This window comes from Actinoplanes sp. NPDC049316, from assembly GCF_040677315.1.
Taxonomy (GTDB): domain Bacteria; phylum Actinomycetota; class Actinomycetes; order Mycobacteriales; family Micromonosporaceae; genus Actinoplanes.
On record NZ_JBFAQM010000023.1, the window covers coordinates 56,079 to 112,517 of the forward strand.

The 56,439-nt window shown below is 72.4% G+C and carries 53 protein-coding genes (2 of these 53 running past the window's edge); 33 read left to right on the top strand and 20 right to left on the bottom strand.

The genetic code is table 11. The features are described from left to right. On the top strand, positions 1-129 hold the 3' portion of the coding sequence (locus AB0K03_RS28755) for a hypothetical protein (protein ID WP_364690857.1). It extends 126 nt beyond the left edge of the window; the window shows 129 of its 255 coding nt (coding positions 127-255); its start codon lies beyond the left edge, outside the window; it ends in the stop codon at positions 127-129. Between the two features lie 23 nt (positions 130-152). Continuing rightward, complete coding sequence (locus AB0K03_RS28760; RefSeq protein ID WP_364690860.1) at positions 153-1,391, top strand: chitosanase; 1,239 nt, start codon at positions 153-155, stop codon at positions 1,389-1,391. 53 nt (positions 1,392-1,444) lie between these two features. On the opposite strand, the gene AB0K03_RS28765 is transcribed toward AB0K03_RS28760, so the two are convergent. From AB0K03_RS28765 to AB0K03_RS28775, 3 genes are all read right to left on the bottom strand, one after another. Further along, positions 1,445-2,686, bottom strand: coding sequence for a family 16 glycosylhydrolase (locus AB0K03_RS28765; RefSeq protein ID WP_364690863.1), 1,242 nt, complete (start codon positions 2,684-2,686; stop codon positions 1,445-1,447). Positions 2,687-2,811: 125 nt separating this feature from the next. Then, the gene (locus AB0K03_RS28770) at positions 2,812-3,870 is read right to left on the bottom strand and encodes a carbohydrate-binding protein (protein WP_364690866.1); all 1,059 of its coding nucleotides are present in this window, start codon (positions 3,868-3,870) and stop codon (positions 2,812-2,814) included. 113 nt (positions 3,871-3,983) lie between these two features. Beyond that, positions 3,984-4,400: an ATP-binding protein gene (locus AB0K03_RS28775; protein WP_364690868.1), complete on the bottom strand. Its 417-nt coding sequence runs from the start codon at positions 4,398-4,400 to the stop codon at positions 3,984-3,986. A gap of 25 nt (positions 4,401-4,425) precedes the next feature. On the opposite strand from AB0K03_RS28775, the gene AB0K03_RS28780 reads away from it, so the two are divergent. Further along, entirely contained in the window at positions 4,426-5,556 is a 1,131-nt protein-coding gene (locus tag AB0K03_RS28780; protein ID WP_364690871.1) for a MacS family sensor histidine kinase, read from the top strand. Between the two features lie 19 nt (positions 5,557-5,575). Next, the gene (locus tag AB0K03_RS28785) at positions 5,576-6,208 is read left to right on the top strand and encodes a response regulator transcription factor (RefSeq protein ID WP_364691040.1); all 633 of its coding nucleotides are present in this window, start codon (positions 5,576-5,578) and stop codon (positions 6,206-6,208) included. A 42-nt stretch (positions 6,209-6,250) separates the two neighbouring features. Here AB0K03_RS28785 and AB0K03_RS28790 read toward each other — a convergent pair whose 3' ends face one another. From AB0K03_RS28790 to aroA, 6 genes are all read right to left on the bottom strand, one after another. After that, positions 6,251-6,808 (bottom strand): DUF5709 domain-containing protein, encoded by a 558-nt coding sequence (locus tag AB0K03_RS28790; protein ID WP_364690874.1) that lies wholly within the window; start codon positions 6,806-6,808, stop codon positions 6,251-6,253. A gap of 10 nt (positions 6,809-6,818) precedes the next feature. After that, complete coding sequence (locus tag AB0K03_RS28795) at positions 6,819-7,592, bottom strand: ATP-binding protein (protein WP_364690877.1); 774 nt, start codon at positions 7,590-7,592, stop codon at positions 6,819-6,821. A 268-nt stretch (positions 7,593-7,860) separates the two neighbouring features. Beyond that, positions 7,861-8,760, bottom strand: coding sequence for a hypothetical protein (locus AB0K03_RS28800; RefSeq protein WP_364690880.1), 900 nt, complete (start codon positions 8,758-8,760; stop codon positions 7,861-7,863). 49 nt (positions 8,761-8,809) lie between these two features. Beyond that, positions 8,810-9,613: a histidinol-phosphatase gene (gene hisN / locus AB0K03_RS28805; RefSeq protein WP_364690883.1), complete on the bottom strand. Its 804-nt coding sequence runs from the start codon at positions 9,611-9,613 to the stop codon at positions 8,810-8,812. A 147-nt stretch (positions 9,614-9,760) separates the two neighbouring features. Beyond that, complete coding sequence (rsgA, locus tag AB0K03_RS28810) at positions 9,761-10,813, bottom strand: ribosome small subunit-dependent GTPase A (protein WP_364691042.1); 1,053 nt, start codon at positions 10,811-10,813, stop codon at positions 9,761-9,763. A gap of 2 nt (positions 10,814-10,815) precedes the next feature. Then, the gene (aroA, locus tag AB0K03_RS28815) at positions 10,816-12,108 is read right to left on the bottom strand and encodes a 3-phosphoshikimate 1-carboxyvinyltransferase (RefSeq protein WP_364690886.1); all 1,293 of its coding nucleotides are present in this window, start codon (positions 12,106-12,108) and stop codon (positions 10,816-10,818) included. A gap of 89 nt (positions 12,109-12,197) precedes the next feature. On the opposite strand from aroA, the gene AB0K03_RS28820 reads away from it, so the two are divergent. The 5 genes from AB0K03_RS28820 (at position 12,198) to rsrA (ending at position 15,405) form a co-directional block, all read left to right on the top strand. Then, positions 12,198-12,884 (top strand): SOS response-associated peptidase, encoded by a 687-nt coding sequence (locus AB0K03_RS28820; protein WP_364690889.1) that lies wholly within the window; start codon positions 12,198-12,200, stop codon positions 12,882-12,884. 244 nt (positions 12,885-13,128) lie between these two features. Continuing rightward, entirely contained in the window at positions 13,129-13,524 is a 396-nt protein-coding gene (locus AB0K03_RS28825; protein ID WP_364690892.1) for a WhiB family transcriptional regulator, read from the top strand. A gap of 48 nt (positions 13,525-13,572) precedes the next feature. Further along, positions 13,573-14,214 carry an alpha/beta family hydrolase gene (locus AB0K03_RS28830; RefSeq protein ID WP_364690895.1) on the top strand — a complete coding sequence of 214 codons (642 nt, stop codon included), beginning with the start codon at positions 13,573-13,575 and terminating at the stop codon, positions 14,212-14,214. Positions 14,215-14,284: 70 nt separating this feature from the next. Continuing rightward, positions 14,285-15,121, top strand: coding sequence for a sigma-70 family RNA polymerase sigma factor (locus AB0K03_RS28835; RefSeq protein WP_364690898.1), 837 nt, complete (start codon positions 14,285-14,287; stop codon positions 15,119-15,121). 5 nt (positions 15,122-15,126) lie between these two features. Then, positions 15,127-15,405, top strand: coding sequence for a mycothiol system anti-sigma-R factor (rsrA, locus tag AB0K03_RS28840; RefSeq protein WP_364691045.1), 279 nt, complete (start codon positions 15,127-15,129; stop codon positions 15,403-15,405). A gap of 64 nt (positions 15,406-15,469) precedes the next feature. Here the strand turns inward: rsrA and AB0K03_RS28845 are convergent, their stop codons facing one another. Next, complete coding sequence (locus AB0K03_RS28845; protein WP_364690901.1) at positions 15,470-15,691, bottom strand: 50S ribosomal protein bL37; 222 nt, start codon at positions 15,689-15,691, stop codon at positions 15,470-15,472. 29 nt (positions 15,692-15,720) lie between these two features. Between AB0K03_RS28845 and AB0K03_RS28850 the strand changes: the two genes are divergently transcribed. Then, the gene (locus AB0K03_RS28850) at positions 15,721-15,936 is read left to right on the top strand and encodes a biotin/lipoyl-binding carrier protein (RefSeq protein ID WP_199511567.1); all 216 of its coding nucleotides are present in this window, start codon (positions 15,721-15,723) and stop codon (positions 15,934-15,936) included. Between the two features lie 7 nt (positions 15,937-15,943). Here the strand turns inward: AB0K03_RS28850 and AB0K03_RS28855 are convergent, their stop codons facing one another. Beyond that, positions 15,944-17,563, bottom strand: a complete 1,620-nt coding sequence (locus AB0K03_RS28855; protein WP_364690904.1) for a tetratricopeptide repeat protein — start codon at positions 17,561-17,563, stop codon at positions 15,944-15,946. 236 nt (positions 17,564-17,799) lie between these two features. Between AB0K03_RS28855 and AB0K03_RS28860 the strand changes: the two genes are divergently transcribed. The 14 genes from AB0K03_RS28860 (at position 17,800) to AB0K03_RS28925 (ending at position 38,153) form a co-directional block, all read left to right on the top strand. Further along, a complete protein-coding gene (locus AB0K03_RS28860) occupies positions 17,800-18,834 on the top strand; it encodes an SIS domain-containing protein (RefSeq protein WP_364691048.1) in 1,035 nt (344 codons plus the stop codon). A 22-nt stretch (positions 18,835-18,856) separates the two neighbouring features. Continuing rightward, a complete protein-coding gene (locus AB0K03_RS28865) occupies positions 18,857-20,404 on the top strand; it encodes a histidine kinase N-terminal domain-containing protein (RefSeq protein ID WP_364690907.1) in 1,548 nt (515 codons plus the stop codon). A gap of 172 nt (positions 20,405-20,576) precedes the next feature. Then, on the top strand, positions 20,577-21,920 hold the full coding sequence (locus tag AB0K03_RS28870) for a SidA/IucD/PvdA family monooxygenase (protein WP_364690910.1): 1,344 nt from the start codon (positions 20,577-20,579) through the stop codon (positions 21,918-21,920). Positions 21,921-21,932: 12 nt separating this feature from the next. Then, the gene (locus AB0K03_RS28875; protein ID WP_364690913.1) at positions 21,933-23,309 is read left to right on the top strand and encodes a diaminobutyrate--2-oxoglutarate transaminase family protein; all 1,377 of its coding nucleotides are present in this window, start codon (positions 21,933-21,935) and stop codon (positions 23,307-23,309) included. After that, positions 23,309-24,151 (top strand): homoserine O-acetyltransferase/O-succinyltransferase family protein, encoded by an 843-nt coding sequence (locus AB0K03_RS28880; protein ID WP_364690916.1) that lies wholly within the window; start codon positions 23,309-23,311, stop codon positions 24,149-24,151. Before AB0K03_RS28875 ends, AB0K03_RS28880 begins: the two co-directional genes overlap by 1 nt. Beyond that, positions 24,148-25,419: an aspartate kinase gene (locus AB0K03_RS28885; protein WP_364690919.1), complete on the top strand. Its 1,272-nt coding sequence runs from the start codon at positions 24,148-24,150 to the stop codon at positions 25,417-25,419. The genes AB0K03_RS28880 and AB0K03_RS28885 overlap by 4 nt, the downstream gene beginning before the upstream one ends. Positions 25,420-25,425: 6 nt before the next feature. Then, positions 25,426-26,727, top strand: a complete 1,302-nt coding sequence (locus tag AB0K03_RS28890; RefSeq protein ID WP_364690922.1) for an MFS transporter — start codon at positions 25,426-25,428, stop codon at positions 26,725-26,727. Positions 26,728-26,757: 30 nt separating this feature from the next. After that, positions 26,758-30,831, top strand: coding sequence for an amino acid adenylation domain-containing protein (locus AB0K03_RS28895; RefSeq protein ID WP_364690925.1), 4,074 nt, complete (start codon positions 26,758-26,760; stop codon positions 30,829-30,831). A 23-nt stretch (positions 30,832-30,854) separates the two neighbouring features. Next, complete coding sequence (locus AB0K03_RS28900) at positions 30,855-31,754, top strand: thioesterase domain-containing protein (RefSeq protein ID WP_364690928.1); 900 nt, start codon at positions 30,855-30,857, stop codon at positions 31,752-31,754. A gap of 206 nt (positions 31,755-31,960) precedes the next feature. Next, entirely contained in the window at positions 31,961-34,846 is a 2,886-nt protein-coding gene (locus AB0K03_RS28905) for a BTAD domain-containing putative transcriptional regulator (protein WP_364690931.1), read from the top strand. Between the two features lie 2 nt (positions 34,847-34,848). Next, positions 34,849-35,064: a hypothetical protein gene (locus AB0K03_RS28910; RefSeq protein WP_364690934.1), complete on the top strand. Its 216-nt coding sequence runs from the start codon at positions 34,849-34,851 to the stop codon at positions 35,062-35,064. Between the two features lie 12 nt (positions 35,065-35,076). Beyond that, positions 35,077-36,999, top strand: coding sequence for a RiPP maturation radical SAM C-methyltransferase (locus AB0K03_RS28915; RefSeq protein ID WP_364690936.1), 1,923 nt, complete (start codon positions 35,077-35,079; stop codon positions 36,997-36,999). 45 nt (positions 37,000-37,044) lie between these two features. Next, on the top strand, positions 37,045-37,578 hold the full coding sequence (locus AB0K03_RS28920; RefSeq protein ID WP_364690938.1) for a GNAT family protein: 534 nt from the start codon (positions 37,045-37,047) through the stop codon (positions 37,576-37,578). After that, positions 37,575-38,153, top strand: coding sequence for a hypothetical protein (locus AB0K03_RS28925; protein WP_364690941.1), 579 nt, complete (start codon positions 37,575-37,577; stop codon positions 38,151-38,153). Before AB0K03_RS28920 ends, AB0K03_RS28925 begins: the two co-directional genes overlap by 4 nt. Before the next feature lie 10 nt (positions 38,154-38,163). Here AB0K03_RS28925 and AB0K03_RS28930 read toward each other — a convergent pair whose 3' ends face one another. After that, a complete protein-coding gene (locus AB0K03_RS28930) occupies positions 38,164-39,642 on the bottom strand; it encodes a glycosyltransferase family 39 protein (protein ID WP_364690944.1) in 1,479 nt (492 codons plus the stop codon). 17 nt (positions 39,643-39,659) lie between these two features. Beyond that, positions 39,660-41,066, bottom strand: coding sequence for a glycosyltransferase family 39 protein (locus AB0K03_RS28935; protein ID WP_364690946.1), 1,407 nt, complete (start codon positions 41,064-41,066; stop codon positions 39,660-39,662). Positions 41,067-41,469: 403 nt separating this feature from the next. Between AB0K03_RS28935 and AB0K03_RS28940 the strand changes: the two genes are divergently transcribed. From AB0K03_RS28940 to AB0K03_RS28950, 3 genes are all read left to right on the top strand, one after another. After that, a complete protein-coding gene (locus AB0K03_RS28940) occupies positions 41,470-43,161 on the top strand; it encodes a nitrite/sulfite reductase (protein WP_364690949.1) in 1,692 nt (563 codons plus the stop codon). Positions 43,162-43,312: 151 nt separating this feature from the next. Next, entirely contained in the window at positions 43,313-44,074 is a 762-nt protein-coding gene (locus tag AB0K03_RS28945; RefSeq protein WP_364690952.1) for a phosphoadenylyl-sulfate reductase, read from the top strand. Next, entirely contained in the window at positions 44,056-44,853 is a 798-nt protein-coding gene (locus AB0K03_RS28950; RefSeq protein WP_364690955.1) for a CbiX/SirB N-terminal domain-containing protein, read from the top strand. Before AB0K03_RS28945 ends, AB0K03_RS28950 begins: the two co-directional genes overlap by 19 nt. 376 nt (positions 44,854-45,229) lie before the next feature. On the opposite strand, the gene AB0K03_RS28955 is transcribed toward AB0K03_RS28950, so the two are convergent. Further along, entirely contained in the window at positions 45,230-45,484 is a 255-nt protein-coding gene (locus AB0K03_RS28955; protein ID WP_043524653.1) for a WhiB family transcriptional regulator, read from the bottom strand. Between the two features lie 420 nt (positions 45,485-45,904). Continuing rightward, a complete protein-coding gene (locus tag AB0K03_RS28960; RefSeq protein WP_364691051.1) occupies positions 45,905-46,855 on the bottom strand; it encodes a diacylglycerol kinase family protein in 951 nt (316 codons plus the stop codon). Positions 46,856-46,908: 53 nt separating this feature from the next. Here AB0K03_RS28960 and AB0K03_RS28965 point away from each other — a divergent pair, with 53 nt between their 5' ends. Both AB0K03_RS28965 and AB0K03_RS28970 read left to right on the top strand, forming a co-directional pair. Continuing rightward, positions 46,909-47,283: a hypothetical protein gene (locus tag AB0K03_RS28965; RefSeq protein ID WP_364690958.1), complete on the top strand. Its 375-nt coding sequence runs from the start codon at positions 46,909-46,911 to the stop codon at positions 47,281-47,283. Between the two features lie 206 nt (positions 47,284-47,489). Beyond that, entirely contained in the window at positions 47,490-48,185 is a 696-nt protein-coding gene (locus AB0K03_RS28970) for a FadR/GntR family transcriptional regulator (RefSeq protein WP_364690961.1), read from the top strand. A 287-nt stretch (positions 48,186-48,472) separates the two neighbouring features. Here AB0K03_RS28970 and AB0K03_RS28975 read toward each other — a convergent pair whose 3' ends face one another. From AB0K03_RS28975 to sodN, 3 genes are read right to left on the bottom strand one after another with little or no spacing between them, the layout of a single operon-like run. After that, on the bottom strand, positions 48,473-48,877 hold the full coding sequence (locus AB0K03_RS28975; protein ID WP_364691054.1) for an ATP-binding protein: 405 nt from the start codon (positions 48,875-48,877) through the stop codon (positions 48,473-48,475). 37 nt (positions 48,878-48,914) lie between these two features. After that, the gene (locus tag AB0K03_RS28980; RefSeq protein WP_364690964.1) at positions 48,915-49,415 is read right to left on the bottom strand and encodes a GNAT family N-acetyltransferase; all 501 of its coding nucleotides are present in this window, start codon (positions 49,413-49,415) and stop codon (positions 48,915-48,917) included. Then, positions 49,412-49,816, bottom strand: a complete 405-nt coding sequence (gene sodN, locus AB0K03_RS28985) for a superoxide dismutase, Ni (RefSeq protein WP_364690966.1) — start codon at positions 49,814-49,816, stop codon at positions 49,412-49,414. The genes AB0K03_RS28980 and sodN overlap by 4 nt, the downstream gene beginning before the upstream one ends. Positions 49,817-49,900: 84 nt before the next feature. Here sodN and AB0K03_RS28990 point away from each other — a divergent pair, with 84 nt between their 5' ends. From AB0K03_RS28990 to AB0K03_RS29000, 3 genes are all read left to right on the top strand, one after another. Next, entirely contained in the window at positions 49,901-50,209 is a 309-nt protein-coding gene (locus AB0K03_RS28990) for a S26 family signal peptidase (RefSeq protein ID WP_364690969.1), read from the top strand. 256 nt (positions 50,210-50,465) lie between these two features. Then, on the top strand, positions 50,466-51,698 hold the full coding sequence (locus tag AB0K03_RS28995; protein ID WP_364691056.1) for an NADP-dependent malic enzyme: 1,233 nt from the start codon (positions 50,466-50,468) through the stop codon (positions 51,696-51,698). Between the two features lie 451 nt (positions 51,699-52,149). After that, on the top strand, positions 52,150-53,100 hold the full coding sequence (locus AB0K03_RS29000) for a zinc-binding dehydrogenase (RefSeq protein WP_364690971.1): 951 nt from the start codon (positions 52,150-52,152) through the stop codon (positions 53,098-53,100). 486 nt (positions 53,101-53,586) lie between these two features. Here the strand turns inward: AB0K03_RS29000 and AB0K03_RS29005 are convergent, their stop codons facing one another. Further along, positions 53,587-54,534 carry a chlorophyllase/cutinase-like alpha/beta fold protein gene (locus AB0K03_RS29005; RefSeq protein WP_364690974.1) on the bottom strand — a complete coding sequence of 316 codons (948 nt, stop codon included), beginning with the start codon at positions 54,532-54,534 and terminating at the stop codon, positions 53,587-53,589. A gap of 441 nt (positions 54,535-54,975) precedes the next feature. Between AB0K03_RS29005 and AB0K03_RS29010 the strand changes: the two genes are divergently transcribed. After that, a complete protein-coding gene (locus AB0K03_RS29010; protein ID WP_364690977.1) occupies positions 54,976-55,143 on the top strand; it encodes a hypothetical protein in 168 nt (55 codons plus the stop codon). Between the two features lie 438 nt (positions 55,144-55,581). Here AB0K03_RS29010 and AB0K03_RS29015 read toward each other — a convergent pair whose 3' ends face one another. Beyond that, positions 55,582-56,439, bottom strand: the 3' portion of a protein-coding gene (locus AB0K03_RS29015) for an acetate kinase (protein ID WP_364690980.1). It continues 444 nt past the right edge of the window; the window shows 858 of its 1,302 coding nt (coding positions 445-1,302); the start codon falls outside the window, past its right edge; its stop codon occupies positions 55,582-55,584.

The window sequence follows — 56,439 nt, forward strand, 5'->3', positions numbered from 1 at the left end:
GCGAAGTACCGCCGCCGGCGCAGCGGCTTCGGCTTCTTCCCGATCTTCGGCGGGCTGTGCTGCCTGCTCGTGGTCGGCGGCATCATCCTGGCGATCGTCTTGATTTCACGGAACCGCAAACGCCGCTGAGGGGCCGCCCCTACCGTCGAGGGGTGAGATTGCGGGCAAGCGTCGTCGCGCTGGGCGTGGGGATCGCCGCTGTCTGCACCGTGCCGCTGGTCGTCTCGATGACCGCGGACGCTTCCACCGACGTGCTGCTCTCCCGGACGCATCCGGTGCTGGCCTCCAGCGCCAAGGACGCCAGGCGTACGGGGGCGAAGGCCGTCGACGGCGACGTCACGACCCGCTGGACCAGCTCGACCGCGGCCGGCACCCAGTGGCTGCGCCTCGACCTGGGCCGTACGCAGGCGGTCACCCGCGTACGGCTGAACTGGGACAGGGCGTACGCGCGGGCGTACCGTCTGCAGCTCTCCGCGAACGGCGCCACCTGGACCGACATCTACCGCACGCGAGCCGGCAACGGCGGCGCCGACGATGTCAAACGCCTGCGCGGCTCGGGGCGCTACCTGCGTCTGCTGGCCACGCAGCGCGCCTGGGCCTCGGGATATTCGTTGTTCGAGATGCAGGTCTACGGTCCCGGCCCGGCCAGCCGGGTGGCGCCGACGACGGCCCCGCCCACGGTGCCTCCGGCGGCCAAGGGCCTCGCCGACCCGGCCAAGAAGGAGCTCGCGTTCGAGCTCGTCTCCAGCGCGGAGAACTCCACGCTGAACTGGCGGGGCCAGTTCGGCTACATCGAGGACATCAAGGACGGGCGCGGCTACACCGGCGGCATCATCGGCTTCTGCTCCGGCACCTCGGACATGCTCGCCGTGGTCACCGAGTACACCCGGCGCTCCCCGCAGAACAGGCTCGCGAAGTACCTGCCCGCCCTGCGGGCCGTCGACGGCTCCGCCTCGCACGCGGGCCTCGACCCCGGCTTCCCGGCCGCGTGGAAGGCGGCCGCGGCCGACCCCGTCTTCCAGAAGACGCAGGAGGACGCGCGGGACAGTATGTACTTCGACCCGTCGGTCACCCTCGCCACCTCGGACGGCCTGCGTGCGCTCGGGCAGTTCGCGTACTACGACGCCGCGGTCATGCACGGTATGTCGGGGCTGCGCAGCATCCGCTCGGCGGCCTTGCGGGTCGCGAAGACCCCGAAGCAGGGCGGCGACGAGACGGTCTGGCTGAGCGCGTTCCTGGACGCCCGGGTCGCGGAGATGCGTACGGAGGAAGCGCACAGCGACGTCAGCCGGGTGGAGACGGCCCAGCGGGTCTTCCTGCGCGCCGGCAACCTCGACCTGAACGCCCCGCTCACCTGGCACGTGTACGGCGACCGCTTCGCGGTGGCGTGACACGAGCGGCCGGCGGCCCTTGCGGGGCCACCGGCCGCTGAGGGCCCGGTCGGTCAGGCCTTCGTCCACTTCTGGTTGCTGGTGCCGCCGCAGTCCCAGAGCTGGAGCTGCGCGCCGTTGGCGCTGTTCCAGTCCTTGATGTCGACGCACTTGTTGGCGGAGACGTTCACCAGGTCGCTGGCCGCCGAGAGGGTGAACCGCTGCACCGGGTTGCCGTTGCAGGTGACGAGCTGGATCGGGGTGCCGTTGGTCAGCGCGCCGCCGGCCGGGTCCATGCACTTGCCCATCGCCTGCAGCGTGCCGTTGCTCTGCGGGGCCCACTTCTGGGCGTTGCTGCCGTTGCAGTCGTACATCTGCAGCCGGGCGCCGTCGACCGGGTTGGCCCCCGGGATGTCGATGCAGCGGCCGCTGAAGTTCGACTTGAGCATGGTGGCGCCGGTGGCCGGCGGGGGCGTGCCGCCGTCGTTGTTCCAGGCCGACACGCGTACGTAGTCGACGAGCATGGTCTGCGGGAACTGGGTGGTGCCGTCCGGGTAGCCCGGCCAGTAGCCGCCGACCGCCACGTTCAAAATCATGAAGAAGTTGTGGTCGAACACCCACTGGTCGCCGCCGAGGTTGGACGGCGTGACCCGGAAGTATTCCGAGCCGTCCAGGTACCAGACGATGAGGTTGGGCGACCAGTCCACCCGGTAGTTGTGGAAGCCGTCGGCCAGCGCGGAGCCGAGGGTGCGGTTGCCGCCGATGCCCTCCGCGCCCGAGTAGCCGGGGCCGTGCACGGTGCCGTACACGGTGTTCGGGGCCTTGCCGACGTTCTCCATGATGTCGATCTCGCCGGTGTTGGGCCAGCTGTTGCCGCCCAGCATCCAGAACGCCGGCCAGATGCCCTGACCTCGCGGGATCTTGATGCTGGCCTCGAAGCGGCCGTACGTCTGCGAGAACTTGTCCGCCGTCAGGATGCGGCCGGACGTGTACTGGCACGTGCCGTAGTGGCACTGGTAGCCGGCCGGGTTCTCCTTGCGCGCGGTGATCGCGAGGTGGCCCTGCCCGTCCATCGAGACGTTGCTGGTCGAATTGGTGTAATACTGCCGCTCGTCGTTGCCCCAGCCGCTGCCGCCGATGTCGAACTTCCACTTGGCGGGGTCCACCGACGAGCCGGCGGGGCCGTTGAACTCGTCGGACCAGGTGATACCGCCGATGGCGGCATCAGCCGTGTCGTTGCGGGAGGCGGCGAGGAGGCCGCCCGAGACGGTGACAGCGACTACCGCCGCCGCCAGAAGAGCTCTTGCTGCGCGCATGGGGATGTGCCTCCGGGGGAAGAGGTTTGTAACACTCTTAGCAGTCTTTACAAATCGACTGCTGCCAGTCAAGGGAGATCAGTTCCGGAACTCCCGATAACCGGTTTTTCCCCGGAGGTTTCCCCTCAGAGCTTCTTGAAGAGGTTCGGAAGGGCGGTCGGCTCCCAGCCGGGCAGCGAGGTGTGGGCCTCCAGCACCTCGTAGTCCTTGCCCTTGAAGGTGACGATCTGACCGGCGACGTAGTCCGTGAACGGCTTCCAGGCCTGCTTGGCCGGCTTCGACGGGGGCGGCGTCGTGGGCGGAGCGGTCGTCGTGGGCGCGGCCGTCGGTTCCGTGGTCGGCGGGGTGGTCGGCGGCGTCGTCGGCTCCTCGGTGGGAGGAGCGGTCGGTTCGGTGGTCGGCGGGGCCGTGGGCTCTTCGGTCGGGGGCGCCGACGGGTCGGCCGTGCCGGTCACACTCACCGCGTCGACCACCATGCGGGCCGGCAGCTCCGCGCGGCGGGCGTCGGTCACCGCGAGGCTCAGCGCGATGCTGAACGGCTGGTCTGTCCCGCCGGGGACCCGCATTTGGCGCACTGCGCTGCCGTCGACGGAGAAGGTGACGGTGTCGGGCGTCCAGGAGACCGCGTACGTGTGGAAGCCGTCGGCGACCGGCTCGGCGAGCAGGTCGATCGCGCCGCCGCCACGACCGCCCGCGGTGATCACCTCGAACGCGGGCTTGATCCCCTCGCCGGCGGGCACCTGGATGCGGGCCGAGACCTCGCCGGACTCCCGGCGGAACGTCGACCGGGACACCAGCCGGGCCGAGGTGAGCCCGCTGCGGCGGCTCTCCCGCGCGGTCAGCAGCAGGTTGCCCTCGCCGTCCAGGCGCGCGTTGCGGGTGCTCTGGCTGAACTGCACGCCCGCGTCGGAGCGGCTCGTGTCCAGCACCCACTTCTGCGGGTCGACGGTGCTGCCCGCCGGGCCGCCGAAGTCGTCGGAGAAGCTGTCCAGCGACGCGCGGAAGCCCTCCAGGTTGCGGCGCTGGCCGGTGCTGCCGCCGCGGTCGCGCTCCGACGCGTCGGCGCTGTCGCTCCGGGTCGGCAGCCAGATCGCGGTGGCCAGGCCGGCGGTCGCGACGGCGAGCGTGACGACGAGTCGGGGGCGCAGCCACGCGGGCTGCTGCTGCGCGCTGTGTCGCGGCACGGGAAAACCTCCGGGGGAGCGGTGGCGTGATGCTGATGCGTCAGCAGAGACCTAAGAAGATCTAAGGGCAAACGTCAAGAGTGAACTCGGGCAATTAAAAAAAGATTCAGGTTTTAGCCGGGCAGGCGGCTCGAGATGCGTACGGCCGTCCCTTCGGGTCCGCTTTTGATCACGAATGTGTCGGTGAGCTCCCGGACGAGATAAAGGCCCCACCCGCCGGGCTGGTCCGGCGCGGGTTTCTCCCGCGGCAGCGGTCCGGCGCCGGCGCCGCGGTCGGCGACCTCGCACGTCACCGCGTACGCCTCGCACCACAGGGTGAGGTGACCGGTTCCGCCGCCGTGGCGCACCGCATTGGTCAGCAACTCGTTCACAGCCACGACGAAATCGTCGAGCCGGTCGCCGGTGAGCCCGGCACCGCCTGCCTCGGCCGCGACGGCGTGCCGCAGCGCTGCGACCCGGCTGCGGTCGAACGTCTCCGAGATGAGCAAGTGCGTACCGATGTCTTCAGACGGTAGGCGACCCCTGATCATTCCGCTCGGTGAGTAGGGTCAGCCCATGGCGGAATCGAGCGGGCTGCAGACGCCGCTCTGGCGGGCGATCGCGGTGTACCGCATCGCCGCCCTGGTGTACGTGACCATCCTCGTGGTGCAGAACGTCAGCGTGTACGAGCGCCCGGTGTTCGCCTGGCCGGTGCTCGCGCTGACCGCGGGATGGACCGTCTTCACGACGTACGCGTACGCCGTACCGGCCCGGCGCCGGCCGCCGCTGCTCGTCGCCGACCTGATCGTCACCATGGCGGTGATGGCGTCCAGCGCCTGGATCGTCGGGGCCGCCGCGCTCAAGGACGGCAAGCCCACCCTCGCGGTCGCCTGGCACGTCGCGCCGGTCATCGCCTGGGCCGTGGCCGGCGGCCGCCGCTGGGGTATCGCCGCGGCGCTGGCCATGGGCGCCACGGACCTCGTCGTGCGCAACCACTACGACCAGGCGGCGTACACGGGCACGGTGCTCATGCTGCTCGCCGCGCTCGCCGTCGGCTACCTCGTGGGGATCGCCGAGGTGTCCCAGAAGCGGCTGGAACGCGCGATCCAGATGGAGGCCGCCACCCGCGAGCGCGAACGCCTCGCGCGCGACATCCACGACTCCGTGCTGCAGGTCCTCGCCCTCGTCAAGCGGCGCGGCGCCGGCCTCGACGGGGAGGCCGGGGAGCTCGCCCGCCTCGCCGGGGAGCAGGAGGCGGCGCTGCGCACGCTCGTCACGGGACGCAGCGCGGCGCCCGTGGACGCCAACGCGGAGGTCGACCTGATGACGTTGCTGGAGCCGTACGCGTCATCGACCGTGTCGGTCGCGGCACCCGCGGAGGCGGTCCGCCTGCCCGGACGCGTCGCGACCGAGATCGCGGCCGCGGTCGCGGCCGCCCTGGACAACGTCACCCGGCACTGCGACCCCGGCACCAAGGTCTGGGTGCTCGTCGAGGACGAGCCCGGCTCGGTCACCGTCAGCGTCCGCGACGACGGCTGCGGCATCCCGCCCGACCGGCTCACCGAGGCCGAGCAGCAGGGCCGGCTCGGGGTGGCCCAGTCGATCCGCGGCCGCGTCGCCGACCTGGGCGGCACGGTGACGATCACCTCGGCGCCCGGCGAGGGCACGGAGGTCGAGCTCCGCGTCCCCCGGCCCTCGATAGGCTGAGCCCGTGGCAGTCAAGGTGATGGTGGTCGACGACCACCCGATGTGGCGCGACGGCGTGGCGCGGGACCTCGCCGCGGCCGGGTACGACGTCGTCGCGACGACCGGGGAGGGCCGCCAGGCCGTGCGCATCGCCGGGGCCGCCCGCCCCGACGTGGTCGTGCTGGACCTGCAGCTGCCCGACATCTCCGGGGTCGAGGTGATCACCGGGCTGCTCGCCGCGCTGCCCTCGGTCCGGGTGCTCATGCTCTCCGCCAGCGGGGAGCAGCAGAGCGTGCTCGACGCGGTCAAGGCCGGCGCGTCCGGATACCTGCTCAAGTCGGCCGGCCAGGCGGAGTTCCTGGAGGCCGTGGGGCGTACGGCGGCCGGCGACACGGTGTTCACGCCGGGGCTCGCGGGGCTGGTGCTCGGGGAGTTCCGGCGGCTGGCCGTCGAGCCCGCCGCCGGGGACGACGGCATGACCCCGAAGCTGACCGAGCGCGAGACCGAGGTGCTGCGGCTCGTGGCCAAGGGGCTGTCGTACCGGCAGATCGCCGAGCGGCTCGTGCTGAGCCACCGGACCGTGCAGAACCACGTCCAGAACACGCTGGGCAAGCTGCAGCTGCACAACCGCGTCGAGCTGACCCGGTACGCGATCGAGAAGGGCCTCGACTAGCAACACCCCGGCAGTCGTGGCTGCCGGGGTGTCATCCGCGAGTCAGTGGTAGTTCGGGGCGTTGGTCTCGTGCATGGCCGCCTCCTCCGCCGAGGCGCCGCCACCGGCCGCCCCCGCGTCGTAGGCGACGCTGTCCGGCTCGTCGTCGGTGCCGAAGCCTTCGTCCGGCTCCACCAGGCGGCCCACCGGCTCCGGGCCGGCGTCGTCGAGCTGGCCGTCGTCGTAGAGGGAGACCGGCGAGTTCGGGTCCGACGTCGGGCTCTGGCCCCACACGTCCGCGTCCAGCTGCCGCTGCTCCGGGTCGTCGACCGTCTCGTCGTACGGGTCGCGCCGCGGCGGCAGCGGGTCCTCCGCGCCGACGTCCGGCTGCTCCTGGCGGAGCCGGTAGTCGAGCGATTCGCCCTCGCGCTGCTCCTCGGCGGTGTTGCCGTAGCGGTTCGCGCCGCCCGGGCCCACCCCCGCGAGCGCGGCCGGGTCGGGGCCGTCCGCCCACCGGCCGCTGTCCACCTCGTCGTACGCGTTGGAATCGTCGTCCGCCGTCTCGGGCAGGCCGGACGCCTCCGGATCGGAGACCTCGGTCGGGAAGTCGTCGTCTCGCATACCGTGCCGATTACCCGCGGGAGTGCCCCGCCATGCCTGTGCCGCGCAGATCTCCGGCCGGCTCCTCCTCGGCCGTGAGCGCGGCCCACACCACCTTGCCGCCGGTCACGGGCAGGCAGCCCCAGCTGCTGGCCACCGAGTCGATGAGCAGCAGGCCGCGGCCGCCGTACGAGGTCACCGGCACCGGCTCGCCGGAGAACCGCGGCACGTCGGGGGAGCGGTCGCGCACCGCCACGGTCATCGTCCCGCCGTGCAGCCCGAGCAGGACGACCATGTCCGTGTGCGCGTGTGCCACCACGTTGTTGACCATCTCGGTGATGACGATGCACGCGGGGCCCGCCAGGTCGGGAAGCTCCCAGCGGCCGCACGCCTCCGTGACGAGCTCCCGGGAGCGCCGCGCGGCGCCGACGACCGGTTCCAGCGGGGCGTTGAGGAAGTGGTCCGGCGACGGCTCGCCGAGGGCGGCGAACGCGTCCTCGAGCGTCGGCCAGGTGGGCAGGCCGGCCCCGTGCCAGGGCCGGGCGTCCTCACCGGCGCACAGCGCGACGGGTGCTCCGGGCCAGTCGGCGCCGGCGCGGGCCACGTCGCCGAGCACGGTCGCCGCCTCGGGCGCGCCGAGGGACAGCTCGCGGACGTCGGCGACCAGCGCCTCCGGTTGCGCGGCCAGCACGTCGAGCAGCGCGGACCGTACGGCGGGAACGGAGTCGGCGTCGAGCACCCCGGTGAGCCGGACGACCGGGTAGGTCAGCCCGCTGTCGACCCGGTGTCGGACCTCGCTCGGCATGATCACTCCATTGTGCATAACGCGTGGGGCGTTCGCATTGTTGCGGGGATGAACTTCGGCACGGTATGCACTATTTGGTGCATAAGCGAAGCATGGTCATGGGGGGCTCTGTACCCCGCCGATCGCCGCTCATGCACCTTGAAGCCGGTCGGGCGGCGTTCCGTGACGCGAACGCGGCTCATCGAGCGACCGGGCGGCTGATCAGGGCCCGGTAGCTGGTCGTGGCCGGGTGGCTGATCGTGGCCGCGTGGCTGATCGTGGCCGTGGCTCATCGGGCGGCCGGGCGCAGCTGGGCCCCTTCCGGCCGTCGCCCGTTCGTGGCCCGGCTGGTCGCGTGGTGGTGTTGCGGCTCGGCGTACCGGGTCATCGCGATCACCGAACCCAGCGTGATGACGAACCCGACCGCCGCCAGCCACTCGCGCCCCGGATGGATCCGGTCGCCGAGCAGCAGCAGCCCCACGATCGCCGCCGGCACCGCCCCGGCGGCGTCCATCGCGGCGACCGCGGCCGTGGTCGAGCCCCGCTGCATGGCCAGGCCCAGCTGGAGCTGACCCACCACCGAGTGCGCGATCAACAGATAGAGCAGCGGGTTGGTCAGAAAACCGGAGGCCGAGTGCTCGTTCGCCAGCGGGCGCGCTGCGATCGCCGCCGCCGAGAACGCGATGCCGGCCAGGGAACCGAGCACCACCGAGCCGAGGGCGCCGTGCAGGCGTACCGCGAAGAACCCGAGCACGCCGATCACGACGAGCGCCACCGTCAAGCCGACCACGCCCGCCATGCCCAGCGGCCGCGACGGCGCCGGCTGCGCGGACACCACGAGGGCGGTGATGCCCACCAGCAGCAGCGCGAGCAGCGCCACCTCGGCCACGGGCAGCGCCCACTTCAGCACGATGACGCCCAGCAGCGCCGTGACGCCGAGCCCCGCCGCGACGCTGGCCTGCACGAGGAAGAGCGGCAGATCCCGGCGCGCGAGGAACGCCAGCACGAAGCCCAGCACCTGACAGACGACGCCGAACAGATACGTACGCTGACAGGCGAGACGCACCAGCAGCTGCGGGTCGAAGGTGTGGTGCACGCTCGTCCGCGCCGCCGCCACGGACTGCAGCAGATTCGCCACCCCGTACGCGGCGATCATGGCTGCCAGGTACACCCAGCCCGCGGACATCACTCGGCGAGAATAGACCAGCCGCGAAGGGCGCCGGAGGACGAACGGTGCGTCAGGCCCGGCCGCGCGCCAGCCGCCCGAGGATCTCTTCGTGCAGGTGACCGTTCGTAGCGATGGCGCTGCCGTCGCCGGGCGCGCGCTGGCCGGCCAGGTCGGTGAAGGCGCCGCCGGCCTCCAGGACGATCGGGATCAGTGCCGCCACGTCCCACAGCGAGAGGTCGGGGTAGACCATCGCGTCCACCGCGCCCTCGGCGAGCAGCATGTAGCCGTAGAAGTCGCCGTACCCGCGGGAGCGCCACGTGTCGCGCATCAGGTCCAGCATCGGCTCCAGGTAGCCCGCCTTCTCCCAGTCGGGCAGGCTCGCGTACGCCAGGCTCGCGTCGGACAGCCGCCGCACCCCGGAGACGGAGAGCTTCGTGGCGGCCCGCTGGTGCTTGCCCGCGTACGCGCCGTGGCCGAGCGCGCCCCACCAGCGGCGGCCCAGCGCGGGCGCGGAGACCAGCCCGGCGACCGGCCGCTCGCCCTCCATCAGCGCGATCAGCGTGCCCCAGATCGGCACGCCGCGGATGAAGTTCTTCGTGCCGTCGATCGGGTCGATCACCCAGTGCCGGTTCCCGGCCCCCGCGGGCGCGGTGGAGCTGCCGAACTCCTCCCCGATGACGCCGTCACGCGGCCGGGCCCGGGCCAGCGTCGAGCGGATCGCCTGCTCGACGGCGGTGTCGGCGTCGGAGACCGGGGTCAGGTCGGGCTTGGACTGCACATGCAGGTCCAGCGCCCGGAACCGCGCCATGGAGATCGAGTCGGCGGTGTCGGCCAGCAGGTGGGCGAGCGCGAGGTCGTCGGCGTACGAAGCCATGCGGGCACGCTAGCCGATCGTGGTCCCACCCACGCCGCGCCGGGTGCGCGCCGCCCGGCCCGGAGGTCCGGCCGCGCGGTCCGGGCGCGGTGTGCGGCCGCGGCGTCCCAGGTCGTGCGGGCCCCGGCCGGCGCGCCCGGCGGGGCGTCACTCGATGTGGTCGCGCGGGTCCAGGTCGCCGGCGCGGCTGCTCAGAAGCCGGCGGTACGAGGCCAGCCGGCGCTGGTCCGCCTTGCCGTCCGCCACCCAGGCGTCCAGGGCGCAGTCGACGTCGGCGGCCGTGTGACCGCAGTTGGGCGGGCAGTCCACCGTGCCCTCGACCAGGTCGGGGAAGCCGTGCAGCAGGCTCTCCGCGCTCACGTGCGCCAGCCCGAAGCTGCGGATGCCCGGCGTGTCGATGATCCAGCCGGGATCGCCCTTGCGCCGGATCCGGGGCAGCCGCAGCGCGACCGCGCTGGTCGAGGTGTGCCGTCCCTTGCCGACCGCGCTGACCACGCCCACGGCCCGCAGCGCGTCCGGCACGAGACGGTTGACCAGCGTGGACTTGCCCACGCCGGAGTGCCCGACGAGCACCGAGATGCGCCCGGCGAGGTGCTCGCGCAGCTCGCCGAGGTCGCTCTCCGGCTGGACCAGCACGTACGGCAGGTCCAGCTCGGCGTAGTAGTCGAGCACCTGCTCGGGGCCGGCCAGGTCGGCCTTGGTGAGACAGAGCAGCGGCTCGACGTCGGCGTCGTACGCGGCCACCAGGCACCGGTCGATGAAGCCGGTCCGCGGCGGCGGGTCGGCCAGCGCGCTGACGATCACCAGCTGGTCGGCGTTGGCGACCACCACGCGCTCGAGGCGGCCCTCGGGCGTGGTGTCGTCGTCGTCGGCCGTACGCCGCAGCACCGACGTCCGCTCGGAGATGCGCACGATGCGGGCCAGCGCGCCGGCATCCCCGGACACGTCGCCCACCAGGGCCACCCGGTCGCCCACCACCACGGACTTGCGCCCCAGCTCGCGGGCGCGCATCGCGGTGATGATCTCCGCTTCGCTCTCCGCGTCCTCCCGGACACAGCCGTAGCGGCCGCGGTCCACCGTGATCACGAGCGCGTCGACGGCGTCCTCGTGCTTCGGCCGGGTCCGGGTACGCGGGCGCGACGACCGGCCCGGACGGATCCGGACGTCGTCCTCGTCGTACTCCCGTTTGCGCGGCGGCAGGGTCAGCTCCCCGTCACGAGGCCGGCCCAGAGCTCCGGGAACTCGGGCAGCGTCTTCGACGTACACGCTACGTCGGTGAGCTCCGTGCCGGCGGCGGCGAGGCCGATCACCGCCGCGGCGTGGGCCATCCGGTGGTCCGCGTACGTCTCGAGGGTGGCCGGCCGCAGCGGGCCCGGCGTGATGTCCAGCCCGTCGGGGTGCTCGACGACGCCCGCGCCCGCCTTGCCGAGCTCGCGGGCGAGCGCGGCGAGGCGGTCGGTCTCGTGGCCGCGGATGTGGGCGACCCCGCGCAGCGACGACGGGGAGCCGGCCTGCGCGGCGAGCGCGGCGACGACCGGGGTGAGCTCGCTGACCTCGGACAGGTCGGCGTCGATGCCGCGCAACTCGCCGGTGCCCCGCACGGTCAGGCCGTCGTCGCCCTGGCTCACCTCGGCCCCCAGCGCGGTGAGCAGCTCGGTGAGGATCCCGACCGGCTGCCAGCTGTCGCGCGGCCAACCGGCGAGCGTGACCGTGCCGCCGGTGACCATGGCGGCGGCGAAGAACGGCGCTGCGCCGGACAGGTCGGGCTCGATCTCCCACGTGCGTCCGCGCAGCGGGCCCGGCTCGACGGCCCACACGTCCGGCACGCTCTCGTCCACCACCGCTCCGGCGGCCCGCAACATGTGCGTGGTCATTCGAAGATGCGGCGCGGACGGCACCGGCGGCCCCTCGTGGCGCAGCACCAGCCCCTTGGCGAACCGTGGCGCGGACAGCAGCAGGCCCGAGACGAACTGGCTGGAGCCGGAGGCGTCGATGACCGCCTCGCCGCCCTCCACCACCCCGGTGCCGTGCACCACGAGGGGCAGCCCGCCGGAGGGTGAGGCGTCCACGACGGCCCCGAGGGCGCGCAACGCCTCGACGATCGGCCGCAGCGGGCGGTTGCGCGCGTGCGGATCGCCGTCGAACGTCACCGTGCCGTCGGCCAGCGCGGCCACCGGGGGCGCGAACCGCATGATCGTGCCGGCCAGGCCCACGTCCACCGTGGCCGGGCCACGCAGCGGACCCGGCTCCACCGTCCACGCGTCGTCGGAGGACGTGTCGATCGCGACGCCCAGCGCCCGCAGCCCGGCGGCCATCAACGTGGTGTCGCGGGCGCGCAGCGGGCGGCGGATCTCCGACGGCCCGTCGGCGAGTGCGCTGAGCACCAGGGCGCGCGCGGTCATCGACTTGGACCCGGGCAGCCGCACGGTGGCGGACACGGGACCCGAGGCGACGGGCGCGGTCCAGGGACGGGCTTCTGCTGTCACGGAGCCCATTCTGCCGGTCGGGTACGACAACTCTCGAAGGGCGTGCCGCATCCGCGGCGGGTCAGCGGGCGTGCGGTGTGCGGCGTAGGGTCTGGCGCATGTGCGGGCGCTACGCGACGACGAAGAGCGAGGCCGACCTCGGTGAGCTCTTCGATGCCGTCGCCGTCTCCGAGACGCCCGCCGCCAGCTGGAACGTCGCCCCGACCGATCCGGTGCCACTGATCCGCATGTCGGAGCGGCACGACGGGCGGGTGGTGGACACCGCGCGCTGGGGTCTGGTGCCGCCCTGGGCCGAGGACCTGCGCGCCGGGGCCCGGATGATCAACGCCCGGTCGGAGACCGTCGCGCAGTCGCCCGCGTTCGCCGCGTCCTTCCAGCGCCGGCGCTGCCTGGTCCCGGCGGACGGCTGGTACGAGTGGGTCCGCACGGGCAGGCAGCGGCAGGCGTACTACATGACCCCGCACGACTCCTCGGTGCTCGCCTTCGCGGGCATCTGGACGATGTGGCGGGGCGAGACGCTGACCTGCAGCGTGCTGACCACCGCGGCGCTGGGCGGCCTCAAGGCCGTGCACGATCGGATGCCGCTGATCCTGCCGGCCGAGCGGTGGCCGGCCTGGCTCGCGGGCGGCGGCGAGGCCGAGGAGCTGCTGCGCCCGCTGTCGGAGCCCGACCTGGCGGCGATTGAGGTGCGCCCGGTCGGACCCGAGGTGGGCAACGTGCGCAACAACGGGCCGGCGCTGGTCGCGGCGACGGGCGCCGACGAGCTGGAGGGGACGCTGTTCTGACCGTTTCGGTATCCCGCAATCTGGCACCGGCCGCGGTGTCCTGATTGCCGTGTCTCGGCGAATTGGGATACCGCTTTGCCCCGTTACGCTCGCCTTTCTCGCTGCCAACTTTGTTGCGAGATAGATAAGACCCTTGTTCTGATCTTCCTCCGTGCGATAGAAACCAGCGCCGGTGTGGTGACGGTACGCACGGTGCGGACCAGGTCGCCACGGCTCTACCGGTACCCACGGGGGAGGTGGGCTGATGACACGCGCTCGTATGCCGCGTCCACACGAAGTTGCCATTGCACGGCGTGACCCGAGGCTCCTGGAAGCCATTGCGGAACGCCGGTCCGACGAAGCCTGGCGCACCCGCGGCGCCTGCCGAACGGTTGATCCGGAAACCTTTTTCCCGGCCCCGAACGAGCCCTCCGAGAGTGCCGTCGCGCTCTGCGGCGCCTGCGACGTCCAGGGCCCGTGCCTGGCCTGGGCGCTGCAGGTCGGCGACTGCCACGGGGTCTGGGGCGGCACCACGCCCCGCGAGCGCCGCGCGATGCTGATCGCCTGGCGCGAACGGGTCCAGCCCAACGGTGACCCGGTCGACGACGGGCCGGACGAGGAGGACCGCCGCCTGCTCGCCCTCGAGCCGGCCAGCCGGTAGGCCGCAGCACCTCGAGCCGGTCGGCACACCGCGCCGGCCGGCTCATCCATGCCCCTCGGCGGGCCGCGGGCGGGTCATCATGGGTGCGTGCCCAGCCACGAGATCGACACGCCCCGCGGGTCCGCCCGAGTCCAGGTCACCGAGCCCGCCGGCGCACCCGCCGCTCTGCTGGTGCTCGGCCACGGCGCGGGCGGGGACGTCGGCGCGCCCGACCTGACCGCCGTGCACGACGCCGCGGTCGCCGCCGGCGTACGGGTGGCGTTGGTCACCCAGCCCTACCGGGTGGCGGGCCGCCGCGCCCCCGCACCCGCCGGCCACCTCGACGAGGCGTGGACCGCCGTGGTCGCCGCGGTCCGCGAGGACGGGCTGCCGCTGATCGTGGGCGGGCGGTCCAGCGGGGCGCGGGTCGCGTGCCGGACGGCGTACGCGCTCGGCGCAGCGGGAGTGCTCGCGCTGGCGTTTCCGCTGCACCCGCCCGGCAAGCCCGAACGCAGCCGCGCCGGGGAGCTGCCCGCCGACCTGCCCGTGCTGGTGGTCAACGGCGACCGTGACCCGTTCGGGGTACCGCAGGCGCACGGGCGGGTGGAGGTCGCCGTACGCCCGGGAGCGGTGCACGATCTGCGCCGCGACCTGCCCGGCACCGCGGAGATCGCGGTCGGCTGGTTGCGCCGCCACGGCTGGGCGCCGTAAGTCGGAATGCGGACATGTGCCGATCCGTTACACCACCTGCGAAGGCTGTACGTCGGAAGGGGCACTTGAGGTGCAAGCCGGAATCGGATTCGTCGAACGCGACGGCACGCAGGCCCGTAAGGTGCAGGAACTGCTGCACTCGCCGGAGTGGCCCGCGGTGTCGCCGGCGGCCCTCACGCCATCGGTGAGTGTCAGCACACCCGCGGTTTTTGAATCTGCGGACGGGGCACTACCCGTATCCTCGGCGGGGCGGTCGAGGGGAGACGTGCGGGTGACGCCAACAGAGCGGCCAATGGAACGGGCCGGACGCAGCGAGCGGACCGACGAGCGCCGAGCGCGCTTCGAGCGGGACGCGCTGCCGTTCGTGGATCAGCTGTACGCGGCGGGACTGCGCATGACGCGGAACCCGGCCGACGCCGAGGACCTGGTGCAGGAGACGTTCCTGAAGGCGTTCTCCGCGTTCCACCAGTTCGAGGAGGGCACCAACCTCAAGGCGTGGCTCTACCGCATCCTGACGAACACGTACATCAACTCGTACCGGCGCAAGCAGCGGCAGCCCGTGCAGGCGCCGACCGAGGAGATCTCGGACTGGCAGCTCGCGGCGAGCGAGTCGCACACCTCCGCCGGTCTGCGCTCTGCCGAGACCGAGGCGCTGGACCGGCTGCCCGACAGCGACGTCAAGGACGCGCTGCAGCAGCTCCCGGAGGAATTCCGGCTGGCCGTCTACCTCGCCGATGTCGAGGGTTTCTCGTACAAGGAGATCGCCGACATCATGGGTACGCCGATCGGCACTGTCATGTCCCGTCTGCACCGCGGCCGGCGCAACCTGCGCAAGCTCCTCGAGCAGTACGCGGCCGACCGGGGCATCACCCGCACGTCCGGCGCCCCGGCCGCACAGGAGGCGTGAGCGACGTGAGCGACGAGGACCACAAGACCGACTGCAGCGTCGTCATCAGCGAGGTCTACCTGTACCTCGACCTGGAGTGCAGCGACGAGCGCCGCACCCTGATCCAGCAGCACCTCGACGACTGCTCGCACTGCCTGCGCGAGTACGGCATCGAGCACGAGGTGAAGGCCCTGGTGGCGCGCTGCTGCGGCGACGAGACCGCGCCGCGGGAGCTGCGCGAGCGGCTCCGGGTGAAGCTCAGCGAGTACGTCGTCGAGGCCGAGAGCCGCGAGTACCTCACCTAGAGGCCGCACCCGAGACGAAGAAGGGCCCGCAGCGCTCGCTGCGGGCCCTCTGCCATGCCACGGCTCAGGAGTTGGGGCGCTTGCCGTGGTTCGCGCTGCTCTTCTTCCGGGCCTTCTTCTTGCGGGCCTTCTTGGCCATGTCGCTCTCCTCGTCGTCCGGCCGCTCGCGGCTGGGTGCGGTCTCCCGGCGGCGACAGCCGCGGGTACGTCCAACCCGCCGATCGTAGACGGCCCGGCGGCACGCCCCGTATGCCCCCGCGGGCGACCCGTGATTGGATACCGTCACCCGAGAGAACCTCGATGAGGAGGAGCCCCATGGCCGACGAGATCCGTGCCGAGATGGTGGCCAACGTGTGGAAGGTCGTGGCCGCGGCCGGTGCCGACGTCACGGAGGGCGACACGCTGGTGATCCTCGAGTCCATGAAGATGGAGATCCCGGTGCTGGCGGAGACGGACGGCGTCCTCGCCCAGCTCGCCGTCAACGAGGGCGACGTCGTCCAGGAGGGCGACCTGATCGCGGTGATCGAGTAGCCGGGACTCAGCGTCCGGAGAGCCAGCGGCGCAGGCGGCCGGTGCGGCGGCGTACCGGCTGGTGGGGAACCAGGGGGACGGTGTAGGTCTCCTCGGCCCGGATGATCGCGGCCGCTCGTTCCCGCACCCCGGGGGGCAGGTCCGGCGTCGACAGGGCCAGGTGGGCGACGGACCACGCGACCGTCGTGCTCGCCGCCTCGTCCAGGCGGCGGGTCATCAGCGCGGCCACGTCCTGCCGGGCCGCCGGGTCCACCCACGCGCACGTGACCAGCGCGAAGAGCGCCGCCTCGGTGATCCGGTCGAGGCCGCCCGTGGCCAGCTCCGTGAGCAGGCGGCGACGCGTCGACCCGGCCCAGGGCTCGTCCGTGCGGTGGTGCAGCAGCCCGAGGCAGGCCCACACCTGGGCGCAGCGTTCCCACAGGATCGGGTCGTGGGCGGCCAGCGCGCGGCCCGTCTCGTCGTCCGGGGGTGGCGGCGGGGTGGCGATCAGCGCCAGCAGGTCCTCCACCTCGACGAGGACGAGCCCGAGCGCGGCGTCGTAGGCGGCCGGCGGGTGCGGCCAGAGCGGGTGCGCGAGCCGGTGCAGCCGTTGCACCGCGGCCGGCGTGGGGCGGCCGGCGACGAACGGCTCCCGGGCCGGGTCCGGTGGCGTGGGGGGTGCCGAGGGGACCCGGCTGAGCCACGGTTGATCGGCGCAGCACTCGGCGAGGTCGGCGTGCTCGTGCGAGTCGTCCGGGTGGTCGCGCTGGAAGTCGGCGAGACGCACGAGGTGGGCCAGGTCGCCGTCCGCCCGGTAGCGCAGTCGGTGGGCCGTGTGCACCGCGCAGTCGTAGTCGGGGTTCTTGGCCAGGGCGCGGTCGATCCAGGCGAGGGCGTCGTCGAGGCGGCCGTGGTCGGCGAGGGTGCCGGCGATGTCCGCGTACACCGAGAGGTCGTCGGGGTCGTACATCACCGCGCGGCGCAGGGCGGCGAGGCTCTCCGGGATGCGGCCGGCGCTGCGGTACGCGTACCCGAGCCAGATCTCCGCCAGTTTCGAGGGCCGCAGCCGCGCTCCCTGCGCGGCCCATTCGACGGCTTGCGTGGCCTCGCCGAGCCGGCGCGCCAGCGCCGAGCCGGCGCCGAGCAGCATCGCGTGCTCGCGGTGCGCGGCGACGGCGTTGCGCACGAGCCGCAGATACGGCTGGAGCGCCCCCCGTCCGGCCTCGGGCGCGGGGTCGCCGATCGCCGTGCACAGCTGCATGACGATGCGGGCCAGCAATCCCGGCTCGAGGCGCTCGGCGAGGCCGGGGTCGCTGACCCACGGCACGCCGGCCCAGTCCACGCCGGGGGTGTGCCCGCTCGCGGCGGCCAGCAGCGGCAGGCCGTCCTCGGGGCGGCCGGCGGCGGCCAGCAGGTGCGCGCGGGCCACGACCGTACCCACGAAGGCGTGTTGTTCCAGCGGGAACAGCTCGAGGCCCCCGTCGGCGCGGGCGGCGAGACGGCCGAGCAGCTCGTGCGTCTCGGGAAGGGTGGGTGCGTGCGCGATCGCGCCGGCCAGGTGGTCGGCGGCGTGGTGCATCTCGCCGCGTTCGAGGGCCGCGCGGGCCTGCTCGAGGTCGCGGTCCGCGGAGCGCCGGGAGTCGTCCATGGCCACGCCTTCCTCGCCGCGCGGGCTCGGTCGACGACGCCGCTCCTCGCGCGAGTGGTGGCACGCCGTGTGCCACCGCACGCGAGCCTAGGCGACGATCCTCGATATGTCAGTCCTGCCGGGCTGCGCAGTAGTGCTCAATGCGTTGCGATTGCGCGCTCAAACGTGCAAGACTGCGCACCGTACGAGCTGTAGTGCGCAGATGGGGAGGTCCAGTGACGCAGCGAGGCCAGGGGATGGCGGCCGACATCGCGGAGCAGCCGGCGGGGTACGCGCGGCTGCTCGAGGGAGAGCCCGCGGCGGCGATCGCGGCGGTGGCGTCCCGGGTGGCCGAGCAGCGCCCCAAGCACGTCGTCTTCGTCGGCCGGGGCACCTCCGACCACGCCGCGCTCTACGGCGCGTACCTCACGGAGATCCGGCTCGGCATCCCCGTCGGCCTGGCGTCGCCCAGCGCCATCACCCTCTACGGCGCCCGGCCCGATCTCGCCGGCGCGCTCGTCGTCGGCGTCAGCCAGAGCGGTGGCTCGCCGGACCTCACCGAGGTGCTCAAAGTCGCCCGGGAGAGTGGCGCCCTCACCCTCGCGGTGACGAACAACCCCGGCTCGCCGCTCGCGCAGAGCGCCGAGCTGTCCGTCGACGTGGCCGCGGGGCACGAGCGCGCGGTCGCCGCCACGAAGACGTACACGGCCGAGCTGCTCACCCTGCTGCTGCTCGTCGAGGGCGTGCGCAACGGCGACGGCACGCTGCCGGCCGACGAGCGGGCCGCGCTGGAGAAGCTGCCGCAGCTCGCCGAGGACACCCTCGCCGAGCGCGGGGCGGAGGAGCTGGCGCAGCGCTACCGGTTCGCGTCGCGCATGGTCACGACCGGCCGGGGGTACGCGTACCCGACCGCGCGGGAGACCGCGCTCAAGCTCATGGAGACCTCGTACCTGCCGGCGCTGGCGTTCTCCGGCGCCGACCTGCTGCACGGCCCGCTCGCGATGACCGACCCGGACGTACCCGTGCTGGCCGTGGTGGGCAGCGGTCCCGGCGGCGGCTCGATGGCCGACGTGGTCAGCCGGCTGGGCGAGCGTCGTGCGGACGTCGTCACGATCGGCGCCCACGACATCGCCGGCGCGTCGGGGCGGCTCGCCGTCCCCGAGGTCGACGAGCGGTACGCACCCCTGCTCGACATCCTCCCGCTGCAGAAGCTCGCGCTGTCCCTGGCGCTGGCCCGCGGCGAGGACCCCGACGCACCCCGCGGCTTGAAGAAGGTCACTGCGACGCTCTGAAGACGCATGGCAGGCTTGATCCGTGTCCACGCTGCGCGATCTCGCCGAAGAGCACACCGGCCTCGGCCCTGTCGACATCGACCACCTCACCCGGCTCGCCGGCGACTGGCAACTGCTGTCCGACCTGTCGTTCGCCGACCTGCTGCTGTGGGTCCCCGTACGGGCCGAGCCCGGCGAGCAACGGTCCTTCCTGTGCGTCGCGCAGGTGCGCCCGACCACCGCGCCGACGGCGTACCAGGACGACCAGGTCGGGCGGATCGTCGGCGGGCCCGAGGTGGCCCACCTGGACATCGCGTACACGCAGGGCCGGATCTGGCGCGAGGGCGACCCGGTCTGGTACGGCGACACCCCCGCCCGGCACGAGGCCATCCCGGTCCGGCTGCGCGGCGAGGACGAGAACATCGAAGTCATCGGGGTGATCGGGCGTGACACCAACCTGTCCACCGCGCGGACGCCCAGCCAGCTCGAGCTGAACTACCTCACCACCGCCGACGACCTCGCGCAGATGGTCTCCGACGGCACGTTCCCGCCGCCGCGGCACCCCGGCGAGACCACGTCCGCGCCGCGCGTCGGCGACGGGCTGATCCGCCTGGACGCGAGCGGCAAGGTCACGTACGCGAGCCCGAACGCGCAGTCCGCGTACCGCCGGCTCGGTTTCAGCGCCCACCTCGTCGGCGAGGAGCTGTCGGTGCTGTCCAGCCGGCTCGCCGCCGACCCGCTGGAGGGTACGGACGCCGCCGAGCGCATCCTGTCCGCCCTGCGCGGCGAGGCCCCGCCCCGCAAGGAGGTCGAGGCGCGCGGCGCGACCGTGCTCATGCGCGCCCTGCCGCTGATGCCCGCCGGGGTGCCGATCGGCGCGCTCGTGCTGGTCCGCGACGTCACCGAGGTCCGGCGGCGGGACCGCGCGCTGATGACCAAGGACGCGACGATCCGCGAGATCCACCATCGCGTCAAGAACAACCTGCAGACCGTGGCCGCGCTGCTGCGGCTGCAGGCCCGCCGGGTGGACATCCCCGAGGCGAAGAACGCTTTGCAGGAGTCCGTACGCCGGGTCGCATCCATCGCGCTGGTGCACGAGACGCTCTCCATGTCCAGCGACGAGGCGGTCGAGTTCGACGGCATCGTGGACCGGGTGGCGACCGCCGCGACCGAGGTGGCGGCCACCGAGATCACCGTGAAGATGCGCCGCGAGGGCACGTTCGGCGTGCTGCCCGCGGAGATCGCCACGTCGCTCGTGATGGTCCTCAACGAGCTGCTCATCAACGCCGTGGAGCACGGCTTCCCCGCACCGCCCGAGGACGCGCCGCCGGCCGAGCCCACGATGACCCCGCCGGCGCCCGTGGGTGAGGTCGTGGTCTCGGCCCATCGCTTCCGCAAGCAGCTGCACGTGACGGTCGCCGACAACGGGCGGGGCCTGCCGGAGAACTTCACGGCGGACGCGAGCGGACGCCTCGGCCTCCAGATCGTCCGCGCGCTCGCGACCGGTGAGCTGCGCGGCAGCATCGAGCTGCGCAACCGCGCCGGCGGCGGCACGGAGGCCGTGCTCGTCGTTCCGCTCGGCAAGCGCTGACCCCACCCCCTGAGAACGCCCTAGACCCGCTGTCCAGACCGGCGTCCAACGCCGAGTCCAGCGGGCAGTCCAGTACGCGCTCCAGCCGGCTCCCGACGATGGAAAGCCGGGGGCCACCGCGTCGATGAGGCGGGCTGAGCCCGTCAGGGCGATTCATCAGGGGAGACCTTTCGTGTACGACGTCCTATGTGTCGGATTCGGTCCGGCCAACATCGCACTCGCTGTCGCACTCGACGAACTGTGGCCCGCCGCGCGGGTCAAGTTCGTGGAGCGGGAACCGGCGCCGGCCTGGCAGCCGGCGATGATGCTCGACGGCGCCGACATCCAGAACCACCCGGTGCGGGACCTGGTCACGCCCCGCAACCCGCGCAGCCGCTACACGTTCGTCAACTACCTGCACGAGCAGGGCCGGTTGTTCCGGCACCTGAACCTGCCCGGCCACCACCCGCTGCGCAAGGAGTACGCCCGCTACGTCAAGTGGGTCGCCGAGACCGTGCCGGCCGACGTGGACTACGGGCAGAACGTCACCGCCATCCGGCTCGCCGACGCCGACGCGGTCACCGGCGCCCGCCCGGTCGAGGTGGTCACCGCCGACGGCCGCCGCTATCTGGGCCGCTCCGCCGTCGTCGCGCCCGGGCGCAGCCCGTACGTGCCCGCGGTGTTCGACGGCGTGCCGTTCCCGCAGGCCGCGCACACGTCGCGTTTCCTGCCGGCCGTGGCGGACCTCGACCGCGACTGGGCGGGCACGCTGGCGGTCGTCGGCGCCAGCCAGAGCGCCATCGAGGTGATCCTCGACCTGATGAGCCGGTTCCCGGCGGCCCGGATCGTCAACGTCATGTCCGGCTACGGCTACCGGCTGAAGGACACCAGCCCGTTCTCCGAGGAGGTCTACTTCCCGGAGTTCGTCGACTACTACTACCGCGCCTCCGAGGACGGCAAGCGGCGCCTGCGCGACCAGCTCCGCCCGACCAACTACTCCGCCGCCGACCGGGACGTCATCGACGCCCTGTACCTGCGGATGTACGAGGACGAGCTGGACGGCCGGCACCGGGTCACGCTGCGCGGCAACCGACTGATCACCGCCGTGCGCCACGACGCGGCCGGGGTGACCCTCGACCTGACCGAGCGCATCACCGGCGAACACGAGCAGCTCACGGCCGACCGGGTGGTGCTCGCCACCGGGTATCGCGACCTCGGGACGTCGGGCCGTACCGAGCAGCTGCCGCCGCTGCTCCGGGAGATCGCCGACGTGCTCGCCGTCGACCCGGAGGCCGGGCTCTCCGTCGGCCTCGACTACCGGGTGGAGAACAGCACGGCCGGACGGGACGCACCGCCGATCTACATCAACGGTCTCTGCGAGACCACCCACGGCCTCGGCGACGCCGGCTCGTTCAGCCTGCTCGCCCTGCGTTCGCAGGCCATCGTGGACAGCCTTCGCGGGCACCTGACCGCGCCCGAGCGCGCGACGGCCGCCGCCGACCTGGTGGGCGCGGCAGTCGTCACCGCGACCCGATAGAGGAGATCCGACATGCAGACCTTGGAAGCGGCCGCCGAGGCGGTCCTGGTCGACCTGGCCGAACCGGGACCGATCGGCCGCGAACTGCTGGAGCACCAGGCACGGACCGAGTCCAGCGCCCGTACCTATCCCCGCCGGCTGCCGGTGGCGATCGGCGAGGCGGCGGGCTCGTACATCACCGACGTGGACGGCCGCCGCTACATCGACTTCCTCACCGGCGCCGGGGTCCTGGCGCTCGGCCACAACCATCCCGACCTGATCGCCGCGGTCCAGGACCAGCTGGGCAAGCTGACCCACGGCCTCGACCTGCCGACCCCGGTACGGGAGGAGTTCAAGCGCCGCCAGCTCGGCATGCTTCCCGAGTCCTTGCGCGGTTCGATGAAGATGCACTTCTGCGGCCCGACCGGCGCCGACGGCGTCGAGGCGGCCGTGAAGCTGTGCAAGAAGGCCACCGGCCGCGGCACGGTCGTCGCGTTCCAGGGCTCGTACCACGGCTCCACGCACGCGGCGATGTCGCTGACCTCCGAGGTCCAGCCGAAGGCCGGCCTGCAGAACCTGCTGCCCGGCATCCACTTCGCGCCGTACGGCTACTGCCACCGGTGCCCGCTGAGCCTGACCCCGGACACCTGCTCCACCAACTGCGCGGAGTTCCTGGCGAACGCGCTGCACGACACGCACGGCGGGATCCAGCCGCCGGCCGCGATCATCCTCGAGCTCGTCCAGGGCGAGGGCGGCTCGATTCCGGCGCCGGTGCCGTTCGTGCGCCGGATCGCGGAGCTGGCCCGCGCCCTCGACATCCCGCTGATCGTCGACGAGGTGCAGACCGGCTGCGGCCGTACGGGCACCTGGTTCGCCTTCGAGCAGTACGGCATCGAGCCGGACGTGATCGTGGCGTCCAAGGGCCTGTCCGGGATGGGCCTGCCGGTCTCGGTGATCATGTTCAACGAGCGGCTCGACGGGTGGTCGCCGGGCAGCCACATCGGCACGTTCCGCGGCAACAACCTCGCCTTCGCCAGCGCGAACGCGTACCTCGACGTGGTGGCCCGCGACGACCTGCTGGCGCACGTCCGCGAGCGCGGCGCGCAGCTGATGGCCGGGCTTCTGCAGCTGCAGGTAGACACGACGCTGATCAGCGACGTGCGTGGTCGCGGGCTGATGCTCGGCATGGAGATGTCGGCGTGCGGCACGGCCACGGCCTCCGAGGTGGCCTCCCGGTTCCAGCGCGAGGCGCTGCGGCGAGGGCTGATCGTCGAGATCGGCGGCCGCGAGGACTGTGTGGTCCGGCTGCTGCCCGCGCTGAACCTGCCCGCCGGCACGGCCGACGAGGCGCTCGCCATCATGCGCGACGCCGCCCGCGCGGTCGAGCACGACCTCGTGGCGGTGGCGTGATGACCGCGACCGTCGCCGAGCGGGTCGCCGGCCTGCTCACCACCCCGCCGGAACGCCTGCCGCGCATCGGCATCGTGAACCTGATGCCGCACGCCGAACAGTACGAGCGGTGGCTGATGCCGCAGCTGGCGGCGGCGCGAGCGTTCGAGCCGGTGTGGATCCGGCTCGGCGAGCGCAAGTTCTCGCTGGACGACCCCGCATACATCGCCGGGCAGTACGTCCGGTACGTCGACGCGGTCGCCGACGCCCCGCTGGACGCGCTGATCGTCACCGGCGCGGCGGTCGAGCATCTGCCGTACGAGCAGGTGCGCTTCCTGCCCGAGCTGGGCCCGATCGTGCAGCGCGCCGCCGACGAGGGCACGCCCGTGCTCGGCCTCTGCTGGGGTGCGCTGGCCGTCGCCCACCTGCTGTACGGAGTGCCGAAAGAGGTCTACCCGACGAAGGTCTCCGGGATGTACGAGACCGACCGGCTGGTGGACGACGGGCCGATCGCCGCCGTCCTCGACGACCGGTTCTGGTCCACCCACAGCCGGTACGCCGGTTTCGACGACGACGCCCTGGACCGCAACCCGCACGTGCGGGCGGTGGCCCGGTCCGCCGAGGCCGGCACGGTCATCGCCGAGTCGGCCGACCACCGCGTCGTCCTGCACATCGGTCACCCGGAGTACGCCGGCGGGCGGCTGGCCGACGAGTACCGCCGGGATCTCGGCGCGGGGCTGACCGACGTACGCGCTCCGGCCAATGTGGACCTGGTGCACCCGGTCAACCGCTGGCGCAGCCACAGCCTGATCTTCTTCGCCAGCTGGGTGAACCTCGTCCACGAGCGGATGGCGGCGCGATGAGCACGCTGCTGGCGACCGTACCGGCCGCTCCGGCCGCGGCGCCGGCCGTACCCGAGCGGGTCGTGTGGAAGTTCGGCGGTTCCTCGGTCGCCGACCCGGAGAAGCTGCGGGCGGTGGCCCGGCGCCTGGTCGCCTCGCGGCGGCAGGGTACGCAGACCGTCGCGGTGCTCTCGGCCATGGGCGACACCACCGACGACCTCGTGCGGCTCGCGTACGAGATGACCGGCCGGCCCCCGGCGCGGGAGCTGGACGCGCTGCTGTCGATCGGTGAGGTGGTCTCCTGTGCCCTGACCGCGATGGCGGTGCACGAGCTGGGGGAGCGGGCCGTCTCGTTCAACGGCGCCCAGGCGGGGTTCCGCACCGACGAGGCGTACGGCAACGCCCGGCTCTGGCAGATGGACCCGGCCCGGGTGGTGCAGGCGCTCGACGACGGCCAGATCGTGTTGGTCACCGGCTATCAGGGCACGTCGGCGGCCGGTGACGTCACCACCCTGGGCCGCGGTGGCTCGGACGCGTCGGCCATCGCGCTGGCCGCCGCGCTGGGCCTGCGGCAGTGCGACATCTTCACCGACGTCACCGGCGTGTTCACCGCCGATCCGCGGGTGGTGCCGGGGGCGCGGCAGCTGGACTGCCTCGGCCACGAGGAGATGCTCCAGCTCGCCGACGCGGGCGCTCAGGTTCTGCAGACACGGGCGGTGGAACTCGCCGCCGCCCACGAGGTCGACATTCACGTGCGTTCCACGTTCACCGCGGCGGAAGGCACCTGGATCCGAAAGGGAGCGAAGGTGTTCGAGCAGGCGAGGATCACCGGGGTGGCGCATCGGCGCCGGGATCCGGTCTACACCGTGCGGGGGATGTCCCCGGCGACGGTCTCGGGGGCGCTGGCGCTGCGGGGGGCCGCGGTCGGCTCGATCATCCCGGACATCGGCCGGCTGCGGTTCACCGCGCCCGGCTCGGAGGTTCCGGACGTGGTCGCGGCGCTGGCGGACGCGGGTGTGGCCGTCGACGTCCGCGACGACCTCGGCAGCGTCAGCGTCGTCTGCCCGGCGGTCGGCAACCGGCCGGAGATCAGCGCCCGGATGCTCGCCGCGCTCGAGGGCGGCGGCATCAAACCCCAGCTGGTCACGAGTACGCCCGGACGCTTCTCCTGCCACGTCGAGGTGGAGCTGGTGGATCGTGCGGCGGCCGTGCTGCACGACGAGTTCGGGTTGCACACCGCACCGGCCGCGCTGGCCGGCGTGGGTGCCGCGGACGCGGACCGGGGCTGACCCGCGGTGCGCACCGACGGCCCCGCGCCCGCGACGGTCTGGCGCAACCCGGACTTCGTCAAGGTCTGGGGCGGCGAGACCGTCTCGCTGATGGGCTCGCAGATCACCGACCTGGCGCTGCCCCTGGTCGCGATCCTCACGCTGCACGCGAGCGCGTTCGAGGTGGGCCTGCTGAACGTGGCCCGGTACGCCCCGTTCGTGCTGCTGACGCTGTTCGCCGGGGTGTGGTTCGACCGGCGCCGGCGGCGGCCCACGCTGATCGCCGCCAACCTGGGCCGGGCCGTGCTGATCGGCCTGGTCCCGGTGGCGAGCCTGCTGCACGTGCTGTCGATGCCCTGGCTGTACGCGGTGGCCTTCGGTGCCGGGCTGCTGACGGTTCTGTTCGACGTCGGCATCCTGTCGTACGTGCCGGGGCTGGTGGAACGGCGGCACCTCGGCGACGCGAACAGCAAGATCGCGGCGAGCTACTCGGTCGCCGGGATCGGCGGCCCCGGGCTGGCGGGCTTTCTCGTCGGGGTGCTGACCGCCCCCGTCGCGCTCGCCGTCGACGCGCTGTCGTACGTGGTCTCGGCGCTGGCGCTGAGCAGGATCCGGACGCGTGAGACGGCGCCGGTGCACGACGGCGAACGGACGTCGATGCGGGCGCAGATCGCCGAGGGGTTGCGGGCGGTCTTCGGCAATCCGGTGCTGCGGCACCTGGCCACCCAGTCGGCGACGTTCAACCTCTTCCAGAACGTCGTGCTCACCGTGCTGCTGGTGTACCTCGTGCGGGTCCTCGGCATCGGGCCCACCCCGCTGGGTCTGGTGGTCAGTGCCGGCTCGGTCGGGGCGCTCGCCGGGGCCCTGGTGGCCAACCGGGCCCGGGCGGCGCTGGGGATCGGCGCGGCGCTGCGCTGGTCCACGGTCATGGCCTGCGTGGCACCGCTGTTCCTGCTGCTACCGCGCGACTCCGGGCCGGTCTCGCTGGTCGTGCTCGGCGCCGCCCTGGCGGTGCTCGGCGCCAACCTGGCCGTCTTCAACGTCAACGCGCTGACTCTGCGCCAGTCGGTGACCCCCGACCGGCTGCTGGGGCGGATGAACGCCAGCTACCGCCTGCTGCTGTTCGGCACGGTGCCGCTGGGCGCGTTCCTCGGCGGCTCCCTGGCCGGGCTGTTCGGTGCGCGTACCGCCCTGGTGGTCGGCGTGCTGGGGGTCGCCACCCCGCTGGCCTGGCTGCTCTTCTCGCCGGTGTTCCGGCTCACCGAGATCCCCGATCGTCCCGCCGACCCGCAGCCCCCGGTGCTCGCCGGGTCGGCCGCCAACGACTGACAACCACGACAAGGAACTGGGTGACACTGCATGTTGTCTGACACTCAGCGGGTGCTCCTGGCGGCCCGCCTGCGCCGAGGCCGAGCCGACCAGGCAGTCGCGGGGATCCCCCGGCGCGCTCCGGGACTCGCGGACCTTCCGCTGTCGTTCGGGCAGGAACAGCTGTGGTTCATCGACCAGCTGGCGCCGGGCCTGGCGACGTACAACATCGCGGGGGCGGTGCGGCTGACCGGCCGGCTGGACCCGGCCGCCCTGCAGTCCGCGGTGACGGCGCTGGTCGCCCGGCACGAGTCGCTGCGTACCCGGCTGGTCGCGCGGGACGGCCGGGCGGTGCAGGTGATCGACGAGCCGGCCGAGGTCAAGCTGCCGGTCACCGACCTGAGCGGGCTGCCGGAGCCGGAACGCGAGGAGCGATACCGGCAGGAGGTCGGTCAGGAGGCGGCCCGGCCGTTCACGCTCGAACACGGCCCGCTGCTGCGGCTGTTGCTGGTCAAGCTGGCCGCCGAGAAGCAGGTGCTGGTCGTCACCGTGCACCACACCGTCTTCGACGGCTGGTCGTTCGGCGTGCTGGTGAGCGAACTGAGCGCCCTCTACGAGGCCCGGGTCGCCGGCCGCCCGGCGAAGCTGCCGGAGCTGGCGATCCAGTTCGCGGACTATGCCGTGTGGGAGCGCGAACGGCTGCGCGGCCCGGTCCTCGAGGAGCTTCAGGAGTACTGGCGCAGCACGCTCGCCGGTGCGCCTGTGCTGCAGCTGCCGACCGACCGGCCCCGGCCGCTGGTGCAGACGTACGACGGGGCGGCCGAGTCGATCGAGATCTCCGGCGCGGTGCTCGACGGGCTCAAGGCGCTCAGCCGGCGCGAGGGCACCACGCTCTTCGTCACCCTGATGGCCGCGTTCCACGTGCTGCTGCACCGTTACAGCGGGCAGGACGACATCGTCGTCGGCACGGTCAGCGCCAACCGCACCCGGCCCGAGCTCGCCCCGCTGATCGGGTACCTGGTGAACACCCTGCCGGTGCGCGGGGACCTGTCCGGCGATCCCACCTTCGGCGAGCTGCTGCAGCGGATCCGGACCGCCACGGTCGGCGCGTACGGCCACCAGGACCTGCCGTTCGCGGCCATCGTGGAGGCCGTACGGGCGCCGCGGGACGCGAGCCGCCACCCGCTCTTCCAGGTGGGGTTCATGCTCGCCGAGAACCAGCGCCGGGACCTGAACGTGGCGGGCGTGCAGTGGGAGACCGAGGAGCTGCCCAGCACCGCCGCGAAGTTCGACCTGCTCGTTTCCACCGTGGAGGACGAGGGACGCCTGGTGGTGGCCGCCTCGTACGCCACCGCGTTGTTCGACCCGGCGACCGTGCGCCGGATGCTGGGCCACTTCCGTACTGTGCTCGAGGGGCTCGTCGCCGACCCGGCCCGGCCGCTGTCCCGGCTGCCGCTGCTCACGGCGGCCGAGCTGCGCCAGGAGATCCACGACTGGAACGCCACCCGGGCCGACTACCCGTCGTGGTGCCTGCACGACAAGTTCGAGGCCCAGGTGGCCGCGACCCCCGACGGGATCGCGGTCCGGCTCGACGACGAGACGGTCACGTACGCGGAGCTGAACGCGCAGGCCAACCGCATCGCCCGGCGGCTGCGCGAGCTGGGTGTCGGGCCCGAGGTGCTGGTCGGCGTCTGCACCCAGCGCTCGGTGCGCCGGCTCGCGGGCATCCTGGGCATCCTGAAGGCCGGCGGCGGTTACGTGCCGCTGGATCCGCAGTACCCGGCCGACCGGCTCGCCTTCATGGTGGAGGACGCCCACATGCCGGTGGTCGTCACCGACGACGAGAGTGAGCCGTCGCTGCCCGTGCAGGGCACGGCCGTGGTGTCGCTGGACCGGGACTGGGCTCAGCTCGGCACCCTCGACGGCGGCAACCTCGAGCCGCTGGCCGGCCCGGCGAACACGGCGTACGTCATCTACACCTCCGGATCGACCGGCCGCCCCAAGGGCGTGGTGGTCGAGCACCGCCAGGCGGTCAACTTCGCCACCGGCGAGATCGAGCACTGGCCGCTCGGCCCGGGCGACAAGGTGCTGCAGTTCGCCTCGCTGAACTTCGACGTGTCCGTGCTCGACATGTTCGGGGCCCTGCTGTCGGGGGCCACCCTGGTGCTGGGCCGCAGCGAGACGCTGCTGTCGCCGCCGCGGCTCGCCGAGCTGATCCGCGACCGGGGGATCACGTTCATGTGTCTGCCGCCCGCGGTGCTCAACCTGCTCGCCGACGAGGAGTTCCCCGCGCTGCGGGTGGTCATCGCCGGCGGTGAGGCGTTCTCCTCGGCGCTGGTCCGCAAGTGGGCCCGGCCGGGCATGAAATTCATCAACGGGTACGGACCCACCGAGACCACCGTCGGCTCCACCATGGCCGAGTGCCACGCCGACTCGCCGCTCGACCCGCCCCCGATCGGGCTGCCGTTGCCCAACTACACCGCGTACGTGCTGGACAAGCACCTCAATCCCGTACCGGTCGGTGTCCCCGGTGAGCTGCACCTGGGCGGCGCCGGGGTGGCCCGGGGCTACCTCAACCGGCCGGAGCTCACCGCGGAGAAGTTCATCCGGGACCCGTTCGGCACCGAGCCGGGCGCCCGCCTGTACAAGACCGGCGACGTGGCCCGCCGGCTGCCCGACGGCAACCTGCAGTACCTGGGCCGCTCCGACGACCAGGTGAAGATCCGCGGCCTGCGGGTGGAGCTGGGGGAGATCGAGGCGGTCCTCGCCGAGCACCCGTCCGTGGCCCAGGCGCTGGTGCTGGTCCGCGAGGACGCCGCCGGCCAGAAACAGCTCGTCGGCTACGTCCGCGGCGACGCGCAGCGACCCGCGATCGATGCGACCGACCTGCGCGTGCACATGGCCGCCCGGATGCCGGCCTTCATGGTGCCCGCCCACCTGGTGGTGCTGGACGCGTTCCCGCTCAACGCCAACGGCAAGGTGGACCGCGCCGCGCTGCCGGCGCCGGAGGACACCGGCCACGACGCGGGCTACGTCGCCCCGCGCACGCTGGTCGAGGCGGTGCTGGCGGACATGTTCGCCGCCTTGCTGCGGCGCGACCGGGTCGGTGCCGAGGACAGCTTCTTCGACCTCGGTGGCAACTCGCTGCAGGCCATGCAGCTGATCGCGCAGCTGCGCAAGGAGCTCGCCGTCGACTCGGACGTCTCGGCGATCTTCCTGGCCCCCACCCCCGCGCAGCTGGCCGAGATGCTGCGGGACCGGCACGGGCTGGAGGACACCCGCCTCGACGAGATCGACCTCGACGCCCTCGAGGAGGCGCCCGCCGGCGCGGGCTCCCTTCCGGCGGACCCGGTCGCCACGGCGAGCAGGATCGTGGCGATGAACGACGGGCCCGCGGACCGGCCGCTCTTCCTGGTCCACGCGGTCGGCGGCACGGTCTACGGGTACGCGGGCCTGGCCGGCCGGCTCGACGACACGCTGCGGGTGTACGGCATCAGCGCCGCCGGCCCCGGCGAGTTCGCGGCGGACCTCGACGAGATGGTGACCCGTTACGTCGCGCAGGTACGGGCCGAGCAGCCGGAGGGTCCGTACCGGCTGGGCGGATGGTCACTGGGCGGTCTGGTGGCGCTGGAGATGGCCCACCGGCTGGAGCGCGACGGCGCCGAGGTGGCGCTGGTGGCGTTGCTCGACTCCCCGAGCGAGCCGGCCGACCTGACCGGCCTGTCCGAGGACGCCGCCGCGCGCCAGTTCGTCGTCGACGCGGCGCGGGCACTCGGCCCCGCGGTCGGCGACCAGCCGGAGGGCGACGCCGCGGAGCAGCTGACCTGGCTGGCGGACCGGCTCACCCACGGTTCCGGCGACGCCGAGGCGGCCCGGACGGAGATCGAGCGGCGTTTCGCGGTCTTCCGTGAGCAGACGCGGCTCATCGCGGGACACCGGCCCCGGGCCGCGGCCGCCCGCACGGTGGTCGTCACGGCGGAGCAGTCGTACGACTTCACGCCGCACTGGCGAGGCGTTCTCGGTCCGGACACCGATTACCGGACCGTGGCGGGCGATCACTACTCCTTCCTGCAGCCGCCGGGGGTGGACGCGCTGGCCGCGATCCTGCGCGAGCGGGTGTCGTGAGTTCCGGCCGCTGAGTTGTGGACATGGCTACGGCCGCCCCGGCCCGGCGCCGGGGCGGCCCCGCGGGAGGTACGGGATCGATGGGCGGCGAGGCGCAACGGGCGGCGCTGACGGCCCGGCTGGGCCTGCCTCACCGGGGTGGGGTGCGGGCGGACGGCCCGGTCGTGTCCTTCGGGACGGCCGGGCCGGTGTCCGCGTTCGCCCTCTCCGCGGTGGGCGGCACGGTGCACGAGTACGCCGCCCTCGCCCGCGACCTCGACGGCACCTGCCGGATCCAGGGCATCGAGGCGGACGGCCTGTACGCCGGGACAGCCCTTCCGGACTCTCTGAACGCCATGGTCGCCCGCACCGCGGACCTGGTACGGCGCAGCCAGCCGGACGGGCCGTACCGGCTGATCGGCTGGTCGGGCGGCGGGATCGTGGCGTACGAGACGGCGCGGCATCTGGAGGCCGAGGGCGGGATCGTCGACCTCGTGGTGCTGATGGATGCGCCGTACCGCACGGGCCGGTGGCGGCCGGACCCGGCGGACGACCTTGCGGCGCTCTTCGCCGGCGAGGTGCTGCGTGGGCTGGGCCGCCCGGCGCGCGTACCGCCCGGGTTGTCGGCGGCGCAGCACCTCGCTCTGCTCGCGGGTCACGTGGCCGATCGTCCGGCCCCGCCCGGAACCCTGCTGAGCGACCTCGAACGCTGGTACGCCGTCTTCGTGGCGCGAACCGCCGCATTGTCCGGATACCGCGCGCTGGGGCACCTCGGCGCGGCGGCGGTCCTGGTCTCGGCGCACGGTTCCCAGGACTGGGCGCCGTACTGGCGTGGCCGGTTCCGCGGCGGTGTCCGCGAGCTGTCCACGACCGCGGGGCACTACGGCATCCTGCATCCGCCCGCGGTGGCCACGACCGCGGCGGCGATCCGGGCGGCACTGTGATGAGCCATTCGTCGGACACCGGACGGTTAGCGGACCTTCACGGTCCGACATGGGAACATTTCACCTCGGCGGGAAATCGGCCGGTTCGCTCGAGGGGGAGAGTTCTCGGTTCCGCCGTCTACACTCGACAGTCGTGTTCGTTTCGGGGGCGACACCACCGTGTTCACGAACGGAATGGGCATACCGATGCCGGACGAGGGTTTGTGGTGAGTAGCCCGCTCGACGGCCCGGTCCGCCTCGACATCCTCGGTCAGCTGCAGGCGTGGCACGGGGACAAGCCGGTGCCGCTCGGATCGGTCAAACAGCGGGTGGTCCTGGGTGCGCTGGCGCTGCACGCCAACCGGCCCATCGGCCGGGAGCAGCTCATCGACGCGGTGTGGGGCGCCGACGCACCCGCATACGCGGTCAACCTCCTGCAGAAGCACGTGTCCGGGCTGCGCCAGGTGCTCGACCCGGTCCGCTCCGCCCGCTCGCGCTCCGAGGTGCTGTCCTGGACCGACGCCGGATACCTGCTGTCCGTGCCCCCGGACCACCTCGACCTCGAGCGCTTCGACCGAGGCCTCACCGCGGCGCGGGCGGCCCGGGCGGCGGGCGACCTGACGACGGCTTCCGAGCGCCTGCACGCCGCGCTGGCCCTGTGGCGCGGCCCGGTCCTCGACGGCCTGAGCAGCCCACTGCTGGACGCCGAACGCGACCGGCTCGCCGAGCGTCACATCCTCGCCCTCGAGGAACGCATCGACATCGACCTGGCCCTCGGCAACGACCAGGATCTGGTGGCGGAGCTGCGCCGGCTGGTCGCCGCCCACCCGCTGCGGGAACGGCTGCGCGGGCTGCTCATGCGCGCGCTGTACCGCGACGGGCGCCAGGGTGAGGCCCTGGCCGCTTTCCGCGAGGCCCGCGAACACCTCCTGGCCGAACTGGGCATCGATCCGGATCCGGAGCTGCAGACGCTGCATCAGCGCATCCTCAACGGCGAGGCCGAGATCTTCCGGCGTGCCCCGGCGGCTCACCCGTCCGTGCCGACGCCCGCGCCGGCGCCGGCGCCCCGGGAGGCGCCGGCGGCGCCGTCCGGGCCGGCGCAGCTGCCGCACGCCCTGGCGCACTTCACCGGCCGTACGGCCGAGCTGGACCGGCTGACCGCGCTGGCCGGCACCGACCACAGCGTGATGATCGTGGCGATCACCGGCACCGCGGGGGTCGGCAAGACCTCGCTGGCGCTGCAGTGGGCGCACCGGGTGGCCTCCGATTACCCCGACGGCCAGCTGTACGTGAACCTCAGGGGCTTCGACCCGCAGGGCGGCCCGATGGACCCCGGCGTGGTGCTGCGCGGCTTCCTGGAGGCGTTCGGGGTGCCGGCCCAGCAGATCCCCGCCGCCGTGCCGGACCGGGCGGCCCGTTTCCGCAGCCTGCTGGCCGGGCGGCGGGTGCTGGTGGTGCTCGACAACGCGCGCGACACCGATCAGGTGCTGCCGCTGCTGCCCGGCACGCCCGGCAGCGCCGCGGTGGTCACCAGCCGCCGCCGCCTCTCCGCGCTGGTCGCCGCCGGGGCGGTGCCGGTGACCCTGGACCTGCTGACCGAGGAGGACGCCGCGCTGCTGCTGGCCCGCCGGTTCGGCGCCGAGCGGGCCGCCGCCGAGCCCGAGGCCGTGGCGGGCCTGGTCGCCATGTGCGCCGGGCTGCCGCTGGCCCTGGCCATCGTCGCCGCCCGGGCCGCCGCTTTCCCGCACCACCGGCTGGCCGCCCTGGCCGCGGAGCTGCGCGAGGCGACCGGCCGGCTCGACGCGTTCATGGGCGAGACGGAGAGCAGCGACGCCCGGGCCGTGCTCTCCTGGTCGTACCAGCAGCTCAGCGAGGACGCCGCCCGCCTCTTCCGGCTCCTCGGCGTGCATCCCGGGCCCGAGATCACGTATGCGGCGGCGGCCAGCCTGGCCGGGGTGCCCGTACGGCAGGTGCGGCGGCTGCTCGGTGAGCTGTCCGGGGCACACCTGCTGGAGGAACGGGCGCCGGGGCGGTTCGCCTTCCACGATCTGCTGCGGGCGTACGCGGCCGAGCAGGCGCACGACATCGACCCCGAGCCGGAGCGGCGCGCCGCGACCCGTCGCGTCCTCGACCACTACCTGCACACCTCGCACGGCGCGGACCGGTTGCTGTACGCGTACCGGGAACCCATCGAGGTCGACCCCGCCGACCCGGCGGCGACCGTCGTGACCTTCACCGGCACCGAGCCCGCCCTGGCCTGGTTCATGACCGAACAGTCCGTCCTGGTGGAGGCGATCATGCACGCTACCGAGGCCGGTTTCCCGGCGCACGCCGCCCAGCTGACCTGGACGATCACGGCGTTCCTCAACTACCAGGGCAAGTGGCACGCGTGGGCCGGCTGCCTGCGCGCGGCCCTGGAGGCCTGCACCCGGACCGGGGACGTGAACGGCGCCGCGCTCGCCCATCGGCTGCTCAGCATCGCGCTGCTCCAGCTGGACTGCCTCGACGCGGCCGCGGAGCACGCCCAGCAGGCGCTCGAGTTGTACGGCAAGTCCGGCGAGAAGGCCCGCGGCGCCCGCCTGCACCTGGACCTCGGCCGGATCCTGGAACGCCAGAGCGACTACGCCGCCGCGCTCGAACGGGCCCGGCTGGCCCGGGACCTGTTCCGGGAGGCGGGGGACCGGTCCGGCGAGGCGGACGCGTTGAACTGGATCGGCTGGTATTCCGCCAACCTCGGGCAGCACACCGACGCCCTGCGGTTCTGTCGGGAGTCGCTGGAGTTGCACCGCGCTGTCGGTGACTATCCGGGTCAGGCCGACACCTGGGACACCCTCGGCTTCGCCACCCACCAGCTCGGTGACTACGGCGAGGCGACGGTCTGCTTCGAGCACGCCCTGGAGCTCTGGCGCCGGCTCGGCGACCGGTACGAGGTGGCGACCACCCTGCTCCGCCTCGGCGACACCCGGCAGGCGGCCGGCGACACCGTTGCGGCCGGCGCGCTGTGGCGCGAAGCCGGCGACATCCTCGACGACCTCGGCCATCCACAGGCCGACCAGCCGCGGGCCCGGCTCGCGGGAGAGAACCTCGTCCATCCACTTCGGAAAGGTGAATGACAATGTCCGACGCCACGAAACGCACAACCGGGCGGCGCTCCACGGCCGTCCTGCTCGGGGGTCTGGCCGCCGGGGCGGTGCTCGGTGCGGCGCTGGGGGTGGCCGGCGACACCGCCGGCGACACGTCGGTGAAGGACCAGTTCCGCTCAGCCTTCACGCCGGGCGCGGTGGAGGCGGAGAGCCTCCCCATGAACCGGATCGTCGTCACCGAGCCCTGATCGGCGAGCGACATGATCTCCCCAGCGCTACGGATCACGCCTGCGGCCCCGGATCCGGTGGAGGTGGATCCGGCCGCTCGTGCCGGGTGGCCGGTGGTCCTGGTGTCGATGCCGTTCATGGACATCGACTGGCCCTCCATCCAGCTCGGCCTGCTGGGAGAGATCGTGCGGGGGCACGGCTTCCCGGTACGCACGCTGCACGCCAACCTGGACTTCGCGGTCCGCATCGGCGCCGGCTGGTACCGCCAGCTCGGGGGCCGCAAGGCGCGGCTGGTGGCCGAGTGGCTGTTCTCGGTGGAGGCGTTCGGGCCGGAGGCGCCCGACCAGGACGGCCGTCTGCTCGACGACTTCGCCGCCGAGCTCGCGGACCTGGGCGACGACGGCGACGGCGGGGACAGCGGCGGCCGGGACTGGCGGGAACGGCTGCTGCACACCCGCCGCGTCGACGTGCCCGCGTACCTGGACCGGCTGGCGGCCGACCCGATGTGGGACGGCGTCAAGGTCGTCGGGTTCACCTCGACGTTCCAGCAGAACGCCGCGTCGTTCGCGCTCGCCCGCCGCCTGAAGCGGGACCACCCGGAGATGGTCACCATCTTCGGCGGCGCGAACTTCGACGGCGAGATGGGGCCGGAGTGGGTCCGGGCCGTGCCCGGCGTGGACTACGCCGTCGTGGGGGAGGCGGACACCGCCCTTCCCCGGCTGCTCGACCGGCTCGTCGCCGGCGCTCCGGCCGCGGCGGAGCCCGGCGTGACCTGCCGCGTCGGCGACGAGGTCGTGACCACGGCGCCGGCCCCGCCGCTGCGGCAGCTCGACGACCTTCCCGCGCCGGACTACACCGAGTACTTCGAGCGGGCCGGGCGGCTGGGCCTGCTGCCGCGTACGGGGCCGGGCGGGGTGCCGATCCCGTTCGAGTCGTCGCGCGGCTGCTGGTGGGGCGAGAAGCACCACTGCACGTTCTGCGGGCTCAACGGCTCGACGATGCTGTTCCGGGCCAAGTCGCCACAGCGGATGGCCGACGAGTTCGTCACCCAGGCCCGGCGCTACCACAGCTTCCGCTTCCACGGCGTCGACAACATCGTGGACATGGGCTACCTCAAGGACCTGTTCCCGGTGCTCGCCGCCGGGGGCGTGACCTACCAGATCTTCTACGAGGTCAAGGCCAACCTGACCCGCGCGCAGGTGCGTACGCTGGCGCAGGCCGGCGTCACGCAGATCCAGCCGGGCATCGAGTCGCTGAGCTCGCGGGTGCTGCGGCTGATGCGCAAGGGCGCCCGCGCCGCGCAGAACATCAACCTGCTGCGCTGGGCGGCGTACTACGGGGTCGAGGTCGGCTGGAACCTGCTGTACGGATTCCCCGGCGAGACCGAGCAGGACTACGCGGAGCAGGCCGCCCTGCTGCCGCACCTGGTGCACCTCCAGCCGCCGACCGGCGCCGGCCGGTTGTGGATCGAGCGGTTCAGCCCGCTGTTCGGCCAGTCACCGTCGCGGACCCCGGAGGCGAGCTACCGGTACGTCTACCCGCCCACGGTCGACCTCGCCAAGGCGGCCTACTTCTTCGAGTACGACCTGCCCGGCGCGCTGCCGCAAAGTGCGTACAGCGCGCTGGTGAAGGAGACCGCGGCCTGGGTCGACACGTGGTCCACCGGCCGGCGTCCCGCCCTGACGTACTGGTCGTCGCCCGGGCTGGTGCAGATCTACGACGGCCGGCATCCGGGGGCCGAGGGGACGTACACCTTCGAGGGCCCGCTCGCCGACCTGTACGCCGCCTGCAGCGACCGGCCGATCGCCGCCACGGCGGTCCACGAGCGACTGGGCGGGAGCCTCACGGTGGCGCAGATCCACGAGGCCTTCCACGAGTTCGCCGACCGGGGGCTGATGGTGCTCGACGAGTCGCTCGCGCTGGCCCTGGCATTGCCCGCCGGTCCGCCCCGGTGACATCCTGATCATCCGCGGCCCGGCCGCCCGTCCTTCGAGGTGTGCATGCACGACTCCCCGGTCCTGCGCCCGTTCGTCGAGGGCGACCTGCCCTTCCTGGAACGGCTGGACACCGATCCCGACGCGCTCGGCCCGTACGAGTGGGCGGGCTTCACCGACGCGCGGGCCCGCCGCCGCCGGTGGGAGACCGACGGCTACATCGGTGCCCGCTCGACGGCGCTGGCGGTCGTACGCCCCGACGACCTGGTGATCGGCATCGCCAGCTGGGAGGCGCGGACCCGGGGCGGTCCGATCGGCGGCTGTTACGAGATCGGCCTGGCCCTCCTGCCGGAGCATCGCGGTCGCGGCTACGGCACCGCGGCGCAGAGCATGCTCGTGCAGTACCTGCTTCGGTACACGACCGCGAACCGGCTCGAGGCACAGACCGACGCCGAGAACGTCGCCGAGCAGACGGCGCTGGAGAAGATCGGCTTCCGGCGCGAGGGCCTGCTCCGCGGGGTCCGCTTCCGGCACGGCGTCTGGCGCGACATGGTCATCTACGGCCTGCTCCGCGACGAGGTGGAGATCCCGCTCGAATGAGACGCAGAAACCGGGCTGTGGTGATGGCCGGTGTCGTGGTGCTGGCCTCGGCCGTCACCGGCGGGGCTCTCGCGCTGGCCCGCGACGAGCCGGATCCCGATGCCGTCAAGCCGACGGCTCTGCTGCTCGAGACCGGGGAGTGGCACTCCGACATCCCCGGCTTCGATGACGCGTCGGTGAGTACGGGCACCCATGTGGGACTCTCCGGGAAACCGATCACCACCCGGTTGTGGACCGTACGGAACTCAGAAGGCACGCTCACCGTCCGGCAGTTCGTCCAGCGTCAGGAAGACGACGAGGAGGCGCACGACGTCTTCGTGGACGAGGACGACGGCCCGATCTTCCGGAAGAAGTTGGGCGGTGCCGACAAGCTGACCGTGACATCGGCTCCGCATGCGGACGAAGCAGTCGGATACTGCGTCTCGCGGGCGCCGAGGTGTTCCATCCTCTCGTACCGCATGCGGTACGGCGCCTACCTGGTGGAGTTCAGCATGGCGGACGGCGGCTTCACCACGACGAGCGGGGAGGCGATGCTGGAAACCCTTGACAGGGCCGTCGCGTCGCGGCTGGCCTGACCGGCACCCCTCATCTCCTGCCGCGGACGAAGAGCGCGATGGTGAACCCGTCGACGCGGGTCTGTGTCACCTGCCGGAACGAGCCGGTCAGCACCGCCTGCTGAGCGGGTGTCAGCTGGTCGGTGGGGCCGGCACGACGGCCGGTCTCCAGGTTGTCGCCGCTGAGCACCCAGACCCGGTCCGTGCCCGTCAGGCAGGCCGCGGGGTCGGCGCACTCGGTCGCCCACAGCGACGCGTCCGCCACTTCGTCCGACTGCAGCAGCACGTCCTTCGGTACGTCGTCGCCGAGGTAGTAGCGCAGGGCGATGTCGGTGAAGTGCCAGCCGTCGCGGGGCGCGTAGATGATCCCGTCGCCGGGGCGGTCCTGCGCGTGGATCAGCGCCGCGGCTCGGCGGTAGTCGAAGCCGGAGTGCGTACGGCGGATCTCCTCCTGGGCGGGCAGCCCGATCGCGGCGAGTACGAGCACGACCGTCAGGCCCAGCGGTAGCCGAAGGTCTGCGAGGGCCCGGCCGGCGAGTGCGCACAGCAGCGGGACGACGAACACGAGGTACCGGCCCACGAACATCGGTGTGACGAGCTGGTCGACCGCGTACAGGGTCAGCACCGGCAGCAGCGCCGACAGCAGGAGCAGCGGCGCCCGGCGGTCCCGGGTGCGCAGCGCCATGACCGCGAAGGCGCCCACCGCGCCGCCGATCACTCCCGACAGGAAGACGGTCTGCAGGACGTCGGCCAGGTCCGCCGGTTCCGCCGCGGACAGCCAGTCGAGCTGGGTGGCGCGCTGGCCCATGCCCAGCAGCGCGAACGGGACCACGCCCGCGGCCGCGACGACGACGGTGGCGAGCCATGCCGCCACCGCGCGGCGCCTGATCACCGCGACGGCCACGGCGTGCCCGATTAGCAGGAGCAGGGCGATCTGGTGGGACCAGCCGAGCAGCAAGACGCTTGTCGTGTACGCGAGCCACGCCCACCACCGCGCCGAGTCGAGCGCGCGGAGCAGCAGCAGCGTCGCCGTCACGGAGAACAGGGCGGCCAGGGCGTAGCCGCGGGCCTCCTGCCCGTAGCGCGACACCACAGGCATCGCGGCCACGAGCAGCCCGGCCGTCAGTGCGGCGCGCGGACCCCAGAGCCGCCGGGCGAGCAGCGCGGTCACGGCTGCGGTCGCCGTGGCGGCGAACATGGACGGCAGCCGCAGGACGAGGACCGAGTCGCCGAACCCGGCCATCACGTGCGCCAGCAGGTAATACGGCACGGTGACGCCGTCGATGTGCCGGCCCAGCTCGACGATCTGCGGCACCGTCCGATGCGCCGCGCTCCACGTCGCCAGCTCGTCGCGCCACGGCTCGGGCGTCCCGGCCCGGAACGCCACGACGACACCCGTCACCAGGGCCGGCACGAGCCAGCACAGCCACCGGGCGCGCAGCCGGTCACCGAGGGTGGGTTCCACCGCCGGCTCGGGCCGCGGCGGAGCGAGGGGTGCGAGCGTCTGCACACCCTCAGCGTCGCAGGTCAGCCTGTGCGCCGCTGGTACAGCGCGATAGTTCCCAGCGGTAGCAGCCAGTAACCGGTCCGCCGGTACTCGGCCGCGAACTTCGCCCGCAGCGCGTCCCCGGCGTCGGCCATGGGGTCCCCGGGGTGGCGAGCGCCGACGTACCAGACCCGCTGCGCGTCGAAACACGTCAGCTCCGGGCACTCGACCGCCTCCAGCGCGCCCGCCTCCGCCGCGGACCGGCGCAGCAGCAGGTCCGCCGGCCTGGACTCGTGACGCAGCTCGTAGTCGAGGCCGGCGCGCAGGGACCACGTACCGATGCGGCCGTAGACGACCCCGTCACCCGGCTGCAGGCCGGCGCGCACGATCGCCGCGGCCCGGCGGAAGTCCATGCCGCCGTGCGCGGCGGGGCCGCGCACCACCTGCTGCGTCTCGAAACCGACCCCGACGACCAGGACCAACGCCACGACGGTACGGCCGGGCAGACCGCGCAGGGCCACGGCGGCGAGCAGGGCCAGCGGGGCGACGACGAACAGCACGTAGCGCGGCACCCACAGCGGCGACGTGACGAACGAGACCGCGATGAGCAGCGCGGGCGGGATGACGGCCAGCGCCGCCAGCTCGCCGAGCAGCCGCGGGCATTCCCACCGGGCGGCGACCGCGAGGCCGACGACGAACAGGCCGGCGACGGGCGCCCCGAAGATCACGCCGGGGGCGATCAGGATCTGGTGCAGGTCCATCGGGGGGATCCACTCGAGCTGCGTGCCGCGCTGCGCCAGCCCGAGCCGGATCAGCGGCGAGACCAGCAGCACCGCGGCGGCGACCACGGCGGTCCAGCGGACCAGGACACGGCGGTCGCGCCGCGCCACCACGGCGAGGACGTGCCCGCTGAGCACCAGCAGCCCCATCATGTGCGTGTAGCCGAGCAGCGTGAGTGCGGTGCCGTACGCGATCCACCGCACCCACGTCGGCCTGCCCAGCGCCACCTGCAGCAGAAGCGTCGCGAGAACCGCGAAGAAGAAGGCGATCCCGTACGCGCGAGCTTCCTGCGCGTACCGCGACAGCTGCGGTACGGCGGCCACGATGAGCCCGGCGGTCAGCCCGGCGCCGGGGGTGAACAGGCGCCGGCCGAGCTCGCCGACGAGCCCCACCCCCAGCACGACGGCGATCAGGGACGGCAGCCGGATCGCCGCCACGGAGTCCCCGACCGCGGCCGTCCAGAAGTGCACGAACAGGTAGTACGGCGCGATGACACCGTCCATGGTCCGGGCCAGCTCGAGGATCTGCCCCGGCGTACGCGTGGCCGCCGACCACGTCGCGTGCTCGTCCCAGCCGAGCGCCGGCCGGGTCAGCCCGACCGAGCCGACGACCAGCATCGCGAGGGCGGGCAGGGCGGCGGGGTGGACGAGCTGCGCGATCCGCCTCACCGGGGCCTCCCCGGCGCCTGTCTGTTCTGTCCGGGTCAGGGTCGCGGCGGTCACGTCGTCCGGTTCTAGCGGCAGCCGGTGAATCGGAGACGCTGAATGGGGTACGCACAGATGAACGCCGGGACAGGTGTGCGCCGCCACACTCCCGGATTCTGGACCGCACTGGCCGAGAATGGCCGCTCGTGAGAGGCTTACCCGCATGACCGCTGCTGTTGAGCGCCGCTTCGTGGCCCGTCGCCACGTCGACTACGGCCGCGTCCGCAGCGCGATGTGTCCGGCTTCCTGACGCCGCCCGACTGATTTTCTCGGGCGCGCCCGACGCGCCGGCTTCCTCCAGACACTGATGTCGCGAGCCCTGCCGTGAGCGTCGCAGCGTGCCCACGATCTCCGGAGGACCGCCGCCATGGCGCCCAGCAATACCCCCGCAGCCCCCGCAGCCCGCCCCCGCAAGGCGCGCGGCGAGGGCCAGTGGGCGCTCGGACACCGTGAACCCCTCAACCCGAACGAGCGGATGAAGAAGGACGACAACCCGCTCAACGTCCGGGCCCGCATCGAGAACATCTACGCGCACACCGGCTTCGCGGGCATCGACCCGCAGGATCTGCGCGGCCGTTTCCGCTGGTGGGGCCTCTACACCCAGCGCCGGCAGGGCATCGACGGCGGCCGTACGGCGGTGCTCGAGCCGCACGAGCTCGAGGACGAGTACTTCATGCTCCGCGTGCGCATCGACGGCGGTGCGCTGAGCCTCGCGCAGCTGCGCACGATCGGCGGGATCTCCACCGAGTTCGCCCGCGACAGCGCCGACATCACCGACCGGCAGAACATCCAGCTGCACTGGATCCGCGTCGAGGACATGCCGGAGATCTGGCGCCGGCTCGAGGCGGTCGGCCTGGAGACCACCGAGGCCTGCGGTGACTGCCCGCGCGTGGTGCTGGGCAGCCCGGTCGCCGGCGTCTCGACCGAGGAGGTCGTGGACCCGAGTTGGGCGATCGACACGATCGTCGAGCGCTACCTGGGCGACCCGCGCTACTCCAACCTGCCCCGCAAGTTCAAGACGTCGATCTCCTGGCTGGCCGACACGCCGCACGAGGTCAACGACATCGCCATGCTCGGCGTCGTCCACCCGCAGCACGGCCCCGGCTTCGACCTCTGGGTCGGCGGCGGCCTCTCCACCAACCCGCGGCTCGCCGAGCGGCTGGGCGTCTGGGTGCCGCTCGAGGAGATCCCCGACGTCTGGGAGGGCGTGGTCGGGATCTTCCGGGACTACGGCTACCGGCGCCTGCGCAACCGCGCCCGGCTCAAGTTCCTGCTGGCCGACTGGGGCGTGGCGAAGTTCCGCGAGGTGCTCGAGAAGGAGTACCTGGGCCGGGCCCTCATCGACGGACCGCCGCCGGAGCTGCCCGAGAAGCCGATCGACCACATCGGCGTGCACAAGCAGCGCGACGGGCGCAACTACGTCGGCGCCGCCCCGGTCGTCGGCCGCTCCTCCGGTACGCAGCTCAGCAAGCTGGCCGACCTGGTGGCGGCGCACGGATCAGACCGGGTACGCCTGACCCCGTACCAGAAGCTTCTGGTTCTTGATATCGCCGACGACCAGGTGGAACCGTTGATCGCGGGCCTGCGCGGCATCGGGCTGGAGGCCCGGCCGTCGGCCTGGCGCCGCGGCACCATGGCCTGCACCGGCATCGAGTACTGCAAGCTCGCCATCGTCGAGACCAAGGCGCGCGGCGAGGAGCTGGTGGCCCGGCTCGAGGAGCGGATCAAGGACTTCGACGCCGACATCTCGATCCACATCAACGGCTGCCCGAACGCCTGCGCCCGCACCCAGGTCGCCGACATCGGGCTCAAGGGTCAGCTGGTCATGAACGCCCACGGCGAGCAGGTCGAGGGCTTCCAGATCCACCTCGGCGGCGGACTGGGCATGGCGCAGGGCCAGACGGCCGGTTTCGGCCGCAAGGTGCGCGGCCTCAAGGCCACCGCCGAAGAGCTTCCCGACTACGTCGAGCGGCTCGCTCGTCGCTACCTGGAGGGGCGGACCGACGGCGAGGCCTTCGCCGACTGGGTCGTCCGGGCCGACGAGGAGTTGCTGAAGTGAGCGACGCCAGAAGCACCCCGCTGTACTGCCCCTACTGCGGCGAAGAGGACCTCTACCCCAACGAGGCCTCGCACGGAGCGTGGGAGTGCCACTCCTGCGCCCGAGTTTTCACGGTCAAGTTCAACGGGCTGCTTTCCAAGGGAGTGAACCGATGACTGTCGTGACAGCCGCCAACCTCGGCCTCGTCAACCTGGGCTTCTCTCAGCCCGCCGACCCGGCCCGCCGGTCCGCCGCCGAACTGTCGTCACTGGCCGCCGAGGGCGCCGCGCTTCTGAAGGACGCGCCGGCCGAGGACATCGCGCGCTGGGCCGCCTCGACGTTCGGCGAGCGGTTCTGCGTGACCAGTTCCATGGCCGACGCCGTCGTCGCGCACCTGTTCTCGCGGGTCGCACCCGGCGTCGACGTCGTCTTCCTCGACACCGGCCTGCACTTCCCGGAGACGCTCAAGATCCGCGACACGGTCGCCCGGACGATGAACGTCAACGTCCGCTCCATCCGCCCGCGGATGACCGTCGGCCAGCAGGACGGCGAGTTCGGCCCCCGGCTGTTCGCCCGCAACCCCGACGAGTGCTGCTTCCTGCGTAAGGTCGAGCCGCTGGAACGCGCCCTCGCCGACTACGACTCCTGGGCCACCGGCCTGCGCCGCGACGAGTCCCCGACCCGCGCGAACACCCCGGTGGTGGCGTTCGACGCGAAGAAGGGCAAGGTCAAGGTCAACCCGATCGCGGCCTGGGCCCAGTCCGATGTGGACCGCTACATCGCCCGCTGGAACGTCCCGGTCAACGAGCTCTTCAAGAAGGGGTACGGCTCGATCGGCTGCTGGCCGTGCACCCGGCGGACGAAGGCCGGCGAGGACCCGCGCGCCGGTCGCTGGGCGATGTTCGAGAAGACCGAATGCGGCCTGCACCAGTGAATCCGGCGCCGGTCAGACCCGGCGCTTCGGGGGTCGCCGTCGCACTGGTCGCCCACGGCAGCCGGGACCCGCGCGCTGCGCGGGCCACCGAGGCGCTGGCGGCCGCGGTGCGCGCGGAGCACCCGGGGTGGGACGTGCGCGCGTCGTATCTCGACCACAGCGTGCCGCGGCCCCGCCAGGTGCTCGCGTCGTTCGCGGCGGCGGGTCACCGGCGGGCGGTGATGGTGCCGCTGCTGCTGACGGCCGCCTACCACGGCCGCGTCGACGTGCCGGGCGAGATCACCGCTGCGCGGGCCGAGGGCGTACGGCTGGACGTCACGCTGGCCGATGTGCTGGGGCCGGTCGGCGGGCGCGTGCCGGAGCTGCTGCTGGACGGCCTGGAATCAAGGCTGCGGTCTGCGGGCGTCGTGGAGTCGGTGGACGGGCTGGTGCTTGCGGCTGCCGGGACTCGGGACGCCGGTGCGCGGGGGACCGTGGAGCAGGCGGCGGCGGCCCTGAGCGAGCGTCTCGGCGTTCCGTGCCGGGTCGCCTATGCCTCGGCCGCCCCGCCGCTCGCCGGGGACGCCGTACGCGATCTTGCCGGGTCGGGGTGCCGGCGGGTGGGGGTGGCGTCGTACTTCCTCGCGCCCGGGCTGCTGTGGGACGCGGCCGTGGCGTCGGCTCGGGAAGCCGGGGCGCGGGTGGTGGCCGAGCCGCTCACCGATGTCCCCGCCGTGGTGGAGCTGGTGGCTGCCCGGGTGGCCGCCGCTGTCCGGGCCGAGGCCGCGTACGCCGCCTGAGGCGATGCTTGATCCTCGTTACGGCGTGGCTTCCATGCCTGCCGCGCTTGTCCCGCGGTCGGGTGCTTGGGGCGGCTTCCGTAGTCGGGTTCGTGTGGCGGCGGTTACGCCTAACGGTCGACTGTGTGTTTCCGGGTGATCGCCTTGCGTGTGCCGGCGGGGCGGGATTCGTCCACAGCGGAGGGTGTAGGAGCGCAAGCCAATGGTGTCAACGATTGCGATGATTTCGAGATCATTTCGCGAAGATCCGTGATCTCATTCATGCCCTGCGTCACCATTGCTTGCGGTAATCGCGTGGAAACCGTCGATGATTCCCGGAGAGCACGACGCCCCGGCGCCGTCATGGGCCCGGGGCGTGAATGCTGTGAGGGATTGTTCAGGCGGTGGGAGCGCCGACCCGCAGGCCGCCGCGACGCTTCACGGCGCGCCGCTCGTCCTCGCTCATACCGCCCCATACGCCGGCGTCCTGACCGGACTCGAGTGCCCACTGCAGGCAGGACTCGGTCACGGGGCACCGGCGGCACACGGCCTTGGCCTGCTCGACCTGCAGGAGCGCGGGGCCGGACGTCCCGATCGGGAAGAACAGCTCCGGGTCCTCGTCGCGGCAGATCGCATCGTGGCGCCAGTCCATGGCGGCAACACTCCTTGTTTCGGATGGGGTAACGAAATGGTGCGGACTTACTACTTACTTTTATCTGCATACGCCGTGACGACCGACGGACAGCGTTCGTCCGGTCACCAGTGCGTGAGCAAGCTTTTGTTCAGGACGCCGTTCCGCGTCTTCGGATAAGGAACGCGGGCGAGCGGCATCCGGTTACTTCATATCGCTTGTGAATGCTTTCACGAACTCCCGCGATGTCAAGGGTAGCGCTCGGAAAATCTCCGAGCGGGTGAGCTAGCTCACGACCCCTTTGTCCGGTTCCGGGGCATCTCCCGGTACCGGCGGATGAACGCTCCCATCAATGTAGTACGGTACCGGCCGCGTTGCCGACCTTTTGGCCGTGTTTCTGTAACGGATCGTGAGGGGCGACCAGAACCGCCTACCCAGTCCTCAGCAGATCACACGCAGCGCTTGGGGAACGGACAGAAAGTGCACCTTCTGACGCTCACCCAGGTAATCCCCGTCGAGCTGGAACGCCTGGGGGCGGCTGGCGACCACGGTGAACTCGGCCTGATCGTGCAGCCGGAGCACGTGGCGGCCCCGCGGATCCGGATGCCGAACCGTCATTTGCGTCACTGTCCGTGTTGTCGTCGCCACACCTAGGCTACGAAGGGCCAGAACGTCAAGTCCTCGATCGAACGAGGCGTCCGGATTGGGGTTGATGGGGCGGTCGCCCACGTACGTCCACGGAGCCGTGTTCTGGACGATGACGGTGCCCAGTCCGGACTCCGGCTCCTCACCCGGGCGCTCGATCGTCAAGGGCGGCGCTTTGCGATCCTCGCCCGACAGCACCTGACCGATCAGGGACCGTACATAAAGGCCCGGAGTGGACGTACGGCCGCGCAGACGCGCCTGCTCCACCCGGCGGGTCACGGCGGCATCGAGCCCCATCCCGGCGGTGAAGGTGAAATAGCGGTCGTCGGCGCGGCCCAACCCGATCACCCGGTGCCGCCCCGAGCGCAACCCGTCCAGGATCACGCCGGTCCCCTCGACCCAGTCGCGGGGTAACCCGAGCGCGCGGGCGAAGACATTGGTGGAGCCGCCGGGAACCACTGCGAGCGCCGGCAGCCGGAAAGCAGGCGAAGTGCCGCGGGACGTGAGCCCCGGCTCGGCGGTCATCAGCCCGTTGACCGCCTCGTTCACCGTGCCGTCGCCGCCCAGCGTCACCACGACGTCGACGCCGCTCTCCGCGGCGGCCCGGGCCAGCGACGTGGCGTGCCCGCGCTTCAGCGTGTACTCCACGGTCAGTTCGACCTCGCTGCGCAGGGCTCGGACCAGCACGTCTCGGCTGCGCTCACTCGTCGTGGTGGCCTTGGGGTTAACCACCAGTAACGCTCGCATGGGCGGCACTGTACCCCTCGGTACCCCGCTGAGCTGGCCGGTATCGTACAGCGGTGACTTCCCCCGCGACCCTGGTCTGGGCGGTACGCCTGCTCCTCGCCGAGGCGGCGGGACTGATCGTGCTCACGGCGTACCTGATGGTGCTGGACGTGACCGCCGACGCCGGCAGCCTCGCGGTGGCGATCTCCCTCACCGTGCTCGCGGCCATCGGGGCCGCCGCGGTGTTCCTCGTGGGCCGCGCGCTGGCGCGGCGCTCGGCCCGAGCCCGCGGGCCGGCGATCGTAGTGCAGCTGTTCATCATCGCGTCCGGCGGGTTCCTGCTGCAGACCGGACCCGCGTGGGCCGGGGTGCTGATGATGGTGCTCGGGGTGGCGGTGGCGTTGCTGTGCCTGCTGCCGCCGACTACTCGGGCGCTCGGGCTCGACTGAATCGGTTCTGGGTTTCCCGCTCCGCTTCGGCGAGCTTCGCTTCGCGGCCTCTACTCATCGGGTGGGCGCGTGATCCGCGGCTTCCGGCGCCGTCTTACTCAGTGCCGAGGTCGGCGGCCGGCGGGCTCCCGGGTGTCGTCCATCAGCACTTCCCACCTGCGGTGAAAGGCCTACTCTGAGAGGCGGATCACGAGGGGGTGAGGGGCTTGACCGGATCGACGGTGCGCCCGCCGGCATACCAGGTTCTGGCGGACGAGCTGCGGGCGGAGATCACGTCGGGACGTCTGCAACCGGGCGAGCGTCTGCCACCGGAGCCCGAACTGTGCGTACGCTCCGGCGTCAGCCGTAGCACCGTCCGCGAAGCCCTCCGGCTCCTCGCCAGCCAGCACCTGATCGTGACGACCCGCGGCGTCACCGGCGGCAGCTTCGTCGCCCACCCCGACGCCGACCAGCTCTCCGAGGGCCTGTCCACCGGCCTGACCCTGCTCACCAACTCGGCCGAAGTCGGCTTCGCCGACCTGATCGAACTCCGCCGCGCCCTCGAGGTGCCGGCGGCCGGCCTCGCCGCCGAGCGGCGCACCGACGCCCAGCTCATCGAGCTCCGCGGAGCCATGTTCGACCCCGACCTGGACGAGCTCGACACGATGCTCGCGGCGCACTCGGCGTTCCACTCGGCCGTGGCGTCGGCGACCGGCAACCCGCTGTTCGAGCTGGTCACCCGGCCGCTCTACCACGTCTCGTACGGGGAGGAGGTCGTGGAGGCGCTGCCCGACGGGTATTGGGCGAGGATCGACGCGGATCATCGGGAGCTGCTGGCCTGCGTGAAGAACCGGGACCCGGCGGCCGCCATGGAGGCCGGGCGGCGGCATCTGGACTACATCGCGGACGCCAACAAGCGGTAGGGGTGCCGGATGGCCGGTGCGGTCGCTCGGCCGTTCCGGGTACGGGGGCTGCTCGGCCGTGCCCGCGTGCGGAGCTGCGTGGTGGTTTGGGCGTGCGCTCGGTCTCACCGTGCGGCGCTGCGAGGGCCCTCAAACGTGGCCTACGGTCTCAGCGTGCGGCCCTCGGTTCCAGCGTGCGGCGCCGGGGCCGTCTCAGCGTGCGGCCCTCGGTTCCAGCGTGCGGCGCCGGGGCCGTCTCACCGTGCGGCGCTGCATGGCCGCTTCGGCGTGCGGCCTCGCGTGGGCCGTCAGTTCTCGGTGCGGCGGGTGAGGAGGCGGATCGTGGCGTGCCGGCCGGTCGCTTCCGCCGTCGCCGACGTGGTCAGCGCCGTCAGCACCTTCCACGCGAACGAGGACTCCGACGGCAGTCGGGCCCCGCGTACCGTCGAAACGGTGACCTCGACGGTGAGCGCGTCGTCGGTCACCGCGAAGCGGCATTCGAGTTCGGCGCCGCGGGTCGCGATCGCGAGCAGCATCGCGCACGCCTCGTCGACCGCGATGCGCAGGTCCTCGATCTCGTCGAGGGCGAAATGCAGGCGTGCCGCCAGGCCTGCCGTCGCGGTGCGCAGCACCCCGAGGTAGCCGCCGTCGGCGGGCACGGTGAGCAGCACGACGTCGTCCCCGAACGCCGGCTCCGAATGTGTGGTCTGCAGCTGAGTCACCGGCCCCATCCTCCCGATGGTCGAGACTCTAGCGCCTGACGGCTGGGTCGCGCTGGGCGAGTCGCTCCAGAGCGGCGCCGGTCAGCCGGTAGGGGAGCCAGTTCTCGGTGACCGAGGCCCCGATCGCGGCGTAGAAGTCCGCCGCCGGGTTCCAGTCGAGCATCACCCACTCGAGGCGGCGGTAGCCCCGTTCGACGCAGATCCGGGCGAGTTCGGTGAGCAAGGCCGCGCCGGCGCCCGTACCGCGGTGACCCGGGCGGACGTAGAGATCCTCCAGATAGATCCCGTGCACGCCTTCCCACGTGGAGAAGTTGAGGAACCAGAGGGCGAAGCCGTAAGGGGTGTCGTCCGCGTCGACCGCGACGTGCCCGTACAGGGCCGGACGGTCACCGAAGAGCGCGGTGGTCAGCTGGTCGTCGGTCAGGTGGCACGACTGAGGTTCGCGTTCGAACTCGGCCAATTCGTGCACCATCGCCACGACGGCCGGCACGTCCTGGGGACGTACCGGCCGTATGGTCGCCGGGCTCACGCCTGCTTGGTCTCCCAGAAGATCTTCGAGATCTCCTCGATCTTCGCGAGCAGCTGGTCGCCGACGGCCGGGTCCATCGAGCCCTTGGCACCGGAGGCGCCGGCCAGCTTGGTGGCCTCGTTGAACAGCTGGTTGAGCTGCGGGTACTTCTCGAAGTGCGGAGCCTTGAAGTAGTCGGTCCACAGCACCCACAGGTGGTGCTTGACCAGGTCGGCCCGCTGCTCCTTGATCATGATGGCGCGGGTGCGGAACTCGGGGTCGGTGTTCGCCTGGTACTTCTCGGCGATGGCCTTCACCGACTCCGCCTCGATGCGGGCCTGCGCGGGGTCGTAGACCCCACACGGCAGGTCGCAGTGCGCGCTGACAACAGTGCGCGGCGTGAAGATACGCGGAAGTCGCATCAGGACCCCTCCATGAGTTTGCGATGATCCGGTCCTGACACTACCCCTTACATCCGAACGCATACTCGACGCGGGATTGATGCCATGAGGTTGCAACTACCGCTCTTCGTCGTGCTGGTGCAGGGCCCCTCCATGGCACCCACCCTCCGCTCCGGAGATGCGCTGGTGGTGCACCGGACACAGCGGGTCCGGGAGGGCGACGTCGTCGTGGCGCGGTTCCGCTCGCGGCCGGACCTGCTGGTCGTCAAACGCGCGGTCCGTGCCCAGGATCAAGGCTGGTGGGTACGCGGTGACAACGAGTTCGTGACCGACGACTCGCGGGCGTACGGGGTGGCGGATGTCATCGGACGCGTCGTGTTTCGCTACTGGCCCCGGCCCGGTCGGCTAAGTTAATGTCCAGTAACCGCAGCACACCGAAGTCTTGCGGTTGATTCACCGGGTGACCCCCGCATCGCACGTCGGTCCGCGCAGACTCGCGCATCACGACCGGCTGGCCCTCCGACGTCCGCCCGCGCCTCGCGCGCCGCGGCACTCCGACGTCGACGCTCTCCTCCGATGCGTGTCTGGAGCCCTCGTGTCTTTCTTCAGTTTCGAGCTCGACCCCGCCCTGGCCGCGGATCCCGTCTTCGACCTGCACAAGCACGGCAAGATGGCGATCGCGCCCACGGTCCCGCTGTCCAGTCGCGACGACCTGTCGCTCGCCTACACCCCGGGCGTCGCCCGGGTTTGCACGGAAATCGCCTCCTCGCCGTCGCTGTACTACGACTACACCTGGACCGGCAACACGGTCGCGGTGGTCACCGACGGTTCGGCCGTCCTGGGCCTCGGCAACATCGGGCCCCGCGCGGCGATGCCCGTCATGGAGGGCAAGGCGGTGCTGTTCAAGCAGTTCGGCGGCGTCGACGCGGTGCCGATCTGCCTCGACACGCAGGACGTCGAGGGCATCATCGCCGTGGTCAAGGCCCTCGGCCCGTCGTTCGGCGGCATCAACCTCGAGGACATCAGCGCGCCCCGCTGCTTCGAGATCGAGCGCCGCCTCGACGAGGCCCTCGACATCCCGGTCTTCCACGACGACCAGCACGGCACGGCCATCGTCGTGCTCGCCGCGCTCCGCAACGCCGTGAAGCTGCTGGGCCGCCGCTTCGCCGACCTGCGCGTCGTGGTGAGCGGCGCGGGAGCGGCGGGAGTCGCCATCACCGACACGCTCATCGCCGCGGGCGTCCAGGGCGCCAACATGATCGTCTGCGACTCCCAGGGCATCATCCACGCCGACCGCCCCGAACTCACCGGCGTGAAGGCCGCGCTGGCCGCGCAGACCAACTACTCCGGGCGTACGGGAGGAATCAAGGAGGCGCTCATCGGCGCCGACGTCCTCGTCGGTGTCTCCGGCGGGTCGATCCCGGAGAGCGCGCTCGCCGGCATGGCGCCCGGCTCCATCATCTTCGCGCTCGCCAACCCGACCCCCGAGGTCCCGCCGGCGATCGCCCACAAGTACGCGGCAGTCGTCGCCACCGGCCGCAGCGACTTCCCCAACCAGATCAACAACGTGCTGGCGTTCCCCGGCATCTTCCGCGGAGCGCTCGACGCCCGGGCCACCCGGATCACCGGCGGCATGAAGGTCGCCGCTGCGGAGGCGATCGCCGAGGTGCTGGCCGACGACCTGCGAGCCGACGCCATCGTGCCGTCGGCGCTGGACCCGCGAGTGGCTCCGGCCGTGGCGGCAGCGGTCGCCCGAGCCGCCGAACGCGATGGGGTTGCGCGGATCGCCGTCCCGGCGGAGACGCCGGACGTCCCGGCCGAGATGCCGGTCGTCCCGGCGCCGGCCGCGGTCAGCCCGCCCGGAGCGGTGTTCTCGGCGAGCGAGACGGTGGCTTCCGCCTGAGTTCGCGGTTGCGGTTCGGTCGTCCGGCCCGGCTGTCGCCGGGCCGGACGTGTTTGCGCCGGGTCCGGGTTCGTTCGTCCTCGTTCCCTTCACGCCGGGCTCTCCTTCCTTGCTGTTCCGCCCGACTGCCTTCGGGTGGCTGTTTCGGTCGGCTCAGCATGCTCGGGGTGGCTGTTTCGGCCGGCCCGGCATGCTCCCGGGTGGCTGTTTCGGTCGGCCCAGCATGCCGTGGGTCGGCGACGGCCTCGGCAGTTGTCCACAGCGCGAGGTTCTGCCCTTCTCCTCGCTCGTCGTCGTCCACAGGCCGTGGCACGAGCCTGCATGCGGCCGCCCTGGTCAACGCTTCGTCGCTATCCACAGGGCGGTGTTGTGGCCGTCGCCGCGCCGGGCTTGTCCACAGGGACGGCCGAGTGGGTGGCGTGCGCCCGAGGCGGTGACTAGCGTTCCTGGCATGCGCGCCGCCTACGCCAGTGCCACGAAACCGGACGAACCGCTCGCCGCCCTCACCGTCGGCGACCTGCCCGAGCCGTCACCACCCGAGGGCTGGGTGACGGTCGACGTCCGCGCCAGCTCGCTCAACCATCACGAGCTCTGGTCGCTGCGCGGCGTCGGGCTCCCGGCCGAGCGGCTACCCATGATCCTCGGCTGCGATGCGTCCGGTGTGGACGGCGACGGCAACGAGGTCGTCGTCTACCCGGTGATCGAGGACAAGGAAGACCCGCGCGGCTTCTCGCTGCTGTCCGAGCGCTGGCCCGGCACGCTCGCCGAGCGCGTGGCCGTGCCGGCCGGCAACCTCGTGCCCAAGCCGGCGGGCATCTCCTTCCTCGACGCGGCGTGCCTGCCGACCGCGTGGCTCACGGCGTACCACATGCTCACGACGCGCGGACGCATCGACGACGCGGAATCGGTCCTCGTCCAGGGCGCCGGCGGTGGCGTCGCCACGGCCGCTGTGGTGCTGGCTGCGGCGCTCGGCAAACGGGTGTACGCGACCAGCCGCGACGCCGGCAAGCGCGAGAAAATCGCCGAGCTGGGCGCCACAGCCGTCGAACCCGGCGCCCGCCTGCCGGAACGCGTCGACATCGTCATCGAGTCCGTGGGCGCGCCGACCTTCGAGCACTCGCTGAAGTGCTCCGCCCCTGGAGCCCGCATCGTGGTGTGCGGCGCAACGGGCGGCCCCTTCCCGAAAGTGGACCTCCGCCGGGTCTTCATGATGCAGCTCGAGATCCTGGGCAGCACCATGGGCACAGCCGAGGACCTCGCCCAGCTGCTGGACCTGTGTGTCGCTCGGGACATCCGGCCGGTCATCGACTCGACGTACGGATTCTCGGCCGTGGCAGACGCGTTCGCGCGGCTGAACTCGGGCGAGGTGTTCGGAAAAGTGGCGGTGGATCACCTGCACTGATGGGCGTCCGGCCGCTGGAGCAGTCCGTGCCGTGCGGACTGCTCGGCTCCGGCCTCCGCGGACGGCGCGCCACCGCCCGCTGGCCTCCTACGGGCCGGCGCGCCGCCGCCCGCTGGCCCATAACGGCTGGCGCGCCGCCTCCGCCGGCCTGGGGCGGGTCGGCGCACCACCCCACCCGCCTGTCATGGGTCGGCGCGCCACCCCCTGTCCGGCCTGCAACGAGTCGTTGCGCTGCGTCCGTTGGCCCACTGCGGGTGGGCGCGCTGCGTCTGTTGGCCCACTGCGGGTGGGCGCGCTGCGTCTGTTGGCCCACTGCGGGTGGGCGCGCTGCGTCTGTTGGCCCACTGCTGCGGGTGGGCGCGCTGCGTCCGTTGGCCCACGACGGGTCGGTGCGTCGCCGGCCCCACTACGGGTTGCTGCGCTGCGCTCGCTGGCCCGCGCCTCGGCACGCCGTTCATCTGTGGCACGGGCACGGCGGACCTTGGGTCAGAGGTCGTCGCGGAAGTTGTTCGTGGCGGCGAGGCGTTTCCGTGCCGGAGCGTCGCCGTAGAGGGACCAGCGCCAGAAGTCGGTGGTCGTGGTGACGACGCGGGTGAAGTCGGGACCACCCGTGGTGATGTGGCCGCCTCGGGGCAGGGTCAACAAAGCCCTGGGCCACGGCACAGCCTCGAATGCGGCGAGGCCGTCGGCGTACCGGACGGTCCGGTCCAGCTTGCCGTGCACGAACAGCACGGGGGTCTCGGGGCCGGTGAAGGGTGCGGCCAGCAGCTGGCGTCCGGCGAGCACCACGGCGGCGGTCAGCCTCTTGTCCCGGTTGCCGGACAGCATGCCCAGCGTGGTGATGCCGCCGCCCGAATGGCCGGCCGCGGCGACGTGGGTCTCGTCGAGGCGGTTCTCGAGCGGGTCGCCCTGTTTGCGGTTGAGGGCGAGCAGCTCGGTGAGCACGTACGAGGCGTCCACCGGCTGATTGACCAAGTCGAGCACGGTGAACTCCGCGGCACCTCGGGAGGTGTGCGGGTACGCGGCGCCTGCCACCACGAACCCCGCCCGCGCCCAGCGCGTCAGCAGCGACGCGTAGTCCTCGGGGCGGCCCGTCAGGCCATGGCTGAACACGATCACCGGGTACGGGCCCTTGCCGGTGGCCGGGTACCAGACCGTGGTGGGCAGGGGACGATCTTCGCCGCGGCTGAGCTGCAGTTTGCGTACGCGTACGGGAAAAGAACGGTTCGGCGCCGCGCCCACCGGGGCCGGCGCAGAGGCGGCCGTGGTCTGCGGCCGGGCGGAGGCGCCGGCGGAAGGCGTCGTGGGTTGCGGACCTGTGGAGGCCGGCGGGATGGCGCTCCGAGAGGCCGGCGGGTCGCCGCCGTCGTTCGCCGAACACGAGGTGAGCGCCAGGACGGCCACGATGATCAGCGTGGCGGTACGGCGGCTCATGACCATCATTGTGCCCGGGCGGGAGCTGCTTGACCGGCTGTCGGAACCCTGCGGCCCAGCCAGCGTGCGGTCGAGGCCGAAGGCAAGCCCGGCGTGGCGGTTGGGCCCGGCGTGGCGGTTGGGCCCGGCGTGGCGGTTGGGCCCGGCGTGGCGGTCAGGGCCCGCACCGCGGTCCGGACCCGCCGTGTGGGTGGGGACGCGGTGAGAGTCATGACGCGGCATGGGTGACGGCAGGCGAAGGGTGGTGGATGGGCCGTTGATCGGGCCGGTGTCGCGCGAGCGATGGGCCTGCCGAATCGCCATCAAAGAGACGCACCGGGCCGACCCTGGTGTGCGGGACACTCCCACGGACGGGTGAAAACGCTCGAGGGCGCGGGAACGCCCTGGTAAGTGGCAGGGACGGCCTGGCTGCGGGGGTACGGCTTCGCTATGGTCGTGCGCATGTCTGACAACAGCGTCGATCCGAGCGGCAACACCGAGGCCTTCCGCGCCTTCACGCAGAGTGGTCCTGAGGAGCCCGCGCCGGCCTCGAAGACACCGCTGATCATCGCGGCCGTCGCGGTCGTTGTCGTGCTCATCGCCCTCATCGCCTGGCTCGCGGTCGGCTGATCCCACCACCCGAACGACGGCGCCGGGCCGAGTTCACGGCCCGGCGGCGTCCCGGTGGTACGCCTCACGGCCGGGGACCGGCTGAGCAGCCCGGGACCCGTGCAGTCCGAAACCGGAGCAGCAGAGGCCCGAGGAGGGTGCGGCCGGAGCAGCAGCCTGGCGTCCGCACAACTTGGGGCCGGAGCAGCCCGCGGCCGGAGCAGCAGCCTGGCGCCCGCATGACTTGGGCCGGAGCAGCCCGGGCCCGGGAGCAGCAGCCCCGGGGCCCGAGCAGCAGAGGCCCGAGGAGGGTGCGGCCGGAGCAGCAGCCTGGCGTCCGCACAACTTGGGGCCGGAGCAGCCCGCGGCCGGAGCAGCAGCCTGGCGCCCGCATGACTTGGGCCGGAGCAGCCCGGGCCCGGAGCAGCAGCCCCCGGGGCCCGAGCAGCCCGGAATCCCTCAATCCTCGCCGAGCGCCAGCCGCGTCTGCTCGGCGATCTCCAGCTCCTCGTCCGTCGGCGTCACGCATACCGCCACCCTTGACCCGTCCGGCGAGATGATGCGGTTGTTCTTCTCGTTCCGGGCCGGGTCGATGTCGATGCCGAGGGACGACAGGCCGTCCAGGGACGCTGCCCGGACCTCCGGGGAGTGTTCGCCGACGCCCGCCGTGAAGGCGATCGCGTCCGTGCGGCCCAGGATCGCCAGGTACGCGCCGACGTACTCCTTGATGCGGCGGCAGTAGACGTCGAAGGCGAGGGTTGCCGCCGGGTCTCCCTCCTCGCGGCGGCGCTGGACCGTGCGCATGTCGTTGTCGCCGGTGAGGCCTTGGAGGCCCGCGCCGCGGGTGAGGGAGTGTTCGATCTCGTCGACGGGCAGGCCCGCGACCCGGTGCAGGTGGAAGATGACCGTGGGGTCGATGTCCCCGCTCCGGGTGCCCATCACCAGGCCGGACTGGGGCGACATGCCCATCGAGGTGGCGACGCTGCGGCCGCCCTGGACGGCGCAGGCGCTCGCGCCGTTGCCCAGGTGCAGGGTAATGATGTTGGCTTCGTCGGGCGGCAGGCCGAGGAGCGCGGCGGTCCGGCGGGCCACGTACGCGTGTGACGTCCCGTGGAACCCGTAGCGGCGGATCTGCCAACGGTCCGCGAGGGCGGCGTCGATCGCGTACGAGACGCCGGCGGGTGGGATGGTCTGGTGGAACGCCGTGTCGAAGACGGCGACCTGCGGGACGTCCGGCATCAGTTTGCGGGCGACCGCGATGCCGCTCAGCGCCGCGGGGTTGTGCAGGGGCGCCAGCGGCACGAGGCTTTCGACGGC

Excerpts from the sequence above, each read along its gene's own strand:
- AB0K03_RS28785 (WP_364691040.1), top strand. The coding sequence starts at position 5,576 with ATGGTGGTCGACGACCACCCGATGTGGCGCGACGGCGTGGCGCGGGAC.
- AB0K03_RS28830 (WP_364690895.1), top strand. The coding sequence starts at position 13,573 with ATGCCCCTCGGCGGGCCGCGGGCGGGTCATCATGGGTGCGTGCCCAGC.
- AB0K03_RS28940 (WP_364690949.1), top strand. The coding sequence starts at position 41,470 with ATGGCGCCCAGCAATACCCCCGCAGCCCCCGCAGCCCGCCCCCGCAAG.
- AB0K03_RS28850 (WP_199511567.1), top strand. The coding sequence starts at position 15,721 with ATGGCCGACGAGATCCGTGCCGAGATGGTGGCCAACGTGTGGAAGGTC.
- AB0K03_RS28880 (WP_364690916.1), top strand. The coding sequence starts at position 23,309 with ATGACCGCGACCGTCGCCGAGCGGGTCGCCGGCCTGCTCACCACCCCG.
- AB0K03_RS28955 (WP_043524653.1), bottom strand. The coding sequence starts at position 45,484 with ATGGACTGGCGCCACGATGCGATCTGCCGCGACGAGGACCCGGAGCTG.
- AB0K03_RS28885 (WP_364690919.1), top strand. The coding sequence starts at position 24,148 with ATGAGCACGCTGCTGGCGACCGTACCGGCCGCTCCGGCCGCGGCGCCG.
- AB0K03_RS28775 (WP_364690868.1), bottom strand. The coding sequence starts at position 4,400 with ATGATCAGGGGTCGCCTACCGTCTGAAGACATCGGTACGCACTTGCTC.
- AB0K03_RS28950 (WP_364690955.1), top strand. The coding sequence starts at position 44,056 with ATGCGGCCTGCACCAGTGAATCCGGCGCCGGTCAGACCCGGCGCTTCG.
- AB0K03_RS28895 (WP_364690925.1), top strand. The coding sequence starts at position 26,758 with ATGTTGTCTGACACTCAGCGGGTGCTCCTGGCGGCCCGCCTGCGCCGA.
- hisN (WP_364690883.1), bottom strand. The coding sequence starts at position 9,613 with ATGGCTTCGTACGCCGACGACCTCGCGCTCGCCCACCTGCTGGCCGAC.
- AB0K03_RS28960 (WP_364691051.1), bottom strand. The coding sequence starts at position 46,855 with ATGCGAGCGTTACTGGTGGTTAACCCCAAGGCCACCACGACGAGTGAG.
- aroA (WP_364690886.1), bottom strand. The coding sequence starts at position 12,108 with ATGGGCTCCGTGACAGCAGAAGCCCGTCCCTGGACCGCGCCCGTCGCC.
- sodN (WP_364690966.1), bottom strand. The coding sequence starts at position 49,816 with ATGCGACTTCCGCGTATCTTCACGCCGCGCACTGTTGTCAGCGCGCAC.
- AB0K03_RS28945 (WP_364690952.1), top strand. The coding sequence starts at position 43,313 with ATGACTGTCGTGACAGCCGCCAACCTCGGCCTCGTCAACCTGGGCTTC.
- AB0K03_RS28860 (WP_364691048.1), top strand. The coding sequence starts at position 17,800 with ATGGCGGCCGACATCGCGGAGCAGCCGGCGGGGTACGCGCGGCTGCTC.
- AB0K03_RS28780 (WP_364690871.1), top strand. The coding sequence starts at position 4,426 with ATGGCGGAATCGAGCGGGCTGCAGACGCCGCTCTGGCGGGCGATCGCG.
- AB0K03_RS28875 (WP_364690913.1), top strand. The coding sequence starts at position 21,933 with ATGCAGACCTTGGAAGCGGCCGCCGAGGCGGTCCTGGTCGACCTGGCC.
- AB0K03_RS29000 (WP_364690971.1), top strand. The coding sequence starts at position 52,150 with ATGCGCGCCGCCTACGCCAGTGCCACGAAACCGGACGAACCGCTCGCC.
- AB0K03_RS28920 (WP_364690938.1), top strand. The coding sequence starts at position 37,045 with ATGCACGACTCCCCGGTCCTGCGCCCGTTCGTCGAGGGCGACCTGCCC.
- AB0K03_RS28900 (WP_364690928.1), top strand. The coding sequence starts at position 30,855 with ATGGCTACGGCCGCCCCGGCCCGGCGCCGGGGCGGCCCCGCGGGAGGT.
- AB0K03_RS28915 (WP_364690936.1), top strand. The coding sequence starts at position 35,077 with ATGATCTCCCCAGCGCTACGGATCACGCCTGCGGCCCCGGATCCGGTG.
- AB0K03_RS28765 (WP_364690863.1), bottom strand. The coding sequence starts at position 2,686 with ATGCGCGCAGCAAGAGCTCTTCTGGCGGCGGCGGTAGTCGCTGTCACC.
- AB0K03_RS28825 (WP_364690892.1), top strand. The coding sequence starts at position 13,129 with ATGACACGCGCTCGTATGCCGCGTCCACACGAAGTTGCCATTGCACGG.
- AB0K03_RS28990 (WP_364690969.1), top strand. The coding sequence starts at position 49,901 with ATGAGGTTGCAACTACCGCTCTTCGTCGTGCTGGTGCAGGGCCCCTCC.
- AB0K03_RS28925 (WP_364690941.1), top strand. The coding sequence starts at position 37,575 with ATGAGACGCAGAAACCGGGCTGTGGTGATGGCCGGTGTCGTGGTGCTG.
- AB0K03_RS29010 (WP_364690977.1), top strand. The coding sequence starts at position 54,976 with ATGTCTGACAACAGCGTCGATCCGAGCGGCAACACCGAGGCCTTCCGC.
- AB0K03_RS28820 (WP_364690889.1), top strand. The coding sequence starts at position 12,198 with ATGTGCGGGCGCTACGCGACGACGAAGAGCGAGGCCGACCTCGGTGAG.
- AB0K03_RS28910 (WP_364690934.1), top strand. The coding sequence starts at position 34,849 with ATGTCCGACGCCACGAAACGCACAACCGGGCGGCGCTCCACGGCCGTC.
- AB0K03_RS28795 (WP_364690877.1), bottom strand. The coding sequence starts at position 7,592 with ATGCCGAGCGAGGTCCGACACCGGGTCGACAGCGGGCTGACCTACCCG.
- AB0K03_RS28995 (WP_364691056.1), top strand. The coding sequence starts at position 50,466 with ATGGCGATCGCGCCCACGGTCCCGCTGTCCAGTCGCGACGACCTGTCG.
- AB0K03_RS28855 (WP_364690904.1), bottom strand. The coding sequence starts at position 17,563 with ATGGACGACTCCCGGCGCTCCGCGGACCGCGACCTCGAGCAGGCCCGC.
- AB0K03_RS29005 (WP_364690974.1), bottom strand. The coding sequence starts at position 54,534 with ATGAGCCGCCGTACCGCCACGCTGATCATCGTGGCCGTCCTGGCGCTC.
- AB0K03_RS28790 (WP_364690874.1), bottom strand. The coding sequence starts at position 6,808 with ATGCGAGACGACGACTTCCCGACCGAGGTCTCCGATCCGGAGGCGTCC.